General features: G+C 46.3%; 51 protein-coding genes (1 of these 51 running past the window's edge). 23 read left to right on the forward strand and 28 right to left on the reverse strand.

Annotated elements, in window-relative coordinates; translation table 11 throughout:
- Positions 1 to 725: 725 nt before the first annotated feature.
- The 4 genes from R7R78_RS11530 to putP all read left to right on the forward strand — a co-directional run bounded on the left by R7R78_RS11530 (position 726) and on the right by putP (position 7424).
- Positions 726 to 1538 carry an AraC family transcriptional regulator gene (locus R7R78_RS11530; protein ID WP_054575369.1) on the forward strand — a complete coding sequence of 271 codons (813 nt, stop codon included), beginning with the start codon at positions 726 to 728 and terminating at the stop codon, positions 1536 to 1538.
- A gap of 405 nt (positions 1539 to 1943) precedes the next feature.
- Positions 1944 to 5075, forward strand: coding sequence for a bifunctional proline dehydrogenase/L-glutamate gamma-semialdehyde dehydrogenase PutA (gene putA / locus R7R78_RS11535; RefSeq protein ID WP_225473589.1), 3132 nt, complete (start codon positions 1944 to 1946; stop codon positions 5073 to 5075).
- An 11-nt stretch (positions 5076 to 5086) separates the two neighbouring features.
- Positions 5087 to 5794, forward strand: a complete 708-nt coding sequence (locus R7R78_RS11540; protein WP_005392153.1) for a delta-1-pyrroline-5-carboxylate dehydrogenase — start codon at positions 5087 to 5089, stop codon at positions 5792 to 5794.
- Positions 5795 to 5930: 136 nt separating this feature from the next.
- Positions 5931 to 7424: a sodium/proline symporter PutP gene (gene putP, locus R7R78_RS11545; RefSeq protein ID WP_005374582.1), complete on the forward strand. Its 1494-nt coding sequence runs from the start codon at positions 5931 to 5933 to the stop codon at positions 7422 to 7424.
- Positions 7425 to 7548: 124 nt separating this feature from the next.
- Here putP and R7R78_RS11550 read toward each other — a convergent pair whose 3' ends face one another.
- Entirely contained in the window at positions 7549 to 8082 is a 534-nt protein-coding gene (locus R7R78_RS11550) for a GNAT family N-acetyltransferase (protein WP_017820066.1), read from the reverse strand.
- A 148-nt stretch (positions 8083 to 8230) separates the two neighbouring features.
- Between R7R78_RS11550 and R7R78_RS11555 the strand changes: the two genes are divergently transcribed.
- Positions 8231 to 8470: an RNA recognition motif domain-containing protein gene (locus R7R78_RS11555; protein ID WP_005374587.1), complete on the forward strand. Its 240-nt coding sequence runs from the start codon at positions 8231 to 8233 to the stop codon at positions 8468 to 8470.
- A 91-nt stretch (positions 8471 to 8561) separates the two neighbouring features.
- On the opposite strand, the gene R7R78_RS11560 is transcribed toward R7R78_RS11555, so the two are convergent.
- Complete coding sequence (locus R7R78_RS11560; protein ID WP_225473590.1) at positions 8562 to 8996, reverse strand: hypothetical protein; 435 nt, start codon at positions 8994 to 8996, stop codon at positions 8562 to 8564.
- Between the two features lie 18 nt (positions 8997 to 9014).
- Positions 9015 to 9548 carry a GNAT family N-acetyltransferase gene (locus R7R78_RS11565; RefSeq protein ID WP_225473591.1) on the reverse strand — a complete coding sequence of 178 codons (534 nt, stop codon included), beginning with the start codon at positions 9546 to 9548 and terminating at the stop codon, positions 9015 to 9017.
- Between the two features lie 358 nt (positions 9549 to 9906).
- On the opposite strand from R7R78_RS11565, the gene R7R78_RS11570 reads away from it, so the two are divergent.
- Together R7R78_RS11570 and R7R78_RS11575 are read left to right on the forward strand one after the other, a co-directional pair.
- Positions 9907 to 10155, forward strand: a complete 249-nt coding sequence (locus R7R78_RS11570; RefSeq protein ID WP_005374593.1) for a hypothetical protein — start codon at positions 9907 to 9909, stop codon at positions 10153 to 10155.
- 292 nt (positions 10156 to 10447) lie between these two features.
- Positions 10448 to 10924: an Lrp/AsnC family transcriptional regulator gene (locus R7R78_RS11575; RefSeq protein WP_005374595.1), complete on the forward strand. Its 477-nt coding sequence runs from the start codon at positions 10448 to 10450 to the stop codon at positions 10922 to 10924.
- A 102-nt stretch (positions 10925 to 11026) separates the two neighbouring features.
- Here R7R78_RS11575 and R7R78_RS11580 read toward each other — a convergent pair whose 3' ends face one another.
- Together R7R78_RS11580 and R7R78_RS11585 are read right to left on the reverse strand one after the other, a co-directional pair.
- Positions 11027 to 11734 carry a DUF445 domain-containing protein gene (locus R7R78_RS11580; protein WP_005383549.1) on the reverse strand — a complete coding sequence of 236 codons (708 nt, stop codon included), beginning with the start codon at positions 11732 to 11734 and terminating at the stop codon, positions 11027 to 11029.
- Between the two features lie 591 nt (positions 11735 to 12325).
- A complete protein-coding gene (locus R7R78_RS11585; RefSeq protein ID WP_005374597.1) occupies positions 12326 to 14176 on the reverse strand; it encodes an ABC transporter ATP-binding protein in 1851 nt (616 codons plus the stop codon).
- 404 nt (positions 14177 to 14580) lie between these two features.
- Between R7R78_RS11585 and R7R78_RS11590 the strand changes: the two genes are divergently transcribed.
- Entirely contained in the window at positions 14581 to 15582 is a 1002-nt protein-coding gene (locus R7R78_RS11590) for an arginine deiminase-related protein (RefSeq protein ID WP_005383547.1), read from the forward strand.
- Positions 15583 to 15846: 264 nt separating this feature from the next.
- Positions 15847 to 17085 (forward strand): DEAD/DEAH box helicase, encoded by a 1239-nt coding sequence (locus tag R7R78_RS11595; protein WP_031780833.1) that lies wholly within the window; start codon positions 15847 to 15849, stop codon positions 17083 to 17085.
- 65 nt (positions 17086 to 17150) lie between these two features.
- Here the strand turns inward: R7R78_RS11595 and R7R78_RS11600 are convergent, their stop codons facing one another.
- A complete protein-coding gene (locus R7R78_RS11600) occupies positions 17151 to 17843 on the reverse strand; it encodes an MOSC domain-containing protein (protein ID WP_225473592.1) in 693 nt (230 codons plus the stop codon).
- 111 nt (positions 17844 to 17954) lie between these two features.
- On the opposite strand from R7R78_RS11600, the gene R7R78_RS11605 reads away from it, so the two are divergent.
- Together R7R78_RS11605 and R7R78_RS11610 are read left to right on the forward strand one after the other, a co-directional pair.
- Positions 17955 to 18770: an AraC family transcriptional regulator gene (locus tag R7R78_RS11605; protein ID WP_225473642.1), complete on the forward strand. Its 816-nt coding sequence runs from the start codon at positions 17955 to 17957 to the stop codon at positions 18768 to 18770.
- A gap of 88 nt (positions 18771 to 18858) precedes the next feature.
- Positions 18859 to 19851 (forward strand): zinc-dependent alcohol dehydrogenase family protein, encoded by a 993-nt coding sequence (locus tag R7R78_RS11610; protein ID WP_154204091.1) that lies wholly within the window; start codon positions 18859 to 18861, stop codon positions 19849 to 19851.
- Positions 19852 to 19924: 73 nt separating this feature from the next.
- Here R7R78_RS11610 and R7R78_RS11615 read toward each other — a convergent pair whose 3' ends face one another.
- The 3 genes from R7R78_RS11615 to R7R78_RS11625 all read right to left on the reverse strand — a co-directional run bounded on the left by R7R78_RS11615 (position 19925) and on the right by R7R78_RS11625 (position 22124).
- Positions 19925 to 20620, reverse strand: coding sequence for a VC0807 family protein (locus tag R7R78_RS11615; RefSeq protein ID WP_005383527.1), 696 nt, complete (start codon positions 20618 to 20620; stop codon positions 19925 to 19927).
- Between the two features lie 166 nt (positions 20621 to 20786).
- Entirely contained in the window at positions 20787 to 21317 is a 531-nt protein-coding gene (locus tag R7R78_RS11620) for a sigma-70 family RNA polymerase sigma factor (protein ID WP_255209459.1), read from the reverse strand.
- Between the two features lie 120 nt (positions 21318 to 21437).
- The gene (locus tag R7R78_RS11625) at positions 21438 to 22124 is read right to left on the reverse strand and encodes a DJ-1/PfpI family protein (protein ID WP_225473594.1); all 687 of its coding nucleotides are present in this window, start codon (positions 22122 to 22124) and stop codon (positions 21438 to 21440) included.
- A gap of 126 nt (positions 22125 to 22250) precedes the next feature.
- Between R7R78_RS11625 and R7R78_RS11630 the strand changes: the two genes are divergently transcribed.
- The gene (locus tag R7R78_RS11630; RefSeq protein WP_225473597.1) at positions 22251 to 23207 is read left to right on the forward strand and encodes a LysR family transcriptional regulator; all 957 of its coding nucleotides are present in this window, start codon (positions 22251 to 22253) and stop codon (positions 23205 to 23207) included.
- Positions 23208 to 23334: 127 nt separating this feature from the next.
- Positions 23335 to 23874 carry a CAP domain-containing protein gene (locus R7R78_RS11635; protein ID WP_167415805.1) on the forward strand — a complete coding sequence of 180 codons (540 nt, stop codon included), beginning with the start codon at positions 23335 to 23337 and terminating at the stop codon, positions 23872 to 23874.
- Between the two features lie 77 nt (positions 23875 to 23951).
- Here the strand turns inward: R7R78_RS11635 and R7R78_RS11640 are convergent, their stop codons facing one another.
- Positions 23952 to 24371: a VOC family protein gene (locus tag R7R78_RS11640; RefSeq protein WP_005374615.1), complete on the reverse strand. Its 420-nt coding sequence runs from the start codon at positions 24369 to 24371 to the stop codon at positions 23952 to 23954.
- A 229-nt stretch (positions 24372 to 24600) separates the two neighbouring features.
- Here R7R78_RS11640 and R7R78_RS11645 point away from each other — a divergent pair, with 229 nt between their 5' ends.
- Positions 24601 to 25170, forward strand: a complete 570-nt coding sequence (locus tag R7R78_RS11645; RefSeq protein ID WP_065275549.1) for an imm11 family protein — start codon at positions 24601 to 24603, stop codon at positions 25168 to 25170.
- A 251-nt stretch (positions 25171 to 25421) separates the two neighbouring features.
- Here R7R78_RS11645 and ahpF read toward each other — a convergent pair whose 3' ends face one another.
- The 3 genes from ahpF to R7R78_RS11660 all read right to left on the reverse strand — a co-directional run bounded on the left by ahpF (position 25422) and on the right by R7R78_RS11660 (position 28647).
- A complete protein-coding gene (gene ahpF, locus R7R78_RS11650) occupies positions 25422 to 26990 on the reverse strand; it encodes an alkyl hydroperoxide reductase subunit F (protein WP_039987737.1) in 1569 nt (522 codons plus the stop codon).
- 335 nt (positions 26991 to 27325) lie between these two features.
- Complete coding sequence (ahpC, locus tag R7R78_RS11655) at positions 27326 to 27883, reverse strand: alkyl hydroperoxide reductase subunit C (protein WP_005374632.1); 558 nt, start codon at positions 27881 to 27883, stop codon at positions 27326 to 27328.
- Between the two features lie 305 nt (positions 27884 to 28188).
- Complete coding sequence (locus tag R7R78_RS11660) at positions 28189 to 28647, reverse strand: MarR family winged helix-turn-helix transcriptional regulator (protein WP_225473600.1); 459 nt, start codon at positions 28645 to 28647, stop codon at positions 28189 to 28191.
- Between the two features lie 137 nt (positions 28648 to 28784).
- Between R7R78_RS11660 and R7R78_RS11665 the strand changes: the two genes are divergently transcribed.
- Positions 28785 to 29207, forward strand: a complete 423-nt coding sequence (locus R7R78_RS11665; RefSeq protein ID WP_042600226.1) for an organic hydroperoxide resistance protein — start codon at positions 28785 to 28787, stop codon at positions 29205 to 29207.
- Positions 29208 to 29286: 79 nt separating this feature from the next.
- Here the strand turns inward: R7R78_RS11665 and R7R78_RS11670 are convergent, their stop codons facing one another.
- Together R7R78_RS11670 and R7R78_RS11675 are read right to left on the reverse strand one after the other, a co-directional pair.
- Entirely contained in the window at positions 29287 to 30384 is a 1098-nt protein-coding gene (locus tag R7R78_RS11670) for a YdcF family protein (protein ID WP_225473602.1), read from the reverse strand.
- A 298-nt stretch (positions 30385 to 30682) separates the two neighbouring features.
- Positions 30683 to 31582 carry an AraC family transcriptional regulator gene (locus R7R78_RS11675; RefSeq protein WP_020195560.1) on the reverse strand — a complete coding sequence of 300 codons (900 nt, stop codon included), beginning with the start codon at positions 31580 to 31582 and terminating at the stop codon, positions 30683 to 30685.
- 184 nt (positions 31583 to 31766) lie between these two features.
- On the opposite strand from R7R78_RS11675, the gene R7R78_RS11680 reads away from it, so the two are divergent.
- Together R7R78_RS11680 and R7R78_RS11685 are read left to right on the forward strand one after the other, a co-directional pair.
- Positions 31767 to 32630 (forward strand): helix-turn-helix domain-containing protein, encoded by an 864-nt coding sequence (locus R7R78_RS11680; RefSeq protein WP_225473605.1) that lies wholly within the window; start codon positions 31767 to 31769, stop codon positions 32628 to 32630.
- A 91-nt stretch (positions 32631 to 32721) separates the two neighbouring features.
- Positions 32722 to 33309, forward strand: coding sequence for a GNAT family N-acetyltransferase (locus tag R7R78_RS11685; protein ID WP_053303944.1), 588 nt, complete (start codon positions 32722 to 32724; stop codon positions 33307 to 33309).
- Between the two features lie 95 nt (positions 33310 to 33404).
- Here R7R78_RS11685 and R7R78_RS11690 read toward each other — a convergent pair whose 3' ends face one another.
- From R7R78_RS11690 to R7R78_RS11710, 5 genes are all read right to left on the reverse strand, one after another.
- Positions 33405 to 33671 carry a DUF2999 family protein gene (locus R7R78_RS11690; protein ID WP_004746427.1) on the reverse strand — a complete coding sequence of 89 codons (267 nt, stop codon included), beginning with the start codon at positions 33669 to 33671 and terminating at the stop codon, positions 33405 to 33407.
- 79 nt (positions 33672 to 33750) lie between these two features.
- The gene (locus tag R7R78_RS11695; RefSeq protein WP_213899051.1) at positions 33751 to 34875 is read right to left on the reverse strand and encodes a lipocalin-like domain-containing protein; all 1125 of its coding nucleotides are present in this window, start codon (positions 34873 to 34875) and stop codon (positions 33751 to 33753) included.
- The gene (locus R7R78_RS11700; protein WP_005383501.1) at positions 34875 to 37385 is read right to left on the reverse strand and encodes an ABC transporter permease; all 2511 of its coding nucleotides are present in this window, start codon (positions 37383 to 37385) and stop codon (positions 34875 to 34877) included. Before R7R78_RS11700 ends, R7R78_RS11695 begins: the two co-directional genes overlap by 1 nt.
- A complete protein-coding gene (locus R7R78_RS11705; protein WP_225473606.1) occupies positions 37372 to 38082 on the reverse strand; it encodes an ABC transporter ATP-binding protein in 711 nt (236 codons plus the stop codon). Before R7R78_RS11705 ends, R7R78_RS11700 begins: the two co-directional genes overlap by 14 nt.
- A gap of 487 nt (positions 38083 to 38569) precedes the next feature.
- Positions 38570 to 38815, reverse strand: a complete 246-nt coding sequence (locus R7R78_RS11710; RefSeq protein ID WP_005374689.1) for a DUF3297 family protein — start codon at positions 38813 to 38815, stop codon at positions 38570 to 38572.
- 304 nt (positions 38816 to 39119) lie between these two features.
- Here R7R78_RS11710 and R7R78_RS11715 point away from each other — a divergent pair, with 304 nt between their 5' ends.
- Both R7R78_RS11715 and R7R78_RS11720 read left to right on the forward strand, forming a co-directional pair.
- Entirely contained in the window at positions 39120 to 40841 is a 1722-nt protein-coding gene (locus R7R78_RS11715) for an ArnT family glycosyltransferase (RefSeq protein WP_225473609.1), read from the forward strand.
- A gap of 39 nt (positions 40842 to 40880) precedes the next feature.
- Positions 40881 to 41882, forward strand: coding sequence for a glycosyltransferase family 2 protein (locus R7R78_RS11720; protein ID WP_005395558.1), 1002 nt, complete (start codon positions 40881 to 40883; stop codon positions 41880 to 41882).
- Positions 41883 to 41902: 20 nt separating this feature from the next.
- Here the strand turns inward: R7R78_RS11720 and R7R78_RS11725 are convergent, their stop codons facing one another.
- The 3 genes from R7R78_RS11725 to R7R78_RS11735 form a co-directional block, all read right to left on the reverse strand.
- On the reverse strand, positions 41903 to 42787 hold the full coding sequence (locus R7R78_RS11725) for a hypothetical protein (RefSeq protein WP_225473611.1): 885 nt from the start codon (positions 42785 to 42787) through the stop codon (positions 41903 to 41905).
- Positions 42777 to 43421, reverse strand: coding sequence for a class I SAM-dependent methyltransferase (locus R7R78_RS11730; RefSeq protein WP_225473613.1), 645 nt, complete (start codon positions 43419 to 43421; stop codon positions 42777 to 42779). Before R7R78_RS11730 ends, R7R78_RS11725 begins: the two co-directional genes overlap by 11 nt.
- Before the next feature lie 152 nt (positions 43422 to 43573).
- Positions 43574 to 45565, reverse strand: coding sequence for a U32 family peptidase (locus tag R7R78_RS11735; protein WP_225473615.1), 1992 nt, complete (start codon positions 45563 to 45565; stop codon positions 43574 to 43576).
- Positions 45566 to 45792: 227 nt separating this feature from the next.
- Here R7R78_RS11735 and R7R78_RS11740 point away from each other — a divergent pair, with 227 nt between their 5' ends.
- On the forward strand, positions 45793 to 46239 hold the full coding sequence (locus R7R78_RS11740; RefSeq protein ID WP_225473618.1) for a DUF302 domain-containing protein: 447 nt from the start codon (positions 45793 to 45795) through the stop codon (positions 46237 to 46239).
- 95 nt (positions 46240 to 46334) lie between these two features.
- Here R7R78_RS11740 and ptsG read toward each other — a convergent pair whose 3' ends face one another.
- A complete protein-coding gene (ptsG, locus tag R7R78_RS11745) occupies positions 46335 to 47777 on the reverse strand; it encodes a glucose-specific PTS transporter subunit IIBC (RefSeq protein WP_025500127.1) in 1443 nt (480 codons plus the stop codon).
- A 265-nt stretch (positions 47778 to 48042) separates the two neighbouring features.
- Here ptsG and R7R78_RS11750 point away from each other — a divergent pair, with 265 nt between their 5' ends.
- From R7R78_RS11750 to R7R78_RS11760, 3 genes are read left to right on the forward strand one after another with little or no spacing between them, the layout of a single operon-like run.
- Positions 48043 to 48750 carry a response regulator gene (locus tag R7R78_RS11750; protein WP_225473619.1) on the forward strand — a complete coding sequence of 236 codons (708 nt, stop codon included), beginning with the start codon at positions 48043 to 48045 and terminating at the stop codon, positions 48748 to 48750.
- Positions 48740 to 50170 carry an ATP-binding protein gene (locus R7R78_RS11755; RefSeq protein ID WP_140148489.1) on the forward strand — a complete coding sequence of 477 codons (1431 nt, stop codon included), beginning with the start codon at positions 48740 to 48742 and terminating at the stop codon, positions 50168 to 50170. The genes R7R78_RS11750 and R7R78_RS11755 overlap by 11 nt, the downstream gene beginning before the upstream one ends.
- Before the next feature lie 2 nt (positions 50171 to 50172).
- The gene (locus R7R78_RS11760; protein WP_225473622.1) at positions 50173 to 51417 is read left to right on the forward strand and encodes an ABC transporter substrate-binding protein; all 1245 of its coding nucleotides are present in this window, start codon (positions 50173 to 50175) and stop codon (positions 51415 to 51417) included.
- A 73-nt stretch (positions 51418 to 51490) separates the two neighbouring features.
- Here R7R78_RS11760 and R7R78_RS11765 read toward each other — a convergent pair whose 3' ends face one another.
- The 4 genes in view from R7R78_RS11765 to R7R78_RS11780 are tightly spaced (at most 6 nt apart) and all read right to left on the reverse strand, a layout consistent with a single transcriptional unit that may run on beyond the window.
- Entirely contained in the window at positions 51491 to 52693 is a 1203-nt protein-coding gene (locus R7R78_RS11765) for a type III PLP-dependent enzyme (protein ID WP_225473623.1), read from the reverse strand.
- Positions 52686 to 54515, reverse strand: a complete 1830-nt coding sequence (locus R7R78_RS11770; RefSeq protein WP_225473625.1) for an IucA/IucC family protein — start codon at positions 54513 to 54515, stop codon at positions 52686 to 52688. Before R7R78_RS11770 ends, R7R78_RS11765 begins: the two co-directional genes overlap by 8 nt.
- Positions 54487 to 55692, reverse strand: coding sequence for an MFS transporter (locus R7R78_RS11775; RefSeq protein WP_213970157.1), 1206 nt, complete (start codon positions 55690 to 55692; stop codon positions 54487 to 54489). Before R7R78_RS11775 ends, R7R78_RS11770 begins: the two co-directional genes overlap by 29 nt.
- A gap of 6 nt (positions 55693 to 55698) precedes the next feature.
- Positions 55699 to 57267, reverse strand: partial view of an IucA/IucC family protein gene (locus R7R78_RS11780; protein ID WP_225473627.1) — the 3' portion only. The gene runs 264 nt beyond the window's last position; only the last 1569 of its 1833 coding nucleotides appear in the window; its start codon lies beyond the right edge, outside the window; its stop codon occupies positions 55699 to 55701.

A 57267-nucleotide genomic window follows, 5' to 3' on the forward strand; every position in this document is an offset into this window, starting at 1 on the left:
AATGTTCGGCTTACAACTCGTATCGTCCTTGATCATGCTTCCTACAACTCAGTTGTAATGTGGTTGACGTTTATATCACTTGTGAGCGAAAGAGCTGCACCTAAGCATATGAGAGGGACAGTGAGACAAAAGCTATGATATCAGCTTATGCCATTGTTTTCATTGTTGAGAAGCGAAAAAAAAGCCAGCCTGAAGACGGGCTGGCAACACAAGATATAATCTTGTCGACGTGTAGAAGAGGTTCTAAATTACCTAGCGAGGGTCTGCTAAGTAAGTTAGAGGTATCAATGAGATACCGAGAGCTTTAGATCGTATGCATCTTAAAGCTCGATAACTAATGTATTGAATCAGAGGCATATTAGTAAGGGGGGAAATCCCTCTATGTTGAGCTTAAGAGTGGGTTTCGATCCGTTTCAGGGGCGACTTATCTAATATGGAGCACGGTGTTTTACAAAATAACAGATTGTTCGGTAATAAGGATCTTTACATTGATTGATTATGTATACGTAAGGTGTTGCCTATCTATCCGTTTTTGTTAATAAAATTGGTTGCTCACTGACCGTAAATTAACCTCGCATGATCATCGTTCCGGAACTATGATCATGTAAATGAACTTGATCATGCTGGTTTGATCTTGTCGATTGAGTTGGGTAAAAGTTGCAACCCAACAAAGAAGGTATATGATGCGAAGACGTAAGCTGACCGTGTAAAGACGACTGTTTAAAATGAGTGATTCAGATAACAAAAAAATCCTTTCATATCAAGAGATTATGCTGCCAAAACCGGCGGAGCTGATCACACTTCCGTCTTATATGGATTGCCACGATCATTCTTATACGCAGATCGTGATTGGTTTAAAAGGGCAAGCCGAATTTGAAGTGCGCGGGCGAGGTAATCTTGTCGGCCCTGGTCAAGGTTGTGTGGTTACCGCATGCTCTGATCATGCTTTCGGTGGCGTCATCAATCAATCGGATATTTTGGTGCTGAATATGCCCAAACCGACAAATGATGATCCTGAAATGCTGCAGAAAATCAATAACCTGGAGAGAGACCATGTCTACTTCCAGTTAGATAGTCAAATTCAGAAGCTGATACAGATGTTGGTTCAGGAAATGCGAAACCATCCGGATGACCTGCTGTTAAGTCGTGCGTGTAACGACACTGTGATTGCGTTAATGCAGCGCCATATCTCGGCATTTGAGACCAGTCGAAAAGAGTCGCGCTTTGATTTGGAGGCGATAGATCGTTACATTGAGCAGCACCTGAGTCATAAGATTAGTGTGGCTCAATTGGCCGGGCGAGTGTTTCTTGGGGAAAGTCAGTTCCATTGCTTGTTTAAAGAGCAGATGGGGATTACACCTCATCAATATGTTCTCGGAAAGCGAATCGACATGGCTCGTGAATTAATCGAGCAAGGGCACCTTTCTTTAGGGCAAATTGCCGAGTTTACTGGCTTCTCAAGCCAGAGTACTTTTACTCATACTTTTACTCGCTTACAGGGAATATCACCTTCCCGTTATAAAAAACAAGTTGGATAACAACGCGTTTTTTAGGTCAAATAATCATCAATTAGAATAAAACCATGCACTATGCGTGGTTTTTTTATGTTTTATTCACGTGACCTATCTCTCGTTTTTTTAAATTCTCTGTTCTTTTCAGTGGCTGATATGCCACTTGATCCTACATTTTCTCTTAGAACGAGCTCTTCACAAAAATCTTATTGATATTCTTAATATTTTGTTGTGAATGCAATGAAAAAATTAAAATTTACAACACAAAATATTACCTATTTGAATGTGACTATGTGGATGTTTTGTTATAAAAGCGAGTTTTTGGCAAAAATGTCGTAGTTTTTGACAAGTATTCTTATCGGCCTCAAAATACACTGCCAGCCATTGATAATCCTCGAAGCGGTTTTCGAGGAGTGAGATTGAGGAACACACATGTTTACAGCTACGAACGTGTTGACACCGGAATTTATCGGGCAGCCGCTTGATAAGTTGTGGTCACTGATCTCGCCATTATATATGGTGGACGAGTCTCAATGGCTAGAGCAACTATTGCCACTAGCGACGCCGACAGAGGATGAAAAATCGGCGATCACTACCCAAACTACCCACCTTATCGAAGCCATTCGTGCCGATAAGAAGTCAATCCAGATGATTGATGCTTTATTGCTGGAATACAGCTTAGATACTCAAGAAGGTATCTTGCTGATGTGTCTTGCAGAAGCATTAATGCGCATCCCAGATGCCGCGACAGCAGATTCTTTGATTAAAGATAAGTTGAGTGTCGCAGACTGGAAATCTCACCTGAAAAACTCTGACTCTGTGTTTGTTAACGCATCAACATGGGGCCTCATGCTAACAGGTAAAGTGGTTGGTCTTGGTGAGCAAGGCACCCAGAGCCCAGGTCAGGCTGTAAACCGTCTGGTAAATAAATTCTCTGAGCCCGTGATTCGTAAAGCCATGTATCAGGCAATGAAGATCATGGGTCACCAGTTTGTTCGTGGTCGTACGATAGAAGAAGCGCAAAAGAACGGTCGCCCAATGCGCGACAAAGGTTTCACCTACTCGTTTGATATGTTGGGTGAGGCGGCGTTAACGACAGCGGACGCGAACAAGTACTTCAAAGATTACCTAATGGCGATCGAAGCGGTGGGTCGCGAGACTTACGGTAACGACACCAGCCCTGCGCCTTCGATTTCCATCAAGCTTTCTGCATTACATCCGCGCTACGAAGTCGCAAATGAAGAACGTGTAATGACAGAGTTGTATGACTCACTAATGCAACTACTAAAACGTGCTATTGAAGTCGACGTTGCAATCACAATCGATGCAGAAGAAGCGGATCGCCTTGAGCTTTCTCTGAAGCTATTTGAGAAAGTGTACCGTAGCGATCTTGTGAAAGGTTGGGGCAAGTTTGGTTTGGTTATTCAAGCCTACTCAAAACGTGCGCTACCAGTCTTGGTGTGGCTAAATGCACTCGCAAAAGAGCAAGGTGACGTTATTCCTCTGCGTTTGGTTAAAGGCGCGTACTGGGACAGCGAAATCAAGTGGTCTCAACAAGCGGGTTATGCAAACTACCCAGTATACACTCGCAAAGAAGCGACGGACGTTGCATACCTAGCTTGTGCTCGTTTCCTACTTAGCGAAGGTGTTCGCGGTAATATCTACCCACAATTTGCAAGCCACAATGCTCACACAGTTACGGCAATTGCTGTCATGGCGGAGCACAAAGAATACGAGTTCCAGCGCCTGCATGGTATGGGTGATTCACTGTATAACCATGTTATGAAAATGTACGGTCAGCCAGTACGTATTTATGCACCTGTCGGTAGCCATGCTGATCTTCTTCCGTACTTGGTTCGTCGTCTGCTTGAAAATGGTGCGAACAGCTCGTTTGTACACCGTCTAGTTGATGCGCGTTGTCCGATTTATGAGTTGACCCATCACCCTGTGGATGTGTTGACGGGTTTTGACACGCTACACAACGACAAAATTCCATTGCCTGCCGATATTTTCCCTGAGCGTAAGAACTCATATGGCGTCAACATTGACATCGACAGTGAAGCGAAGCCATTTGAAGCTCAGGTCGAAAGCTTCATGGACAACCAGTGGGTTGCAGGCCCGATGATCAATGGTGAACGCTTTGCCGAAAGCATGATCAAGGAAAATGCGGCTGAGATCATCACCGCACCATACGATCGCCGAATTGAAGTCGGCAAAGTGGCATTTGCAACACTTGATCATGTTTCCGCTGCAATTGATGCGGCGCAAACTGCTTTCTCTGATTGGAAAGGTGTTCCTGTTGAGCAAAAAGCGGCTTGTTTAGAAAAGCTTGCTGACTTAATGGAAGAAAATCTGGCTGAGCTGGTGGCGATTTGTCACAAAGAAGCGGGTAAAACGATTCACGATAGCATTGATGAAGTTCGTGAAGCGGTGGATTTCTGTCGTTATTACGCGAAACAAGCGCAAAACCTACAGCCATTTGAGCTAGAAGGCTTTGATGGTGTGAAGCGCATTTCTAGCCGTGAAGGTCTTGGTGTGTTTGTGTGTATTAGCCCTTGGAACTTCCCGTTGGCTATCTTCCTTGGTCAGGTGACGGCAGCACTGATTGCGGGTAACACAGTGCTTGCAAAACCTGCTGAGCAAACAAGCTTAATTGCCGCTCGCGCTATTGAACTAATGCTTGATGCTGGCTTCCCTGCAGGTGTGATTCAGTTACTTACTGGTCGCGGCGCTGAGATTGGTCATGCACTGACTTCTCATGATGCTATTGCTGGTGTGGCATTCACTGGCTCAACGGCAACGGCGCAACGCATTAACGTTACGCTCGCGGAGCGCAGCGCGAAACCGGTTCCGTTTATTGCGGAAACAGGTGGTCAAAACGCAATGATTGTGGACAGTACTGCATTGCCAGAGCAGGTGGTGCGTGATGTGATTCGTTCGGCGTTTGCATCTGCTGGTCAGCGTTGTTCTGCCCTTCGTGTTCTATTTGTACAAGAAGATGTAGCAGACCGTATGATCAACCTGATTCAAGGTGCGATGAATGAACTGCATGTTGGTTTACCTTACCTACACAAAACAGATGTTGGTCCGGTTATCGACAGCAATGCAAAACAAAAACTCCTCGCTCACCTTGAGCAAATGAGCAAAACACAGACTAAAGTCGCTCAGCTACAGTTGGATGAATCGTGCCAGCATGGTGACTTTGTCTCACCAAGTGCGTTTGAAATCTCGGGCATCGATGTGCTGAAAGAAGAACAATTTGGTCCAATCTTGCACATTATTCGCTTTAAAGCGTCTGAATTACCGAACGTGGTTGCGCAGATCAACAGAACGGGTTTTGGCTTGACGATGGGCATCCATAGCCGTAACGAAACCACGTACCGTTGGATTGAGAAACATGCTCGAGTAGGTAACTGCTACATCAACCGAGACCAAGTTGGCGCTGTGGTTGGTGTACAGCCGTTTGGTGGTCAAGGCTTGTCGGGTACTGGCCCGAAAGCTGGTGGTCCACACTACCTATTCCGCTTTACTCAACATCTTCTTGCTCAAGCAGAAAACGCATAAGGAGTCGCATTATGGTTCATCAGATCACCTATTTTAAAGATGCATTCTCTGCGTGGGAGCAGTGGAATCTGACTGATTTTGATTACAAATGCGAGCATGTTCTGGCATTTAAATCTGCACTAGAAGGGCAGCAGTCTACCGTTGCCAAAGTGGTTTCTTACCACTTGCAACAAGCATCAGCTCTTCTTGCAGAAACTCACCAGTTAGTTGGCCCTACAGGGGAAACTAACGAACTGTATGCCGCAGGACGCGGTGTGGCTTTGGTGATTTGTGAAAACAACATCGAGCCTGCTGATAATGCGTTATACAGTGCTTTTGCGATGATCACCTGTGCCTTAATTGCAGGCAACAGTGTGGTCGTTTGCAGTGACAATGCAGAGCTAAACCAATTGGTTAAGCAAGCTGTAGCGTTGGCAAACTTCCCATCTAACTTAGTCCAGGTTGTTGCGTACGATGCGTCTGCCCCGTTGCTTGAGAGCGATGTACGTAGTGTGGGTTATGTTGGGCGTTCACAGATTGAGCATGCGCTCAATCTTCAACTAGCTAAGCGTGACGGTGCAATCGTCGGCTTAGTTTCTGAAACGGATTTAGAGTCACCGAAATTGGCTCATGATCCTCATCTCTCGTTGCGCTTCATTACTGAGCGCACTCGAACGATAAATATTACCGCGGTGGGTGGTAACGCAACTCTACTCGAGTTGGGGAACGAAACTCACTAACCTGACTTGTAATGCCAATCTGGAGTAACTGGACTGAGAGCCGGTCCAGATTGGTTTTTTATACTCTGATGTATTGCTGAGACGGTAAAATATCAGGGCAGGCAAGGAAGGAAATAATTATAACGAGGACTATCTAATGATAGAAAATAGCTTTGCTATCACGTCCACTTTTGTGGCGTATTTACTGATTATGGTTGCTATTGGCGTTTACGCGTATAAGAGGACTTCCAATTCATCTGACTACTTCCTAGGTGGCCGTAGCCTAGGTCCGTGGCCTGCTGCATTATCTGCAGGTGCTTCAGACATGAGTGGTTGGTTGCTGCTAGGCTTGCCTGGCTATGCGTACGCTGCGGGTATCGAGGCCTTCTGGTTAGCCGGCGGTCTACTTCTTGGTACATGGGCAAACTGGCTCATCAGTGCAAAACGCCTCCGTACCTACAGTATCCAAACTGACGCGCTAACGTTGCCAGAGTTCCTGTCACGTCGCTTCAACGATAAGTCGAAACTGATTCAGACAATCTCTGCGTTTTTCATTCTTCTATTTTTCCTTTTCTACACCAGCTCAGGTTTGGTCGCAGGGGGCAAACTGTTTGAGACGGTATTCGGTCTAGATTACACCTACGCTGTTATCATCGGTACGGTGTGTGTCGTTTCTTACACACTATTCGGTGGTTTCCTAGCGGTATCTTGGACTGACTTAGTGCAAGGTCTGCTAATGGCGGCTGCGCTAATGATTGTTCCTATAGCGGTAATGGACGGTGGTTTAGGTCAGCTAAGTTCTGATCTACATGACATCAACCCAGAACTTGCAACGCTATGGAATGACGCGAAAGGCGAACCATTGTCTGCGATTGCCATTATCTCTCTAGCGGCGTGGGGCCTTGGTTACTTTGGTCAGCCACACATCCTAGCGCGTTTTAAAGCGTCTCGTTCAAACAAAGATCTAACGACTGCACGTCGTATCGCAGTGATTTGGACGGCACTATCTATGGTTGGTGCAATGCTTGTTGGTCTTGTTGGTCTGGTTTGGGTTACGGGTCATCCGGGTACTCAACTAGAAGACGGTGAGAAGATCTTCATGCTATTGGTTAACGCAGTATTCCACCCTGTCGTTGCGGGTATGTTGTTAGCAGCAATCCTAGCGGCGGTAATGAGTACCGCTGACTCACAGCTCCTTGTTTCATCTTCAGCGCTTGCAGAAGATTTCTACAAGCAAGTATTCAAGCCAGAAGCGTCTTCTGAAGAAATCGTAATGATTGGTCGTATCGGTGTTATCGTTATTTCGCTTGTTGCGCTATTCCTAGCGATGACGCCTGATAGCTCAGTACTTGGTCTTGTATCTTACGCTTGGGCTGGTTTTGGTGCGGCATTTGGTCCTGCGGTTGTACTTAGCCTTTACTGGAGCGGTATGAACCGTAACGGTGCGTTAGCAGGTATTCTTGTTGGTGGTATCACTATCGTGGTTTGGAAGCAGCTAACTGGCGGTTGGTTTGATGTGTACGAAATCGTACCGGGCATCATCTTCTCTACGCTTGCTATCATTGTGGTAAGTAAAGCAACGGGCGGTGCTGCGCAAGACGTGTTAGACCAACACCAGTCGTTCGAGAAAAAACTGGTTGAACTAGACTAGTAACTTCCCGTATATGAACACAAAGCCCGCTATTTTAGCGGGCTTTGTTTTATCTGAAACTTAATTAACGTTAATGGTGGTAGCTTGAGATCAAAGCTTAGCATTGCTCGGTTAGATTGGAGTGTTAGTCGCGACGAATTTTGGCGTAAATAACGGTGTTACTCAACTCTCCCGATGTAGTCAGACGTTCGTTTCTGAGCTCTCCTTCGAACTCATAACCACAGCGCTCGGCTACAGCCCGGCTCTTTTGGTTGGTGCTATCAGCATGAATTGCGATTCTCTTGGCGCCCAAGTCATCAAACGCATAGCGCTCAACTTCGAGCACAGCCTCGGCAACATAACCATTGCCAACGGCAGCATTATCTAACCAATAACCTATCTCAAAGGATGGTACGTCGGGATCTCGAATCATCAAGCCGACCGCACCCAGTAAGCGATCGCTTTCCTTTTCAATGATGTAGTAACGCAGCTCTTCTTCGAAGTTTTCAAAGTTTGCGATGGCTTTCTCTGTCCCTTCTATCATCGCTTCTAATGTCAGCACATGAGGCACCCACGGCAGATAGACTTCGAGAGTCTTTTGGCTGCGAACGACAGCTTGATGCGCCTCTTCGGCTCGTTCTAAACAAGCAGGGATGAGTTTGAGACGTTTCGTTTCCATGCCGACTCTCCTATGGGTGAAAAATGAACGGAAAATCATTTAAACAGATGTACTTAGAATGATCTAGTCAACGCCGTCATATTATTCACTTGGTTTGCCAGAGAGAAACTGAGAGAATCGAACCGTTATCAAACCAACTAGGTTCATTATGAAACTTTTAGTAAGAAACTTGGCTCGTCACATGACCGAGCAAGATATCCGCAAATTATTCTCAGCGTACGGCAAAGTAGAACTGTGTTCGCTAGTGCTTGATCAAGACACGGGTTTGTCGAAAGGCTTCGGTTTTGTCATCATGCCGGACGAAGCAGAAGCCATTTCTGCTCTTGAAGCACTGAATTTGACGAACGTAGAAAAAAGCAAAATTCGCGTGAAAGTCGCACAAGACTAATACAGAGAAAAGCCAGCGTTATTGCTGGCTTTTTTGTCTTTCTATTTAGAGGCCAAATTGGCAACATTCTAGAATGTCTTCTCTTTTCGTTTTAGCGAGATTGATCATCAATTCTCTCTTCAAGTTGTTTCATTAAATCCTTTAACTGTAGAGAATCGAAATTGTCTGAATTCGGCACTTGGTAAGCGTCGTTGACTGTGTAGAGCATCAAACTTTTGCTAGAGAAGAACTCTTTCTGTATTTGGACTTTGACAATGTCATCAAGAGGTAGACGGAAGTAAACCGTTGAGCCCTGGCGGTACTTCAAGGTGTTGGTGCTTGCATCGATATCTAGCGTTTTAGGATTGAACACGCGGCGCGTGAAGTACGTTGAGAGAAGTTTCAATCCTATTATCGTGAGTGCTAAGAGTCCAAACTCGACGAGCTTGTCTGCTAGGTCGGAAAAATAGAACAGCGACAACGATACCGTTCCCAGCAATAAAGGGTTGTTCTTGGGCAGATTTTGTGAAGTTTCATGTATGATCATCCGACATATCCCTCGACTTTATTCAGAAGCGACGAACGTGAGTTGGTAGACACAAACCTTTCGTTCTTTGCCTTGCATGCGCAATGTTTTGTCACCGATGTAAGGGATATTTAGTTTTTGGATCACCGATTTAGAACGCAGATTGTCCACCAAATGCATCACGGTTATTCCGTTTAACTCAAAGTGCATTCGAGCAAATTCGAGTAAGGCTTTGGAGGCCTCGAATGCATAGCCTTTCCCCCAATGTGGCACGCCAACCCAGTAGCCTAATGTTCCGTACCCCTCTTCGATACGCGGTAAACTCACCGCACCAAGTAACTCCCCAGTGTTTCGCAAGGTAATAGTGTACGCCACGCCTTGATGCTGCTGATACATCGGATAGTGCCTATCTATCCATGCTTGCGCCATCGGTAGCTCATAAGGATGTGGGATGTTTGCTGTCATGTCGGCAATTCGCTTATCTCCAGCGAGTAAAGCCACTTGTTGGCAGTCATCGATATTGAATGGCCGGAGGACGAGTCTTTCGGTAGTGAGAATCGGTTGTATCGTCATGCATTTCTTCCTTGATGAGACGGCTATAGCTGCTAGCAATTGGTTTGCGGGGTAAATCAAGATAACAAGGCGTCTCGAAAGCTCGATCTAGCCAGCTGTAAAGTTGTCATGCGCCTTACTAAATAATAAGCCCGAACAATTGCTTATGTGTAATGTGTCGTATTATTACACACATAAGCACGTTTGCTCATATTGATGGTACAAAAGTTGAGGTCTGACCAATGTCTCAGTTTTTTGATACTTTCGTTCAATTTTTTGAAGATAGGGCACAAAAAATTAAAGGAGCTTTTTAATTGTGGAATTATTTTGAACAAAATATGTCAATTGTCAGTAGGACGAAAAAGTAGGGAGAAGAGAAATGCCGGATATATATTGCGCAGCTTGTAGAAAATCAACGCAACATAAAGTGATTATGAAGCGTTGCGAGCCTCAGTCTGTTGACTCGTTAACAGGCAAAATGGTGAGTTTTACACAGCTGATGGCGAAATTTGTATCAGGTGAACATTATTACGAGATGGAGCCTCAATACTACTGCCGTTGTTGTAATCATCGTGCAATTGGAGAGGTTGTTCCACATCCTACACGGCATACATCGGCCGCACTCTAACTCTGAGTGATAGCCATGATTAATGGCTAAATAGGGCGGCGTTGCCCGAACGACATATCTATACAGGCGTGTCATGCGCTTTCAAATTTGCGACTCCGCGGGAGCCGCTAGGTTGCTTTTTCTCTTCATATCACGGTTACTAAGTGAGCGGCAATAATCATAGCTCTTTCCCTCCTTCGTTGTTTTCTGGTTATTCTCTGCTGAATTTCACATGCTGTGCATTTGATGGTTTGCAATTTTTTGAGCAACGATTAATGTGATGCTTTCTAAGTGGTTACAAGGAAGTGGGTTAATGAGTTATCAATTGGACCGGATTGATTTACATATTTTGAGAGTGCTTCATTCGAGAGGCAGAATTCCAGTTGTAGAACTAGCAAAGCTGATTAACTTAACGACTTCTCCATGTTCTGATCGTGTAAAGCGGCTAGAAAAAGAAGGGTATATCAATGGTTATCATGCGGAGTTGAATGCGGAAAAGTTGGGGCTGGATGTGCAAGTATTCATCCATATTCGTTTAGACCAAACCAGTTTTTCTATTTTTGAAAAGTTTGCGAAAGCGGTGGAATTGATGCCTGAAATTGAAGAGTGCTACTCGCTCTCTGGAGATTTCGATACCATGATAAAAGTTCGTGTTAAGAGCATGAAAGCGTATCAGGAGTTTATGTCGAGCAAGTTAGGCACGCTTCCGGGCGTGATTCAAACTCGTAGTGAAGTGGTCATAGAAGAACATAAAACGGGATTTGGTGTTAATCCCGAGCTCCTTGGTTAGGCGAGGCATGTGTTGAGCCTCCTTATTTAGCGTGGCTTGGTATATTACTTTTTCACGATTAAAAAAGGAGCCGAAGCTCCTTTTTAATAAATCGGTGAGCGATTATGCCCCGATAAAGGTGCTGATAACGCCAATTAAACCACCAAAAACACCGCCCCAAACGACTAGCCAGCCAAGGTGTTGTTTAATCATCTTTTGCACCATTTCTTTAACTAATGCCGGTGTTAATTCGCTTAAACGTTGATCGATGATACCTTCAATGTTCTGCTTTATCTCATCCATCATTGCAGGAGATTCGAATTGCTCTTTCAGTGCTTCTTTGATGTTATCGCTCTTGCTCAACTCAATGATGGATTCTTGCATCTTTTCGACGAAAGGTTGGCGCATGGGTTGTAGCGCTTCCGAGCCGCCAAACATCGCTAGCATGCCACCAAACTGAGAGCCTTCAATTACTTCCACTAGGGAATCAAATGCTGGATTTAAATCTACTTTCTCAATTACTGGTTGAAGATCGATGTTCACACCGCCCGCCATTTCTTTATTCAAGAATCGGTCAATGTTCGCTTCAGTAAAAAACTGTTCCATCATCAGGTTTTTGATAGCCAGTTTAAACTCTTCAAATCGCGCGGGGATCACGCCAGAACCGTATAATCCAGGCACTTTCTCAAACAGCATATGGATGGCAAGCCAGTTGGTGATGGCGCCTGAGAACGCAAACAGCCCTGCATACCAAAGATAGTCGTTTTGTAATTGATGACCTCCAGCCATCAAAGCGATAGCGAGGACATTCGTTAGCAAACTTTTGTTCATAGTGACCAGTTATATATGAATATCGGAAAGAATAAGTGGGCCTGATTCTATACCTAAGTCACATTAAGATGCTAGGTTTTGCCGTGATGAGTAGTCTTGTAGCGAAGGGAAAAAAATGAATGCTCGGAAAAACAAAACCCGACAATCATTGTCGGGCCACTGCTTTTTCTTAGAAAAACTAAGATTCTATTTTTAATTTTAGATGCGGTAGATCTTACAACAAAGTTGGCATTTCCATCTTTCTGAGTAGCCAAATAGCTTGTCAGCCCAACTTGGTTTGAGTTGTACGATCTGCATTGAACCACATTTACACATAAGCTAATTACCTTATTGTTAATATAATAACTAAGCCATCTATTGAGTATAGCTGTTTCTCAAAAAGTGAAATGACAAATGAAGACGGCTCAATACTCTGTATTGTGTTCATTGCAATGGATACGCAACGAGGCGGTATATTAGCAGAAAAAGTGTGAGCTTTATCATGGAGAGTGTTTCATATATGAGAAACCACAATGGCTATATGAGCATCTAGCCATGGATTTAAATAAAAAACGGCGCTTAAAGCGCCGTTTTTATTGAGCTTATCACTCGTTAAGAAGCGTGTTGATTGTCTAGTTCTTCAGCGATAAATCCGCCAGTTTGATGCGCCCAAAGCTGGGCGTAAATGCCGTTATTCGCAATGAGTTCTTGATGAGAACCTTGTTCAACGATGCTGCCTTTATCTAGCACGATGAGGCGATCCATTTGTGCGATGGTCGATAATCGGTGAGCGATAGCAATAACCGTTTTCCCTTGCATTAATTCATTCAAGCTTTCCTGAATCGCTGCTTCGACTTCTGAATCTAGAGCCGATGTTGCTTCATCCAATACCAGCAATGGTGCATCTTTGAGTAGCACACGAGATATTGCGATACGCTGACGTTGGCCGCCAGACAGTTTCACACCACGTTCACCAACTTGCGCATCGTATCCGACATTACCAAATGGGTCGGTCAGAGTTTCGATAAACTCATGGGCATGCGCTTGCTTAGTGGCTTTCAGCAAATCTTCTTCTGTCGCATCTGGATTGCCATACAAAATATTGTCTCGAATTGAACGGTGTAGCAGAGAAGTATCTTGGGTCACCATACCGATCTTTGAACGCAAAGAGTCTTGTGTGACTTCTGAGATGTTCTGTCCATCGATCTTAATGCTGCCGTCTTCGACATCGTGGAAACGAAGTAACAAGTTCACCAAAGTCGATTTTCCGGCGCCGGAGCGCCCAACCAAGCCTACTTTCTCTCCTGGTTTGATGTTGAGATCGAGATGGCTAATTACGCCTTTGTTCTCACCGTAATGGAAGCTGACGTTATCAAAGTGAATGCCTCCTTCAGTGACAACCAAGTCTTTTGCACCTGGTTTATCTTTAATATCAATAGGCTTAGAGAGTGTTTTCATTCCATCGACAACGGTTCCCATGTTTTCAAAGAGGGCGCCAACTTCCCACATTATCCACATCGACATACCATTTACGCGTAATGCAAGACTAACAGCAATCGCAATCGCGCCAACGCTAATGGCACTATCCAACCACAGGTAAATAGATAAAGCAGCAACGGAAAAGACCAAAATATAGTTTGAGATCTCTACAGCGACGTCGAAGCCGGTCACTAGGCGCATTTGACGATAGACCGTATTCAAAAATCCTTTCATGCCTTGCTCGGCATATTGGGTTTCGCGCTGGCTATGAGAAAACAGTTTGACGGTTTGAATATTGGTATAACTGTCGACGATGCGCCCTGTCATTGTCGAACGTGCATCGGCCTGTGCTGAAGCGACGTCTTTGAGCTTAGGGACAAAATAGATTTGGATAGCGATGTAAGCGAGTAGCCAGACAATCATTGGGATCATCAAACGCCAGTCTGCCGTCGCTAACATAATGATCATGCTGGTGAAGTAAACCGTAACGTAAACAAACACATCCATAGCTTTCATCACGGTTTCGCGCACAGCTAATGAGGTTTGCATGACTTTCGTCGCGACTCGACCTGCAAAATCATCTTGATAGAAGTTCAAGCTTTGATTGAGCAAATACCGGTGTGCAAGCCAGCGGATAGACATTGGGTAGTTGCCCAATAACGTTTGATGAACGAGCAACGAGTACAAGATCACCAATATAGGCATGACAACCAGCAATAAGGCTCCGTAGAAAATCAAATCCGATTTGTTGTCTTGTAAGAACGTTTCTGGATTGCTGGTAGACAACCAATCAACCAATTGTCCCATGGCGCCAAACAACATTACCTCAACAACAGCCACAATTGTGGCCATCAAAGACATGATGATCAAAGGCTTTTCATAACCACGAGTGTAATAACGCAGAAAAGCGAACATCCCTGAAGGAGGCTGATCCGGTGTAGATTTGGGGAACGGCTCTGTAAAGCCTTCAAATCGTTTAAACATAACTCATCCTAAAGTTAAAACAGTGCCATTTGGGGTGGCTAAATCCATCGATTCACGCTGCTTTGGACGAAACCGCGTGTATGAGAGTTTTTTGCCTGCTCCTCGATAAAGCAGACCGATTGACGAGAGGGGCGAAAAAATAGTCTAACCGATTGTGTCTTAAATGTAACTAGTTGGTTATGAGTGTGATTGTCTATGGTTCTGATTCTTATGATGAATTCTTATCATGTTCATCACGGTGCCATAAAATCTTAAACCTGCAAAGTGACAATAAAATTTAGGGAAAAATAAACTTAATGCAGCAAAAAACACTTTTGTGCAATTAAATTAATTGTCAAAACAGCAAAACTGAAGTTAACAATAAATTTACAATCTCCTCATTCTAGTGATAAGGAATATATTGGATGCTATTACACGAATCAGTGACCCAATTTGCTAATGGGAAAGAAGAAAGCACGCAAAGTGCTCAGCGCCAAACCGCAAACTGCGTAGTGATGGTGCCACCGAAAGAGTTTCGTTTTAATGAAGAAACCGCACAAGATAATGAGTTCCAACATAAAGTGTCACTCAGCCAAGAAGAAGTCTCACGTCGAGTAATGGCCGAGTTCGCGAGTATGGTTGCAACGCTGCGTCAAGAGGGCGTTCAAGTTGTTGAGTTTGATTATCCAACTTCAGATGTTGCGACGCCAGACGCGGTATTTCCAAACAATTGGTTTAGCACTACGCCAGATGGCACGTTGTACACCTTTCCAATGGCCTGTGAAAACCGTCAAAAAGAAGTACGTCCCGATGCGCTTGTGGCAGCACTAGCGCAAGCAGGGCGAGAAGTTCATCGACGCAGCAGTCTAACTGAATATCTTGACGAGCAAGCGTATTTAGAAAGCACGGGTGTGATGGTGTTTGACCACCTAAATAAAACGGTCTATGCCGCACTCTCACAACGTTGTGATCGTCTGGTTTTAGAAGATTACGCCGATCGTATTGGCTATGAACGAGTGATTTCTTTCCAAACTCGTTTGCCGTCTGGTGCGCCGATTTATCACACCAATGTGATGATGGCGGTTGGCGAACAGTTTTGCGTGATTTGTGACGAAGTGATCCCAGAATTTGAGCGTCGTTTTGTAATGAAGTCACTCGCCAAAGACAAGCAAGTCATCTCAATTTCGCTTGAACAGATGAACCAGTTCTGCGGTAACATTCTGCAACTGGAAACGATCAACGGCGACAAGGTGATTGCGATGTCGCAATCGGCGTACGATGCATTCTCACCAGCACAAAGAAACCAATTGGCAACGCACGGTAAATTGCTGCCATTCGACGTTTCTACCATAGAATCTATTGGTGGTGGTTCGGTTCGTTGCATGTTGGGTGAAGTGTTCTTACCGAATCGTAAAGCTGTGCTTTAATAAACTGCACATTTCTTTTCAGCCGCAGTGAAAGGCTGACGAAGCGTTCTCTTCAAGGGTTTTTAGCCGTTAGCTCTGTGGCAGTACAGACTAACGGCTTTTTTGCGCTTTTTAGTTTTCTGAAGATTTGCGTAGGCGACGCTTGGTTTAAGCGCCTAAAATAGGATGGTTCACCTAGCAGATTGTGGTAAAGTCCGCGCCTGCGTTTTACCGCATCTTCATTGTTTTTATTGCCTCTTCAACCAAAAGTACAAGGTTTCGCTGATGCCATTTTCTACTCTCTCATTGAGTTCTGAGCTGATTCACGCCCTGCCAAAAGACTTCAAGAAACCGACCGATATTCAAGCGTTGGCCATTCCTGAGCTGTTGGCTGGTCAAGATCTATTGGCTTTGGCAAATACAGGCAGCGGCAAAACCCTTGCTTATGGTTTGCCTTTGTTGGAAAAGCTGGGTGTCAATCCAGAGCAAAAAGCGCTGATTCTTGTGCCAACTCGTGAGCTGGCAATGCAAGTGAGTGAAGCAATTAACCAAGTTGGTCAAGTTCTTGAACTCAACGCAGTGTGTTTGTGTGGCGGCGTTGATAAAGAGCAACAACAGCAGGCGCTAGCGACAAATCCTCATATCCTTGTCGCGACGACAGGTCGTTTGGTTGATCTGGCAAACAACGGTTTAGACTTAAGCAATATCCATTACCTAGTGTTGGATGAGGCGGATCGTCTGTTGGATATGGGCTTTTGGCCTGACGTGCAAAATATTGCGGGGCTGATTTCAAACCAGCGTCAAACCGCAATGTTCTCGGCAACGTTTTCAGATGAGTTGAAGGGTAAAGCGAAGCTGCTTATGCAGGCACCAAAGCAAGTTGCAGCGCATCAAGAAAACAGCACCAACCAAGATATTGCTGAAACGCTGTACCTCGTCAACAAAGGCAGTAAAACCAAGGCATTGATTGAACTGATTCAAAAAAACGCGTGGACTAAGGCATTAGTCTTTATTGGTGCGAAAGAGAACGCCGATGGCTTAGCGAAGAAGCTGAATAAAGCGGGCATCTCAACCAATGCGTTGCATGGCAATAAGAGTCAAGATGAGCGAGAAGAAGCACTGGCGCAGTTTAAATCTGGGCAAATTCAGGTGTTGATTGCCACCGATCTACTAGCGCGTGGCATTCACATTGAGCAATTACCTGTAGTGATCAACTTTGAACTGCCAATGTATGCAGAAACCTATGTTCACCGAGTAGGACGTACCGCTCGCGCAGGCGAACAAGGTGTCGCGATGTCATTGGTTTGTCATGGTGAAATGGACGCACTAAGCGCGATTCGTCACCTGACTCAACGTGCATTACCAGTGCAAGATCTGGCAGGTTTTCCAGTAACGGATAAGCCATCAACTGGCGAGAGCAAACGCGCGCCACGCGATAAAAAAGCCAACCGCCGAACTAATGCTAAGAAGAGCATTAAGCAGTTCCAAGGTAAGTCGAAACGCCCAGCCCCGAGTGCGAAGTAAACCAAAAAAACACGCTCTGACGGCATAGTCGGTTCAGAGCGTGGCTTAAATTTTACTTTGGGGTGTTAACCCACAGTTGGGCCAACCAAGCGCATTTCCCAATCTTCAACTTCGCCAGTTTCTAGGCGGCGCTCGACCAACTTGCCCCAAGACTCGACTAACGGCAGCTCAGACAGCTTAGTGAGTTCTTTTCTATCTAAACAGCCAGTGAAAACCGCGCCCATGATGCGAGCCAGTGGCCATTCTGGATAAGGTCTTTCGCACAGAATAATCTCGTCACCTGCACCGATATCGCCTTCTTCCAACACTCGGAAATACCAGCCTGTTCGAAGCGTATCTTGCAGTCTTCTCGCCATGTCGTGTTGGTCAAAACGTACGTTAAGTTTCCAACAAGGCATGCGACCTTGCGACACTTCCAGTAGTTTTGAGCCGATGCGAATTTTATCTTTCAAGCAAATCGTGGATTCGGTGACGCCTTCGGAGCTGATGTTTTCGCCAAAGCCGCCGGCGGATTGGAAAATTGGTCTTTTGCCTAATTCTTGTTGCCAGATTGGGTAGTGCTCGCTTGGGTAAATATGAAGCGCTTTTTGAATGCCACCATGAAAGCGCGGATCACCTTGCTCATCACTGGTAAAGCCAAGCTCTGTTGCGTGCTGGCGCTCAGGTAGCACTTGTTTGTTGATTGCGCTTTGCACTCCATGAGCATAAGGGACGGTTTTCCCTGCTAGCACAGCTTTTACGACGCCGATTTTCTTCATATAACCTCCTTATTATTTGAATGAGAGATAAAGTGTTTATCTTCATTCGCGATGCGGAGCATGATAGCCTAGTAAACTTGTGTCGGTGTAGGGATGAAAAGACAACTAACAATGCTAACTCGCCAAATTGATTCGAAGTCAGGCGTCGTCACCTCCAATGAGACGATGGCCGCGAACCCCCATTCTCCTGTTTTAGTGAAAACCATCGACATGCCAAAAGGTTACATTGATGCGCTGCATCAACACACTTGGCATCAAATCATCTTTCCTATCAAAGGGTTATTGCAAACACAAACGGAGCATTATCAGCACTTGGTTCCACACACCTCTGCGTTATTTGTTCCTGCGGGTGTTCAACACGAGTCGATTGCTCTAAGCAATACGATATTTGTTGGCATTTACCTCAACCCTGAGTTTGGTGCGACGTACGAGCCACAAGTGAGAACCATTGCTTTAACGTCGTTTTTAAATGCGCTTTTACAAGAGATCCGCAGACTGTGTGAAGGTGAGACAAGCCACGAAGAAGTGTTGCATTTACTGGCGGTGCTGCATGATCAAATTTTGAAACGCAACGTGCAGACATTTCAGTTATTGCTGCCACAAGACAGACGACTAAAACTGATTTTCGAGCGACTGACTGACGAGCCAGCGTTGAGCTGTTCGCTAAAAGAGTGGGGGGAGAAAATTGGGGCGTCTGAGCGTACTTTATCACGGCTGTTCGCCAAGGAATTCAACACTTCATTTCTACTTTGGCGGCAACAAATTCGGCTAATTTACTCGCTTTCTTTGTTAGATGAATCGTTGCCAATCCAAGCCATTGCAGACCTAGTGGGTTATCAAAATGACTCATCCTACATCAAAGCATTTAAAGCCTATTTTGATATGACGCCACAACAGTTTAGAGTGAACGGCGCATCGCGCAGGTAGAAATACAGAGCTTCGACTTCACTTAATGCTTTTGAGTAGAAGTCGCGAAACTTCCTTTTTGAATTTCAATTACATGGTATGAATAACAATGGCACCAACGATAAATACTCGAGTGAATCAATTCTGTTTTGGTCAACCCAAAACGTCGCTGTCGTTGGAAAAAGAGCCCCTCAAACCGCTTGCTCAGGGCAAGGTTCGGGTGCGACTGGAAGCCACCAATATTAACCCAAGTGACTTGCTTTCCATTCATGGTGTTGGGCAATACCGCCGCGTTCACGTACCACCTCGCGTGCCGGGATTTGAAGCGGTTGGGCGTGTGGTGGAAGTCAGTGCAGTTGGTCAAACTGGCCTTCAAGTTGGGCAAAAGGTGTTGGTGGCGATGAGTGGTACTTGGCAATACTACATAGATGCCTCGCCTGAGAATCTTTTTCCGCTACCTGAGAGTTTGGAGAACGGCTATGCCTGCCAATTGTACATCAACGCGCTAACCGCGTGGGTTATCACCACTAAAGTGGCGAAGTTGAACAAAGGCGATGTGGTGATCATCAATGCGGCAGGGTCAGCGATCGGTAAGATATTCGCCCAGCTTGCTCACTCACTGGGTTTTACACTGATTGCTGTGACTTCAAAGCCAGAAAAGTATCCGTACGATACGATTCCAGTGTTGGACGCAAAACAAGACTTACACGCGCAGCTGCAAACGCGCCAACTGCCACAACCAACGGTCGCTTTGGATGCGATAGGCGGTGAGGCTGGCACGGATCTCATTCGTACCTTGAAAGAAAACGGCCAATACATCAACTACGGAACATTGTCGTTAACGCCTTATACGCCTGAGTTTTTTGAATCGATGAAGGCCAACAACATCGACTTTAGTACATTCTTTTTGCGGTATTGGGAAGAATCGGTAGGTAAAGGCGGGAGAAAGACGGTGTTCGCTGAAATGTTAGAACACTTTATTAGCAGCGACATAAAGTTAAACGTTGCATATGATCTGTCGTTAGAGGACTTTCAAACAGCGATTGAAATGGTTGAGCGACGCTCGTCAGCAGTGTCAGGAAAAATCATTTTGACGCTGTGAATTACAGTGGGCCTGTTGAGAAAAGGGAGGATAAAATCCTCCCTTTTTTATGGGTTTATTTGTAATGATAGGGCTATTTTAGATGGAAGATTTGCTCTGTTTCGAGCGATGTCATCGCACGTACTTGACGCCAAATGTAATAAAAAATACCGAACATCATCAACATACTTGGGATGGCAATCATTGGGTAACTGTACAGCGTCATTTTTCCTAACTCTTCGTTAAAGGCAGCAGTACCAGAAGGGCTAGTCACAATCCAAGTCGCAAGGAAGTAGTTCATTGCAGATGAGAACGCAAAAGTACTTGCAAACAGGTAGTTAGAAGACATAAGGCAACGTTCGAACGCATCGGTTTTACCATTTTCTTTTAAACGTTGGTTAATCAACGCGAGGTTCAACACAGTGTCATTCAGTACTAACTTCTGCATCAGCGGGTAGCGGGTAAACGTTGAACCCAAAACCGCTAAACCGATCAGGCCAGGAATCAGGGCTTCTTTTAGTGCTAACCAGCGTGTATCAAGCTCTAACAAGCCGATGCCACCAGTTAGTAGAACACTGATAAAGCCCAGAGCAGAAATAAAGTTAAATTTCTTGTTACGGACAAGGTCCATACCGCCATAAATGATAGGAAATAGCAAAGCGACAACCAGCGCCATTGCTGTCCCTAGATGCTCATCGCCACTAAACTTCATCAAAATGAAGGAAGGGATAAATACGTTGAAAAGGATTTCAAATAAGGGATTCGGCTTTTTCGCCGTCGTGTTACTCATAATGTTTTACTGACTCTACTCTATGTCGGCTGTTATTGTACTTTGACAAGAAGTGTTCATCTAGTCGCGCTTGATGTAAAGCGTTAAAGCGTCGAGTTGTGTAACGACTTATGAAATAGACCGGAGCATAGCCAGTTAGTTTACATGATTGACTACTTTTTGTGTCTTAATGACTCTCCTTCTGTGCGATGATCTGATTACGCGCTCTGAATAATCGAGTCGCCACTGTGTTGTGGTTGAGCCTCAAGGCTTGGGCAATTTCATCATGATTCAACCCAGCCACTAAGCTCAAGAGCAACGGCTCTCGGTATTTGGGTTCGAGAATCATCATTTGTTTTTGAAGCCAATCTTGGGCCATGTCGTAGTCACTGCCAGGGTAGGTTTTTGTCTGTATTGCACACTCATCAATGTCGACAAAGTCGTACTGTTTTCTATCAAAGCGCCGAGCATTCTCACGACGCAAAATAGTAATGAGCCAAGACTTCGCGGCGTTGGGGTCATTTAATTTATCAAAGAATCGCCACGCTTTCAGAAAGGTTTCTTGCGCTAAATCTTGAGCAAGGTGGTGATCTTTGCATAACCAATACGCGAGACGGTAGATCTCTTGGTATCGATCTTTCGTCAGTGCTTCGTAACGTTTATGTTTTTCCATAGCATTAAGATAAAAAGTTTGGAGAGCACGTTGTGTCTGCCAGATGAACGACAACCCTTTTTATCGCTTTTACAGTGATAAAAAGGGTTGTTCGATTAGGAAGACAAATTCGAAGAGTTAACCTTCCAAATATCGAAGGGTGACTCTGATTTCTTTCTTACACGCTTAAAATGGTTGGTTGGAAAAGCGTGAGTACTGGATGGCATCTGCGACTTCCTGAGCTTTAGACTCTGAAGTCATAAGGTGAAGTAGCTTAAGAGCAGCTTGATAGCTAACTAGGCTACCGTTCGAAGTGATAACGCCATCATCAATGACAAAATTCTGGTCGACTTGTACTTTGACTGCTGGGTAATCTCTTTGAAAGCCGTTTTCACCTCCGGCCCAAGTTGTTGCTTTTTTACCGTTTAAAAGGCCAGCTTCGGCTAACAAATACGCGCCAGAGCAATTACTTGCCATCCAATCTGCCGCCTTTGAGGTAGTTCTAATAAAGTGAATGAGATCTTTATTTTCGATTAGTGCATCCATGTCATAGCTGGATGTTAAAACCAATACGTCGAGTTCCGGCAGATCACCAATCCAAGCATCCACACCAATTTTTAATCCTTCTTCAGTGGTGATGGTTTTCTGATCTGAGACGGAAATGGTGAGCACGTCATAATCACTAAACCAAGTGAGACGACTTGCGACGCCAAAGACCTCTAAAGGCGCAGTAACATCAGAGGTCAGTACGCCATCGTAAACCAGAATACCAATTCGTTTATCTGCGGCATGTGCTGTTTGAAGCATCCCAAAGAATAGGACTAGTGTTGCTATCAATAGTTGTAGTGCATTCTTCAATCCGTTTTTACCCATGGTTTTTTCCTCGTTAACAGAGCATCAAGTTATTGAGGTTCATTATATTTAGGCTAATTAGTGATTGAAGAGCCACTTTGTCTTTACTAAAGTGAATAAAATTCATGAATAGAGTTCATTGGTTATATGGATAAGATACGGTCCCTACGATTTTTTATTGCCACTTTAGATGGCGGTAGTTTTGCTGCGGCTGCCAAAGTGTATGGCACTGACCCTTCGACCGTGAGTAAAGCCATACATCGTCTTGAAAGCGATTTGGGTATACAGCTTTTTCAACGTTCTACGCGACAGAGCCGCCTGACAGAAGCTGGTCGTCGGTACGCAAATACTGCTAGGTTTGTACTGGAAGAGCTGGCGGCATGTGAGGATTCATTAAAAAGTCACAATGATGCGCTTTCAGGGCAGCTTAAGATTAATGTGCCAGTCTCGTACGGTCGCCTCTATATTCGTCCTTTATTAAAAGAGTTTTGCCGCCGCTACCCTAACATCACTATCGATATTCATTACGATGACGCCTACGTTGATATTATTGAGCAAGGTATTGATGTGTCGATTCGCTCTGGTGTCGTTCACGATAGTCAATTGATTGTGCGTCAGCTCAGCCCTATCGATTTTATCATTTGTGCCAGTCAGGAGTACTTAGCGCGCCATGGTGTTCCGAGTGGCCCGGGTGTATTCAATGACCATTCTTGGGTTCGTTTTCGTTTTAAACAAACGGGGAAACTGTTGCCGATTCGGATGCCAGAACCAGACGGTGCAAGTGAGTATAACCCCGAGAGAAATTTTATTGTAAACGACGGCGAATCGATGGCAGAGCTTTGCGCAGAAGGCTTAGGGTTAACTCAGATTCCTCACTTTATCGCGAGAGATTGGCTCAAAGCAGGGCGTTTAGTGCCGATATTTCCGAGCATGCGTCAAGCAGGAAATGGCGTGTATCTTCTCTATGCTAACCGGGAATATGTGCCTGCCCGAGTGAGGGTGTTCATCGATTTTATCACTCAAGCAATACAGGATATGGATGAAACGCCATTCCATACGTGGGCTGAAACGTTGCCGATTTACCAACCGAACCAAGGTGATTGAAAACTTCATGTGAGTCTTTGGTTAAAACACCCCAAGCCATATGGTGCTTTTATTGGTTTTTGTTAGGTTATTGGGCGTTATTATCGAAAAGCGCAGTTTGCTCTTCGTCACTCATAAAGGAAAGACAATGCCAACTAAGATCTTAGCGCCAGTTTTGGCTCTACTTCTCAGCGCATGTGGCGGCGACGGGGAGTCGTCAGCCCCAGCAGAAAGCGGCTCACAAAACACAGGTTCCACATCGTCACAAGGCACATTTGCCGAGCAGATGCTTGCAGCGGTCAACAGCGCCCGCTCTACTACACAACAGTGTGGCGCAACCACCATGCCACCTGTTGGGGCCCTGACTTGGAGCTACGATTTGGAAAGCGCCGCTTATCGACATTCAAGCGATATGGCGAACAGCGATTTCATGAGCCACACAGGCTCTGATGGCAGCAAAATGTCAGATCGAGTTAACGCAACGGGTTATGCTTGGAGCGCCATTGGTGAGAATGTCGCCGTAGGGCAAAGCAGCATTAACGCCGTCATTAATGCTTGGTTATCGAGTGAAGGTCACTGCCTTAATATCATGAGTGCGGATTTTGATCAGATGGGCGCGTCGCTTGTCGAAAATCACTCTGCACGCTACGGATATTACTGGACTCAGGTTTTTGCCAAACAGCGCTAATGCGATAAAGAAGCCTGATAGATAAAATAAAACGCCAGCAGTCACTATCTGCTGGCGTTTTATTATTTACATCTCTTTTAGCTTGTCAGGTTACGAAGTTTTGGGTCATCCGCCAGGTATTCAACAAATTCAATCTCAAAACCGGCAGGGTCAACAAAATACACATTTTTGCGGTATGGTTCATCAGCACCAGGTTGGGCAATCGGATAACCTGCATCGGTTAGTCTTTTGATGATTGCATCGACGTTGTTGGTCACATAAGCAAAATGCGCTAGCCCAACTTGGTGCCCGCTCAACTCGCGGTTTTCTCCTTCGCCATGGTCACTCATGGCTATGTATTGATACTCGTCGCCAAAATGTAGCCAGTTTCTTGGTTTGCCACTCCATTCGCCTTTACCTTCATCACGCACGTACCAATGTGGAAATGCAGTTTGGTAAAACTTCAGCATTTCAGGGATATCTTTCACGACTAAGTTAATATGTTCTAGTTGGATCATGATGTGCTCCTTTTTGTCATTTTCTAGCCAACGATGAATATGCTAAAACCTCAAGTTAAGTTTAGGTAAAGGGCTTTTTTGATTTTATTTGTAGACGCCATGTATAAAGGTCAGGCCGCTGACACTGAAGAGTTGGCTCACACAGAAATCATTGAAACCTTGTGCAAGATTGGAAAGATGTTACATGATGGGGACTTCCAGTTAACCGTTTGATTTAAGTAAGCAAAAGATGAAGGTTTTTACACTTAATCATGATGTTGAGAATTTCCCTTTGTTACAAGAAACTCAACTAGAGATTTCTATACAATACTCGGATGGCGATTTGCGGGAGTTATATGGTGAGCGTGTCGCTGATACTTGGATGATTATTGATTTGGAGTGGGTGAGTGATAACCACATGCTTACAACAAAACCTGATTTTGCAATCTGGCGTGCAGGCGAGTTTGCTTGTTCTGAGTCCGCATATAATCAAATAAACGAAGCTCTTGATTCCAGTTGTGAGTTTTTGCCATTACGCGTCGCTGGCGAGCGTTGGTATGCCATAAACATACTCAAAACTTGCGATGCCATTGATAAGGATCGCACTGTGTTAAATGTAAGAGCTAATGGTAAGCCAAGTCGTGTAAAGCGGTTTAAAAAATTAGTGTTGAGTAGTAAATCAATCAAATCCGGAGGCTTGTTCAGGATTGAAAATAACGGAAGCGGTGTTTACTGCAATGATGAATTAGGTGGTTTGTATGAAATTTACCATCGTTGTCAGCTAAAAGGTCTGATATTTGAAGCAGTAGAAACGAGTTAAAGCCCGCAATGTTTCACCCTAAGTGTATTTCGGCAGCTTTATTTTACTCTGTTATTTCTAGTAATAATTTGTTTCCCCCCCCCCAAAAAAAAAAACCAAAAAAGCCAGCAGTTAATATCTGCTGGCAAAGTCTTTGGGCTTCTAGGTTTTTTGATTGTATTTCTTGTTACTCATCGCTGTCACGGTGCCCCGATTGGTTTTCCGGGGAAGAAAACACAGCACCGTGCGCTTTGTGCTCAAGAAATTGGAGATTAACCTTGCTTACGGATTAGGTAGTCAAATGCGCCTAAGCTTGCTTTTGCACCTTCACCCATCGCAATGATGATCTGTTTGTAAGGAACGGTTGTTGCGTCACCCGCTGCGAACACACCTTCTAGGCTAGTATCGCCACGGCTACCGACTTCAATCTCACCGCGCTCAGATAGGGCTACTTCTGAATCTTTTAGCCATTCTGTGTTTGGTACTAGACCGATTTGAACAAAGATACCTGACAGTTCAATCTCTTTGATTTCGTCTGTGTTGCGATCTTTGTACTTCAAGCTTGTTACGCGAGTACCGTCACCCACTACTTCTGTTGTTTGCGCCATCGTGATGATGTCTACGTTTGGTAGTGAGTTCGCTTTGTCGATAAGCACTTGGTCTGCACGAAGTACGTCTGCAAATTCAAGAACCGTTACATGTTCTACAATACCAGCAAGGTCGATAGCAGCTTCGATGCCTGAGTTACCACCACCGATAACTGCGGTTTTCTTGCCTTTGAACAGTGGGCCGTCACAGTGTGGACAGTACGCGACACCTTTGTTGCGGTACTCTTGCTCACCCGGAACGTTCATTTCACGCCAGCGTGCACCAGGGCTTAAGATGACACTCTTACTCTTCAGCGTTGCGCCGCTTTCAAGTTGGATGTGAATCAAACCATCTTCTGTGTGTGCTGCGCCCATTAGCTTCTCAGCTTGTTGCTCAGTCACGACGTCTACGTCGTATTCTTTTAGGTGTTCTGCTAGGTCAGTTGCTAGTTTTGGACCTTCAGTGCGTTTCACCGAAATGAAGTTCTCGATTGCCATGGTGTCCATAACCTGACCACCAAAACGCTTAGCAACAACGCCAGTACGAATACCTTTACGAGCGGCGTATAGTGCAGCTGCGCTACCACCAGGACCACCGCCGACAACAAGCACGTCGTATGGGTCTTTTTCGCTCAGTGCTTTCGCCGCTTTCTCGCTCGCGCCGTCATCCACTTTGTTTAGGATTTCAGTCAGAGACATACGGCCTTGACCGAATAGCTCACCGTTCACGAATACACTTGGTACTGCCATGATGTCGCGTTGTTTCACTTCATCTTGGAACAAACCACCGTCGATCATGGTTGCTTTTATTTTCGGGTTGATCGCCGCCATCATGTTGAACGCTTGAACCACGTCCGGACAGTTTTGACACGACAGTGAAATGAAGATTTCTACGTCTAGATCTTTGTCTAGTGCTGCGATTTGCTCAATCACTTCTGGTTCTAGTTTGATTGGGTGGCCGCCAGAGTGAAGCAGTGCCAATACTAGAGAGGTAAATTCGTGACCCATTGGCAAGCCTGCAAAGCGTAGTGCTGTGCCTTTTGCTGGGTTAGTTACCGCCATCACTGGTTTACGTGCGCTTGCGTTGTCGTCACGTTCAACGGTGATTAGGTCGCTCATCTCTGCGATTTGGTTCGCTAGAGACAAAATGTCATTCGATGCTTTGCTTTCATCTAGACTAACCACTAAACGAACTTCTTCTTTTACATTAGCCAGATATTGTTTGAGTTGTTGTTGGATCGCTTGGTCTAACATAGTTGTTACTACCTTAATTAAATAGTTACCAATCAAAACAAGTATTTGTTCATTCTTGCTAGCTAAAATCGTTGATAACTGCGTTATAGATTTTGTAGTTAGAGTAACTAGCTATCGAAAATCTATGCCTGGTTCTAAACGATTTTTTCTACGCAATTACTGCACACCTACTTATTCAGATAGGTAATAAAAAGTGGTTACTGTAGATAAAACCTGAGGGGGAGAGAGCAAATCAGGCAGAAGGTCGTCAAGGTATCTAACCTGAAGTGCTCTCTAATTCAGTTCTAATCAGAAAAAGGAAATCGGGAACTGATTAGAACTTAAATTTCAGTGGCTTAGATTTTGCCAACTAGGTCTAGTGATGGAGCTAGTGTCTCTTCACCTTCTTTCCATTTAGCTGGGCAAACTTCGCCTGGGTGAGCTGCTACGTATTGAGCTGCTTTCACTTTGCGTAGTAGGTCTTCTGCGTCACGACCGATACCTTCAGCAGTGATTTCCATTGCTTGGATAGTACCTTCTGGGTCGATTAGGAACGTAGCGCGGTCTGCAAGACCTTGACCTTCACGCATCACACCGAAGTTGTTTGTGATGTTGCCTGTTTGGTCGCCAAGCATGTAGTACTGAATCTTACCGATTGTGTCTGAGCTGTCGTGCCATGCTTTGTGAGTGAAGTGTGTGTCAGTTGATACTGAGTAAACTTCTACGCCACGTTTTTGTAGCTCTTCGTAGTGGTCTGCTAGGTCGCCCAGTTCTGTTGGACATACAAACGTAAAGTCTGCTGGGTAGAAGAAGAATACTGCCCATTTACCTAGAACGTCTTGTTCTGTTACTTCAACGAATTCGCCGTTTTTGTACGCTGTAGCTGCAAATGGTTTGATTTGAGTATTAATCATAATTTACTTTCCTTTGAATGTTTTAAGCTGAGCTGTTGTTGCTTTCGGAAAGTATATTCTCATCGGAGTGTGTTTAAGGAAAATCGCTTGTAACTATCCTATTGATAGCCATTTCCTATTTCACTTGATAGGGAAATCCGATGTAAGTGAGTTTGCTTTGATAGGTTTTATTGAAGATTAAGGCAGAGTTGCAATAGAGAATACCGATGATTACTTTGAGTAGATCTTCTCGCTAAGATCGAAAGAGCCTGCATCTCGGCAGGCTCTTTCTAATAGGAAGTGTGGAAGCGGATGCTTCTATCTTGTTAGCTCAGATTATCGAGCACTTTGCCACACAACTTCTTCAGCATGATCATTTCATCCAGCTCTAAGGTGATTTTACACATCATGGCGTTTGGCACTGACTTGGCTTGTTCTTTAAGGTCACGACCTTGCTCGGTTAGGTTGAGTACGCGAACGCGTTCATCGGTTTCACTGCGACCACGCTCTACATAGCCTTTTGCTTCTAAGCGTTTAAGTAGCGGCGTGAGTGTGCCTGAGTCCAAATACAGTTGTGACCCCAACTCTTTAACGCTGGCACCGTCTTTCTCCCACAGTACCATCATCACTAAGTACTGCGAGTAAGTCAGATCAAGCTCGTCCAATAACGGGCGGTACGCTCGGATCACTGCATTTGCTGCGCTGTAGAGCGGGAAGCAAACTTGGTTTTCGAGTAAGAGTTTATCGTCGTCGGTCATGGTGTTGTCGGTGTAACACTGGCTCATTGGCGTTGCCTACCTGATCACAGAGAAAGAAAGTCATAAAATAAATTGTGCACAATATAGTTGCAAACGATCTTTACTTCGATATAAGATTGCAAGCAATTAAATTGCGCACAACTTAAATTAAGAAGGACACTCGCATGACTACTCTATACAAAACTCAAGCTACCGCTTTGGCTGGTCGTAATGGTCAAGTAAAAACAGATGACGGTCTTCTCGATCTAGAGCTGTCATACCCGAAGGAAATGGGCGGCACAGGCGCAGCAACTAACCCAGAACAGCTGTTTGCCGCGGGCTATTCAGCATGTTTTTCTAACGCGATTCTGCACGTAGCGCGTGAAGGTAAAGTAAATCTGAAAAGTGCACCCGTAACAGCGCAAGTGGGCATCGGTCCGAACGATAACGGTGGCTTTGCACTAACAGTGAGCCTAGCGGTAGAGCTAGACATGCCACAAGAACAAGCACTAGAGCTAACGCGCATTGCACACCAAGTTTGCCCATATTCAAACGCAGTTCGTGGCAACATTGATGTGGCAGTAACGGTAAACGGCGAAGCGATTTAAGCGGTTTCAACCACTGCACAAAGACAAGAAAGCCTGCAAGTACGCAGGCTTTTTTTTGATTGGTATGAGTCGAGAATACTTAACGCGACTCTAGCGGGTAAGAGCGGTAGCTCCACATACCGTAGGTACGCAGTGCATCGCGGTAGATACCAAGCAATTCGCCATCGCTGGCTTTGGCTAAGTCTTTCAGTGGCTTGTCTGGATAGCTCACTGTGTCAAAAGTGATGTCTTGCGGGCCAGTTTGCCAGCTTGCGATTTCAAACAAGGTTTGACCACGGCGCACATGGCTCGCTGAGCTGATGATGGTCGCGTGCTTGATGTTATGACGTGCCAATGCGTAGCTGCTGAATAGGGCGTTACCTACCGTGCTGGTGGCGTAGTTTTCTTCAATGATGCGATCTTTGCTGATGCCTTTTTCAATCAGCCAATCTGCCATTAATTTGCCTTCGGTTTTGTGGTTCTTCGGTACACCACCCGTCAACACGATCAACGCGTCTGGGCTTGCTTTCGCCATGGCTAGCGTGGTTTCCAGACGCTCAACCAAGATTTGATGCATTGAACCATCTGGGTTCAGCGCGTATCCCAACGTGACTATAGCGCCTTTGTCATCCAGTTTGCCTTTATCGGCTTTCTCTTTTAGTGGCGTTGCAAGTACGCGGTCTACGGTGTCGAAGATGCGTTGGATATCTGCCGCTTTACCTGCATTGAGCTTCATGAGCGTCGCCATGTGTTTCGCTGATTCTGCTTGGTTGCCCTCAAAGCGTTGCCATACCGCTAAGTAAGCGTGCAAATCCACATCGTCTGGTGCGACAGAAAGAGCTTGTTCAAATAGTTCAATCGCGCGGTCTGCATTCTTGTTGTAGATCTGTGCGTTTGCCGCAGAAATCAGTAGGTCAGTGCGGTACGGCTCGAGTTTGTATGCTTCTAGTAAGCGGTCGGTAACAATCTCCATGTTGCTCGGCATTTTGGCGGTAAAACCCGCATGCGAGATACGCGCAGGGGATTTGAATGCTTGTACTGCGTCGTTGAGAAGTTGGTCGACAACCTGGCGTTTAGTGACGATCTGTGAGTAATCGGCGGAAGATTGGACAGCAGCATCGTTAGCCGCGATAGAGTATGGGGCAGCAGTCAGCGCAATCACGCTACCAAGAGCAATGGCAAGTAAGTTCTTCTTCATGGAATGTCCTAGAGGTGCTGTAGTACCTAGTTTTTATTGTGCCTAGCGTTGTAGGTCGAACGGGGTCGATGGAGTTTTTTCAGTCTAGGTTCGCTTCATGAATAATCTGTGAAATGAATCCCAACTCAGCCGAGCGAATGAATGCGCGTGCTCAAAACGCGAAGTAGGATCACGAAAATACTGAGGTATTCATTCGTGTTCTAAGTAGTTGGATTAAAAGATAAACAGCGTTTGGAAGAACGGACTTAATCAACCAGAGTAAGAAATGAAAAAGCCTGCAACGATGCAGGCTTTTGGTTTATTTGATGGCGGTGCAGAAGCTAACGTCTGCATGATGCGTTTGTGGGTCGAAGCTGTGGTAAAGCTCAAAGCAAGGACGGTCGTCGTTCTCAATACCGGATTCAATTACCTTGCTCATGACATCATCCCATGCTTTTGAGTATTGGCTCGGGTCAGTAATGTGCTGGCGCATCACCGCATATTGACCACCGGGGAAGTCTTGCAGCTCAATGCCTTTTGGAACTTCCGTATCTTCTGGCACCATCAAGCAGATATCAGTGCGACACTTCTCGTCTGGCGTGATTTCTGGGTTGTCGTGGTAGATAAAGATGCAGGTATTGCCCGCCAAACCTTTCATTCCTGCCCATTGATACAAGCGACCTGATGGCTCTTCATAGCCTTGGCCGTAAGGGCCGTTTACACGAATGTAAGCCAGTTTTGCTTTTTCAAAGTTTTGCGTTTCCATTGTCGTGCTCCATTTGGTGAGTTCAGAGCCAGTATATGAATCGCTTGGTGTTACTTCGTTTCCATTCTTGCGCAACGTGTGTCCAATCTTGCTGTTTCGTGCTAATTCAGAAAATTGCTGGTAGTTTTCGCAGTCACGAAAGGCTGTAGGCGTGACGCCATAATGTTGTTTGAAGGCTTTGGCTAAGCTCTGTGAGCTAGAAAATCCGTACTCTAGGGCAATGTTCAATACCGGTTGCTTGGATTTGAATAAGTCATCGGCGGCGGCTTCTAGACGCAAACGTCGAATGAAGTCGGCCAATGTTTCGCCTTGCACGGCTTTGAAGGTGCGATGAAAGTGATAAGGGGAAAGGTTCGCCAGCGCGGCCACTTCTGGTAGGTTGAGCGGTTCATTAAAGTGTTGTTCTAAATAACGAATCACAGGAACCAGTCGTTGGTGGTAGTCGACGCGCATCGTGGTATTTCCTTGTTCTTTTCAGCTTGTATTCTCTGCTCAAAGCCTACCGCAATCCAACAAGCTTGCAAGGGATCAGGGTGAGAAATGCGTGGCGAGATGAGCGTCAATCAGTCACACTCAACGAGCAGGTGTTTAGGCAAATACGTTGCGCTCATTATCTTTACTAACCACTAGGACAATCATGATAGCTTGGAAACAGTCTCTGTCAGAGTACGAATGGCTCATTCATCAAATTTGGTACTTGGAAGTGCCAGAGGGTGAAGTCATTGACCCCAAGCCGCACCTTATTCCAAACCCGCGTGCTCATTTACTCTTTACGCCATCAGAGCAAGGCTACAGCTACGACACGGGAGACACAACGCTTGCTGGCAAAGGCTGCCACTTATTAACGGCTAACGAACACTTGCTGTTGTTGGAAGATACAGCTCCTATCAAGCGTATCGGCATCACCTTTCGCCCAGAGGGTTTGTATGCCATTGAATCACGGTTTAGTGATGCACCCCAAGTAGCTGCAATTAACCAATGCGAATGGTTTGATTGGCTCAACACGGCGTTTGATGTGCGCTTTCAACAAGGGTTATGGCAGCTAGAGTTGCAAGATTCACCGCAATGTTTGCTGAACTACATCAAACAACATTTAGATGCGTTAGATATCGCCCCTTGCCGTACCAAACCGTTTTTGGCGTCACAAAAAGCGGTGTCCGTGATGGACGCTCAAGCATTACGCTCACTTGAGCTAGCGATGGATATTGATGAGGTGGCCAAACAGTGCGCCTGTTCTCGAAGAACGCTTGAGCGCAGTTTCAAGCAAGTGGTGGGGTTGAGCGTTAAGCAGTATCAACAAATGGCACGTCTGGAGCAGATGATTTTGACTCTCTACAAGCAACAAGAAGCGATTGATTGGGCGAGCTTCTCACAGCAATTTGGTTTCAGTGACCAATCGCATTTGATTCGTACCCTCAAACAGCAGCTAAGAAAAACGCCGAGCAAATACTTGAAAAAGCGCGACTTAACCATCGATATCTATGGCGACTTTGAGTCGTAATTCATTGCTAATCAGCCCGAAAGTTGTCGCAAAAATCCAATTTTTCTCTTATCCGCTGAGCTACTATTTTCAGCAGATAACGAGGTAACACATGTCATATCAAAAACTAAAACAAGGCGAAGCCATCCCATTTAACGAATCGTTGACTATCCAACTGATTCAAGGCTCTGATCTACAAGATATTATCGAGATGTTGAACGATGATAAGGTCAATCAGTATCTGTTCTTCGCACCTGCTGACAACAGCCTATATGAGGGTTTCTTTGGCCCTATTATTGAAAATACGGCACAAGCGATTAAAGACAGTGTTTGGCCAGATAGCCCAACGTTCGTGATTCGTGACCAACAAGGCCAGTACATGGGAATGTGTGCAGTGACCGCAGTGATGTTCTTAACTGGCAACTACGAAGTAGGTTATCAATTACCAACTTGTGCATGGGGTAAAGGCGTTGCGACTCGCGCTTGCCAAATGATGACCGAGATTGGATTTACTGAGCTAAACGCCCATAAAGTCAGTGCGGATTGCTACGCTTTTAATGCTGGCTCTTACAAGACGTTAGAGAAAAACGGTTTTACTCAAGAAGGCCGTCAGAAAGACTACTACAAACTAGAGCAAGGCTTTGACGACAAGCTTTACTACGGTATGACCGCAGAACAATTCGCGTCTTTAAATCGCTAATAATTAGCTGACAAAAAGTAGCGAACAAAAAAGGCCGTTAACCCACATGCTCGGGTTAACGGCCTTTTCTATATTCAGCGCTAAATGGCTAAGACTTAGTTGCCTTGGTTTTGGCTTTGAAGCTTCTCTTTTGCTTCTTCAACCTTTGAGAAATCCAATCCCAACTCGTCTACGGCTTCTTTGATTAGCGCAGGGTTTTGCATCACTTGCGCCATCAGCATTTGTAGCTTGTCTTGTGGCAAACCTAGTTGGCTGATGGTTGCCATTGCTGCGAGCGGGTTTTGCGTCAGAGTCTGGAAGATTTCGTTGATCTGTTCATCGCTGATGTTGTTCTCTTTCAGCAAGGCGATAATTGGGTTCATCATATTTCCTTTCAATCAGTGTATGACTTGGTTGCCAGTATTTGTTCTAGCAGAATAATTGGGGCTCCCGCGCAATATTTCAATACCCTGTTAGCTCCATGTAACCCGTCCCAGAATGAGAGCCATCAATACGCACCGGGCCTTCCCAATAAGGCACAGAAAGGGGCATTTTTGCGTTCGGGTTGAGTGCAGAAACCGTAAGCTCAATTTGCTGGTTCGGAATCGACACTCGCCACTGGGTTGGATAATTGCGACCTTGGATTTCTGTTTGCTTGGTCGCCTCTAACTGAATGTCTTTCTGTGGGATAGCGATGCCAGCCCCATCTTGCTGCATCAGCCTTGCGCTGGAGTAACTGGCTTGACCGGTTTTGGAATCCCGCAACTGGAACACCACCAAGCTGGTGTCGTCACTCAATCTTAGGGCAAACCAGTCCCAGCCTTGTTGTGAGTCGAGTAAGAATTGCGAGCTCCACTCTCGGTCTATCCAGCCTTTGCCCGACACTTGATAGGTTTCGCCGTCGATGGTGACTTCACCGGACACATCAATAAACGGTTGGCTGTAGTAATACGAAGCCACTTGACCATCGGCGCTTTTGGTGCTGTAACCTTGCTCGCCTTGCTTTTGATAAGGCGCGCTGCTGGTAAGCGTCAGCGAATAGCCAAACTGTTCCGAGTTCGCCTTCAATGTGGCAGGGAAGAGGTCGTTGCTTGAAGAGGTCCACTGCCAATCATCGAGATAAACCCGAAATGGTGAAGCATCAACACCTGCTAGAGAGGCTTGGTCACGTGACCATTTTTCATCGGCGTAGTGTTTATCCGTTGTAGTGACCGCGCTGTGCGCCATGTAGATTTGCTGAGTTTGCCATTCGGTTTTCTTCACGTCATCTTCGCCCCTTGGCGGTGGTGGTGGCGGCGCAGCAGCAAAGCGAAATTGTGTCCATTGAACGCCAAGTGGATTGCCGTCTTCATCAATTAAGTTAGCGGTTAAGTACCACCATTCATGACGAAAGTTTGGGTGTGCTTGATGATCGGTAGGAAAGGTGAGTTCAACCCCTTTTTCTACGGGTGTGAATAGGTTGTTCTCGCTTTGCGTATCTCCGCTTCCCAGCAACGTGCCCATATTTTGTTGCTGCGTATCTTCACAACCGAACAGGAATAAGCTGCTTATGAGTAGAGTAGTAAGTTTGCTTGCTAATCGAACCATCACAACACCTCGCTTTGCAAACTGGACACGACAGGCTTACTGACCAATCGCCACAGCGGAATCAAGGTTGCAATCACTGCCACCAAGATGGTGATCGCCGCAATGCTGAGGGCATCACTCCAATTCCACAGATAATTTAGGCTCCAACCAAAAGCGCGCAAGGTGACGATGTCTGTCAGCACATAACCCACCATGGCTCCGAGGGGCAGGGCGATAACCAGAGTAAAACTGACTAAAGCGACGATCTGTCCGACTACCATGGTCATTAATTTACGACGGCTGACGCCAAGTGCATACAGCCTTGCAATAGCGGCTTTGCGCGCGTCGAGCAACATGAAACAAGCACTGAACAAACCTATCACCGCGACCATCAACGTCACGCCGTTGAGCGCGCGCGTAATGGCGAAGGTCTGCGAGAAAATATCCAACGCGATGGATTTGATTTGCGCCTGATCGTAGAGCTGACTTGGATGCAGATTCAATTGCTCACGCAGTTGCTCGTAGACGATTTGTGGTTCACCTGAGACTTTAATGCCAAGGCTAGTCGGCAGGTCGGTAAAGCCACTCTCTTGCCATAATTTGGGTGCCAATAAAACTTCACCATTGGGTGAGCCGTAATCGTGGAATACCGCACCCACAAGCAGGTTCTTATTTGGAACGGCATCAAGCGTGAGCTCGCTACCCAGTGATAAGCCCAGTTTGACCGCGGTTGGCTCGCTGATAGCGACTAACTCACCTTGGTAAAAGTGTGGCCAGAAGTTTTCCAACTGCGATTTGAACACCATGGTTTGTTCTAAGGTGTCTTTGTCTTTGGTGCCAAGCAAAATCGGTAAGCCTTGCAGGTTATCGTCGACGTAGTATTGCTTGTAGACGGTCTCAACCTTGTCGAACTGCCCTAACGCGCGCTCCACATCTGCGATTTCCCCTTGAGCAGGGCTAACGTAAATGTCGGCGTGTAGCCTTTGTTCTAACCACTGTTTTAGGGTGGATTCAAAGCTGCCAACTAGCGTATTCATGCCCATATTGGCTGTAACGGCGAGTAGCAGTGCCATCATGGCGAGAGAAAGCGGAGAAATCAGCTCGCGCAGCTCTGCAAACAGATACTGCATCAAACCAGAACTGGTGCGCTTTTCACACCAATTGGCTAATACGCTGAGTGTTTTGGGTAGATACAAAGGAATCGACACCACAAGCATGCCAAGCCACGCCATGGTGAAGCGGTGATGCTCACTCAGCCATAACCCTGCGAGTGCGAGAGTCGTCAACGCAGCACCTATCACGAACAATTGGTTTTCGTTAGAAGCTTCAGGTGCTTGATAAAATCCACCATGAGAGGAGAGCGGCTGGCGCACTCGCTGTTTAAAGTGCTGCCAACACGCCAATAGGGTTGCGGCTAACGTGAGCAGCAATGCTTGCGCCCACCATTGCCACTGCCAAGTGCCGGGTAACAGTGTCGCGCCATAAAGTTGTTCAAGCGTTAGTGCCACGGTCGGATGTAACCAGTGGCTAAGCTGCATGCCCAATACAAAACCGAGGGAAGCGCCGATGGTAACGAGAATAGTGAGTTCAACTAACAGCGCAGAGAACACAATGCTCGGCGCGACACCCGCCTGTTGGATTTGTACTAACAGACGATTGCGTTTCAGCAAACTGTATTTTACGCCGTTGTAGGCAATGAACAGCCCGACTAAAAAGGCAAGTAAGCTCATTGCTGTGAGATTGAGGTGAAAGCTGTCGGTCAGCGAGCCAAGGTCTGTGCTTTGATTGTTGGAAATCCATTGCCCTTGATCGCCAATCAGCTTCTGCCAATTTGCTTGCGTGTCTTTATTCCCTTTAACACCCGAATGGAAAACCGCAATGTAACTGAGCTGTCCTTGTTTATTGAGCAGTTGCTGGGCAAAACCAATGTCCATCAACATTCGGCTACCTAACTGCCATTCGTCGGGTAGCACCACCACTTGGGTTGGAATGTCGTCCAGAGTTAGGGTTTCTACTTCTCCTAAGTTTTGATGTTGAGATTGACTCATCATCACGATTGGCTTGCCAGCTAAAAGCTCAGGTAAAGGTAACGCACTATCGAACAAAGATACGTTTTGTTGGTTTTCTGAAGAATAGCGCGAACGTGAAGAGATGGCGGCAATCAACTCGCTGCCTTGTACTGACCAGCGACGCCCTTGTTCGTCTCTCACTCGCCCTTCGATTACAGGTAGCGCTGCACTGAGCCCGTTTTGTCTAAGGGTGAAGTAGAGCGATTCGGGCAGATAGTTTTGCCCTGCTGGTGGAATAATTACGTTCTGAGCTTGTGCGCTAAGCTGCTCGGTAGACTCCGCATAACTGCGCTTGGCATTGAGGTTGATGGCTTGCACCGCAACAAACAAGGTCACAGCCAACACGATACCGATCAGAATTGCGGTGGCTTGCAGTGGTGCCTGCCGATAGTGCGTTGCAAACAGATTCAGGGCGAGTCGAGTATGAGTGAATCTGGTGGTTGATAGCTTAGCTTGCTTCATGGCGAAGCTCATGTTTGTTTACTTGATGACTGTTCTGTAGCTGACTATTATCCAATCGCAGCCGTGTTTTCATAAACTCCGCGCAGTCAGGACTGTGGGTGACTAACAGCACTGCCGTATTGCCTTGGGTGGTGATTTCACTGAGTAGTTTCATCACTTCTAACCCCGCTTTTTGGTCAAGGTTACCTGTGGGTTCATCAGCAAGTAGCAGTTTAGGTTTGTGTGCTAATGCGCGCGCAATAGCGACTCGTTGCTGTTGACCGCCGGAAAGGGCAGAAACATGTCTGTCGAGAAGTTGGCTAATGCCTAGAGTCTCGACCAAATAATTGCACCAGTCATTCCATTTCTGCTGATTCAAATGCAGAGAGAAGGCGATGTTTTGCTGCACGTTGAGCGGCGTTAACAAGTTGAATTGCTGGAAGATAACACCGAGTTTTTGGTGTCGAAATCGGCTCCATTGTGGGTCTTTCCAAGCCGCCGTGTTATCACCATCTAACCACAACTCACCTTCGGAAAGTGGCTCAAAGCCAGCGATGACATTGAGTAAGGTACTTTTGCCGCTGCCACTTGCGCCCGTCAGCGCAACACTCGCTCCTGTGTTCAACGTAAAGTCGACGCCTTCCAACACGCGATGTGTCTCTTTGCCATCGACAAAGCTTTTGCTGGCGTGTTTGAGTGTGACAAGTGGGCTTTCCATTTCCTCTCCCTGTATTCAAAAGGTGTCGTTTCTTTTGGCAATGGCTATTGCAGTTAGTTCTCTAGAAACTTTAGACAACAATCAGATAAAAACAGCGATTCACATCGAGTTTAGGGTCTGTTGACCTTTCGAGCTGATTTTTGCAGCGAATTGTTGGGTGTTTGTGCAAGGCAGAAGCTTTGATGTGTAGTTAGCCTACATGAAAAAGCTGATAACGCAGGAGAAATGACCAACAAACGCTGCCCAAAGGGTTCGGTTAAAATCGTTCTATGCTTTGTTAAGGAGTATTTACTTAGAATGCTAGGCTACACACTCCTTGCCTCGCCTAAAACGATTTTATCTCGAACAAAACTTAATCTCGAAAGATAAACAGACCCTCCTTTGTACTGAAAAGAAGAGGGAATAGATTAAACGAGAAGGGGATATGACAGGCATTAAAAAAGCCCGAGTCAGACTCGAGCTTTCAAAGAAATTCAGCGTGGTTAGCTTACACGTAGTACGCTTCAACTTCGCCTTTAAGTTTGATTAGCATTGGGTTACCGAAACGGTCTTTTGCTTTAGGAGAAGCAATTTTTACCCAACCTTCGCTGATGCAGTATTCTTCTACGTCAGTACGCTCTTGGCCGTTGATACGAATACCGATTTGGTGCTCGAAGCATTCTTTGATGAAGAATGGGCTACGTGGGTTACCTGCTAGGCGATCTGGTAGAGCTGGTTTAGCTGTATCTGTCATGTTTGTGACCTAAATTCCGTAAAAAGTGCGCCATTGTAGTCAGTGCACAGTGAGTGTTCAAGATATGTTGAGAGACTTAATACTAAAGCCTTTTGAAATAATGCAAAGTTTCCCGCTTTCAAAGTGTGGAATAAAAACACGGTCTCGTTGCTCAACGGTGTTTTGCTCTCGAAACTTCTCCTGCCACCCCTTATTTGGTTTTGAATCATGACTATACTCATTACTGGCAGTTCTAACCTTATTCATACAACTTAATGTCTCAGAGCATGCCACTAGTCGAGAAACGATTAACAAGGAAGGGTGAATGAAGACTGTTGAACAGGTTAATAAACGTCATTTATCGGATAGAGATACTACCTCTAGCACTTCTATTTTTCTTTGTATTCTAATCGTAGTGGCTGTAATCGCTCGGTTTTTTGTTGCGTTTAATTACGAAGTAAATTGGGACGAGTTTTATTACCTATCTTTTGTGCATCGGTTTATTAACGGCGAGGTGATTAATAGTTTCCAAACCTTTCACATTCACTTCTTTACTTGGCTGAGTGGTGTATCAGATAACGATGTTGACCAGATCATTGTGGCGAGAGTCGTTATGGTCTTCTTTCAATTACTCACGGGATTTTATCTATACAAGTTATGTCGATTGTACTGCAGCAAATCGGCGGCACTTTTTGCGGTGCTTGCCTATTTTTCTTTTGTGTATAATGTTCGTATGGGGGCCAGTTTTCGTACTGATCCTATCGCGACATGTATGATCATGGCGGCGCTGTATTATGTGTTTAGTACAACATTTTCTTGGCGTGTATCCATTCTTGCTGGTGTCCTTACGGCTGTCGCCTTGCTCGTCACTTTAAAGACCGCTCTGTATATCCCGACTTTTATAGGCATAGTTTTAACCTCGCTTTATTGGTCGCGAAATCGTAAGCGTTATTTTAGGCAAGTTCTCATGTATGGAGTCGCAATACTGGTTGCCTTTGCGATGCTATACAGTTGGCATTACTTCTCTATACATGGAGCGAGTTCGGTTGGTGATGCAGGAACGATGTTCGGTGCTGCGGATAAGACACTAAACCAGCGCGAGCTTTTTCCTCGATTGTTTTACTTTGTTCATTCAGTTTCGACGAACTCATGGTATTGGTTAGCTCTTTTCATTGGTATTGGTACTGCTGTTTATGCGTGTTTTTCGCAAAAGCTATTAAGCCGTGAGTCATCGATTAAGTTTTTGTGCCTAAGTTTATTACTCTTCACTTTGCTCTTTTATCGCAACGCTTTCCCATACTATTACTCTTTTATGCTTGCTCCAGTGAGTGCTTTGTTTGCTGTGGCTTGGGTTGGTATCCAGAATTTCACTAACGCAAGAGTTGCACAATTTTTTAATTTTATTGTTCCCTGCTTGTTTGCGGTATCCATTGTGGTGAATGGTTTTGTTTTACCGATAAAAAGCAACTTGGCCTACCAGCGTCAGTTTCTTGATGAAATACATAAAATCTTTCCTCAGCCTGTTGCTTATATTGATCGATGCTCCATGGTTCCGACTTTTTCAAAACAAGGTTTTTTCATGAGTACGTGGGGTTACGAAGATTATATTGCGAGAAACATCCCCGTTATTCGCAATGCAATAGAGCAAGACAATCCGGCTTTTGTACTGGTTAATTCGCACTATTTAGATGTGTTTGGCCCTGACAAAACCGATAAAGGGCTATTAAGGCAAGATATTCAAGCGTTAAGGCAGAACTACATTCATCATTGGTCGCATCTGTATGTTGCAGGAAAGACGTTTGAACTGACGCCCAACTCTCTTAGTCGGGAAGTTAAGGTCAACATCGAGGGCGTATATACGCTTGAAGCTAGCAATAGTCTTCTGATTAATGGCAAGGTTTGGTTGGCAGGTCAAGCACGGTACTTGGCGCGGGGGGGCTATGAATTAGTGTCGAAAGAGCCAGGTAAAGTCGTTCTGCGTTGGGGAGATAACCTGTACCGACCTCGCAATCTTGAAGAGAAGCAGAGGTTATTTACCGGCTTCTAATACGCACAGTAATGTTGATTCAGAACATGAGGAGCAAGCATGAAGTTAATTGTTCAAATTCCGTGCTTTAACGAAGCGGACAATATTGCTGATGTTATTCGCTCAATACCAAAGCGCGTTGATGGTATCGCTAAGATAGAGATTCTAATCATCGATGATGGTTCTACGGATGGTACTTCAGAAGTCGCACGCAAGTGTGGTGTTGAGCACATTATTACTAACCAGGGCAATAAGGGGCTTGCTTACTCATTTCGAAGAGGGATTGAGGAGTGCCTTCGTCTTCATGCTGATATCATTGTGAACACCGATGGCGATAATCAATATAATGGGGCCGATATTCCGCACTTGGTTAAGCCTATTATCGAGCACAAAGCAGAAATTGTTGTTGGTGACCGAGGAGGGTATAGCAATACACATTTCTCTGTATTTAAACGATGTTTACAAGTGTCGGGGAGCTTTATTATTGCCAAAGCGACGGGATTGGATGTTAAAGATGCTGTGAGTGGTTTTCGCGCAATATCGAGAAGTGCGGCACAACAACTTAATATCGTATCGGATTTTAGCTACACAATAGAAATGTTGATTCAAGCAAGTGCAAAAAGGATTGGTGTGGTTTCGGTGCCAATCCGAACTAATGAAAAAACGCGAGAGTCCCGTCTGTTTAAGAGCATTCCGCAGTTTCTAAAAATGTCGCTCTCTACCTTGGTCAGGGTTTATACCATGTATCGACCTCTGCAAGTGTTTTTGTTTATTGGCTCGGTGGCGATGATTTGTGGTGTGATTCCCATTATGCGATTCCTGTATTTCTTTTTAAATGGAGCAGGAGATGGCCATATTCAGTCATTGGTCTTGGGGTCAACGCTACTTATCTTGGGTTTCATCACTTTATTGATGGGGTTGGTGGCCGATCTAATAGGGTTCAATCGAAAGCTGACCGAAAAAGTATTGCACCGAATTGAGGTATTGGAAGAAAAGCTGGAGCATCAGGAAAAGTTGCCCACTTATCAGTTTGAAACCAAGCGAAAACGATCTGGAGAGTAATAGCGAGTTACCTCGATACTTTAAAGAAGTGAGTTATTTGATACGGCTTGCTTAGGCCTAAATAAACTCGAGATAGCGAAGAACAACATATCCCCTAGAACCGTGACGATTCTGGAAACAAGGACTGCAACTAAGAGTGTATCTTCAATACTCGGCGAATCTAGAAGTGTGATTAAAACAGCCTCTCGGACACCCAACCCTGCAGGAGAACCTGGGGTGGCAAACCCTATTAACCATGCGATGATGAAGTAACAAGATGTATGTAAAAATGTCTCTAAAGTTGGAGTTAGATTGTCGTTTAGCGTAAAAAATATGAGTGAGAAAATGCCGCCCGATACCAAAAAAAAGCAGAGATAAAGCCCACAAGCTTTTAGGTAATTGCGACTGGCTATCAAGCTTAATATTGATCCGGTGATCACGATAAATCCAGCGAATAAAGTCATCTCGTACCCCATTAAACTAGGGAAGTACTCATTCAGCAGAAAGACGCCAAACGAACCAGCCGCAATACCCATCAACCCTATTTCCCATAAGGTCGATTTCAGTAATACATTATTCTTAATTCCGTGTTGTACGCCAATTACTTGTCGGCTAGCGAATTGGAAAATGTTTCCAGGTAGATACTTAGCAATTTGAGATCCGCCAAACACCCAAATAGCAGTTGATGCAGACAAAGTATATTCACTGTTCGCGACTAAAAGTCGCCACGCCATAGAAAGAACATAATTGCCAAAGGCGTAGAGGCCTATGCAAAAAATAAATACCAGATAGGAGTAAGAGGGAATATCCTGAATATTCAGTTGCTGCGAGTATGTAGAGAGCTTGATTAATACAAAGGCGATGGAAAAAATAGTAATGATTCGCCCAACCCAACTTAATATGAATTTACTCTTATTATGTTTCATGATTCACACGCTGGCATAAAACCATGGTCCAAGGAATGGGAGAGCGTACTTCGAGAATCTCAAAGTGTTGATTGAGCAAAGTCAGAAAGGTATTCTTGGACCAGTGTTGGATATGTCCGGGAGTATTGCCCCAACTGTTTAAATATTTACCTCTTGCCATGTTTAACGCACACCACAACGGCTCTCTTGGCACACTAAAAATGTAATAGTCAGTATCGAGATCTTGCAATGTTGCTAGTGCTTGCTCGGGATGCTCTAGGTGTTCCAAGACCTCACAACAAACAACAAGGTCAGCAGAATCAGTGTTTCTAGCAACGTCATACACACTTTTTTGTTCAAACAAAATGTCTTCCAAGTTGTGTGCTTGGGCATTGTCTCTTGCTAGTTGAATCACTTGTTGGGAGAAGTCACTCCCTTTCACACGGATCCCTTGTTGATGCCATTTAAGTGCCCAGACTCCTTCTCCGCAGCCGATTTCGTGTATCGACTTTGGTGTGACCATATCAACCAGTTGCGATAAATGATGATCGAAATTGCTCATCATTTTTCTGGCGATGGGGTTCTGAGTATTGTATTTGTCGTAATAGTTTCCGACAGGGATCCCCTGCTCTTCGATACCTTTAGATATTTTCATGGCGTACTCAAATAAATTATCTCAAATGGCCAGGAAGTTCTTCTATTGATGAACTATGTTCTTCAGCCAACCATCTGACTTACAAAGCGTTACGCTTCCCTCTAGTAGAGTGTAGGATAATTTATTGTTTTGTTTGCCTCGTTAGAAAAATTCTACAACCCCTTTAAATACTGCGCGTTGGCTGTTGGTTGAATCATGGCATTCAGCGTTTGGACGGTTTGTTCGCTGTGTTCTTCAAGTAGAGCTAAGAACGCGTCAATCAACTCAGGTTTGCTCGCTGAGACTTTCGTTTCGGTCTGGATATCACGCAGATCGATCAACACATCGGTAAATAATTGAGGCAGATCGTGCAGCACTTGCAGGTTTAAGACGTTGTGTTCGCTGTAGATCGAATTGTGGCTGCCTTTCTGTTTTTGCACCACGTAAGGATTGTATTTTAAGTTGATGATAGACGTGCGTTTATCACAGCGTTTCAAACAACCTTTGTTGACCTTCACCTTACGGCATCCTTCGGTTTGTTGGAACAAACATTGGCGGCTCGTGAGTAGGGTATTTGGATTATAAATGCTGTAGAAGCTGCGCATGTTTTTCGGACGCTTGATATGGCGCATCTGCTTCATATTCAGCTCGTTAGAAACAAACGCGCCACTTGCCGCGAACTCGTCTTGAAGGCATTTAAACGCGTATGAGTTCACCGTGTTCATTTGTGGGCCTGCCACCCAGCCTAAGCCGAGCTCTTTTGCGATCATGCCGACGCCTGAGTTGTTGGTGATCAACAACTCAGGTTGGATGGTTTCCAAAAATACGCGCGCGGCGTGGTAGTCTTCGCCAATCAAAATGGCCGGGAGCCATGGTTTGAGCATTGGATTGGCTTGGAATAACTCAATCATCGCGCTCAGTTCGCCAGACAATCCCATTGGCAATTGATAGTAAACATCAACGTCGTGGTATTCGCACAGCATGGCTTCTTGTGCTGACGAGATCAGAACCGATAATTTTGGCGCACCTTGGCGAGGTTCTGGTTGAGGTAACGCTGGCAGAGTTGGCACATCAATCGACCCTTTCAAGCTGCTGCCGGATACTTGTGTTGAAGTGACATCGAACGACTTAGTTTGCTCTGCCACTTTCTCAATGATCGCGGTTTTGTCATCGTAGAGTTTCTTTTTCACCGCTTGTACATCATCAGCAGACTGGCATTGGTAAACCTTCGAAAAATGCTTTACAGCATGGTCGCGCGGGTTGTCGATGTACATCGCCTTGCCGAAATCACCTTGCAAAAATGCGTTGGAGAAATCACGGTTGAACACCGTGTATAACTCTGTGGTGTCTTCAGAGAGTTCCAAACCCTCGCACAAGCGATCGATTTGCTGGCGCCAATTGTCGACCACGGTATAGACGTAGTGCGATTTCTTGATTCGCCCTTCCACTTTTAATGAATACACGCCGGCATCGGCAAGCGCTTCCAAGTCCCCAAAGGCGGAGTTGTCTTTCATATTGAGTGGGTAGTTGTTGCCCGTTTTGGTCGTTTCGTACTGTTCGCGACAAGGTTGGCTGCAGCGTCCACGGTTACCTGATGCACCATTGCGAGCGGAACTGATATAGCAAATTCCGGAGAATCCGATGCAGTATGAGCCGTGGACAAACACTTCCATCATTACGTTGTGCTCGCGACCAAATTGCGCCAGATGTTTTATTTCATCGATGTTAAGTTCGCGAGATAAGTTTACTCGGCTTGCGGTGAGCTGGTTGAGAAAGAGGATCTGGCCTTCGTTATGCGTGTTTAGTTGCGTTGAAGCGTGCACATCCAAATCGGGAAAGTGATGTTTGAGAATGTAGGCCAGACCGAGATCTTGCACGATCACGCCATCGATTTTGGTGGTGTTCAGTTGGCTGAGTAAGCGAACAATCGCTGGAATTTCACTTTCTAAAATCAGCACATTCAACGTTAGGAAAATCTTACAGCTGTGCTGATGGGCTAACGTTAACACGCCATTTAAGTTATCTAAGGTGAGGTTGGTCGCTCGGTTACGAGCATTGAAGCGGTCGAGTCCACAGTAAATTGCATCGGCGCCAGCGGCAATGGCGGCTTTGATGGAATCTAAATCACCACCAGGTGCTAATAACTCAAATTGATCGCGTGTCACTACTTTTCTCTTTCTTACTAAAATAGGCTGCAAATGTTACGTATTTCACGCTTTTGATGCTCGGCTAGTTAATGCTTTATTAATCTGAATCAATTAATCCGTGTTACACGGTCGACTCTTGAGTGGGTAGGGTGCAATTCGCGATAGCGGAATCTGACTTCTATAGTTTTCCTACACTTGGTTTTTCTATATCTAGTTTTCGACTCAGAGAGAGGAAGGGACGACAAATGAAAAAAGTAATCATCGGGTTGGTCGTGGCGTTGACGTCATTGAGTGCATTGGCTGGGGAGGGTATGGTAACCGTTGCGAGCACGCATTCAGCAAAAGATACGGCGGATAAATTTGTCGCTATCGCGCAAGAAAAAGGGTTGAACGTCTTTGCGCGCATTAACCATCAAGAGAATGCCACGAAAGTCGATATGACGTTGCGACCAACCGAAGTTATCGTGTTTGGGAACCCTAAAGTGGGCACGCCACTGATGATCTGTGCGCAGGAAGTGGCGCTCGATTTACCCCAAAAAGTGTTGGTGTATGAAGATGCAGAAGGCAAAACGTGGTTAGCTTATAACGATCCTATGTATTTAAAGCAGCGCCATCATATTGAAGGCTGTGACGAGGTATTGAACAAAATCAGCGGCGTGCTGGGCAATTTAACCAACGCGGCGGCGAAGTAGGGCTGGTTATTGGCTTCGCTTTTTTTACTCCGAAAACGAAAAAGCCAACCTCACAAGGAGGTTGGCAAATCTTACCTAGATTGGGGAAGGTAAGATCAGGAGGTGGCGAGTACGCTGTGCACCTCTGACTTAATTGAGTCAGACTGCGTACCGAAAATCGCTTGTAAACTGTCGCCAATCACTAATACATCTCGCGCGCCAAGTGCTTTTAGCTTAGCAACATCAACGTTGGCAATGTCTTTTACCGAGACACGTAGACGAGTGATACACGCATCGACTGACTTGATATTGGCTTTACCGCCCAATGCCGCCACTACATCTACCGCGATTTCATCAGGCTGTCCGGCAATCTTCACTTCTGCAATGTCGGTTTCACGACCCGGCGTTTTTAGATCCAACTTCACAATTAGGAATCGGAACAAGCCGTAGTACAGCGTCGCCCAGATTGGACCGATGATGATGAACATCCACGCGTTGGTCGACATTGGGTAGTAAAGGAAGAACTGGATCGCGCCGTGCGCAAAGTCAGTACTGTGTTTGATTTCCAAAAATGCGGTGATCGCAAACGCAATACCAGTTAGGAAAATATGGATTACGTACAGCACTGGCGCGACGAATAGGAAGGTAAATTCGATTGGCTCTGTGATACCAGTTAACCAAGAGGTCAACGCCGCAGACATCATCAAACCGCCGACTATTTTCTTACGCTCTGGAGACGCGCAGTGGTAAATCGCCAATGCCGCTGCTGGTAGTGCCCACATGGAGTACATAAAGCCACCAGACAGATAACCTGCGGTTTTATCGCCTGCGAAGAAGCGAGTGAGCTCACCGGTAAATTCTTTGCCTGTTTCTGGGTCTACATAGCTGCCGACTTCAAAGAAGAACGGCGCATTCCAGATGTGGTGCAAACCAACCGGGAGCAATGAACGTTCGCCCGCGCCGTAAACCGCCCACGCGAGTACCGGGTTTTGGTACGCTGCCCAATGAGAGAATGCATCAAGAAGTTGTCCGACAGGTGGCCATGCAAACGCGAGAATCGCACCAACGACGATCGCCGATAAACCGGTGACAATGGGCACAAATCGCTTACCCGCGAAAAAGCCCAAGTACTCTGGCAGTTTGATGTTGTAGAAGCGGTTGTACATGATTGCCGCGACCGCACCGATAAAGATGCCGCCAAACACCCCGGTTTGCAGCGTCTCAACGCCCATGATGGTGGCGTCAGTTTCTAAGCCGCGCAAGCCAGTCACGATACCGAGCGATGCGTTCATAATAATTAGGCCAACTAAGCCTGCGAGCGCAGCCGCACCGTCATTGCCTTTTGATAACCCGAGCGCTACACCGACCGCAAACATCAACTGCATGTTGCCGAACACGCCCTCACCGGCGGCGAGCATCACTTTGTTGACCGCGTCTGGAATAAACGCAAACCCCGCGTTACCAATACCCAGCATCAAGCCAGCCACTGGTAACACCGCCACAGGCAGCATCAACGACCGCCCTATTTTTTGTAGTTGTCCAAATATACTTGCAAACATGGTTTCCTCCTGACGAATGCCAGTGTTGTAGGACCTGATTCCTTCAGGTCATGTTGTTTCACGTAAGGTCAGGATGATCATAGCGAGCAAGGCGGCGCCTAAGGTTACAAAAGGCAATCAGTTTGTAAGTGGCCGCTTACAAATCTCTTATACCGAGAAGTGAAAATTGCAATCGGCTCGATTGTGCATGGGCGTTTAAGAATGCATCATATTGGCCAGCGCCAAACTCAGGGGCAGGCACAGGGACGGACACAGGGAAAGTAGGATGGAAAACAAGCAGATACTGGTCGTCGATGACAACCTCGACCTTCGCGAAGCGTTGTCGGATTACCTTGGTCGCGCTGGGTTTGAAGTGCTTTGCGCGGAAAACGGCGGCGTGATGTGGCAACTGCTCAACGAGCACCATCCTGATTTGATCATCCTCGATATTATGATGCCCGGTGAAGACGGCTTTACCCTGTGCCAAAAACTGCGCAAAAACTCCGATATCCCGATCATTATGCTGACCGCCGTCACTGAAGAAGCCGACCGAGTCGCAGGGCTAGAAATGGGCGCCGATGACTACATCACCAAATCATTCAGCCCGCGAGAACTGCTCGCGCGCATCAAAACGATTTTGAGACGCAGCCAATCGACCGCCAATAGCAAACTGACGCGTAAAGTGCGTTTTGACGATTGGTTATTAGACACCGTAACCCGGCAACTGACCCACGTTGCTAGCCGCGAGGTTAAGCAACTGAGTGGCGCGGATTTGTCGCTGCTCGGTTTGTTCGTCAACCACGCGCAATCAATATTGTCTCGCGATGACATTGCGCGCGAGATCTGGGGACGCGATGCCGACCCGTTTGAACGCGGCATTGATGTGCAGATCAGCCGCTTGCGTCATCACCTTGAAGATAAAGAGCGCTCGCTGATCCTAACGGTGCGCAACAAAGGCTACATGCTGACCACGGACGTGCATTATGAGAATTAAACGCTGGACGGGATCACTGGTCGTTCGTACCAGTGTATTCCTGTTGCTGGTGATCATTCTGGCGCAGGTATTATCCGGAATTATCTGGTATCAACACGCCAGCGAACGCGATAAAGAAGGCCTGACCACCACAGTCAAAAGCTTAGCACTGAGTGCTTCTTCTACCATCGCCTTCTTTCAAACCCTCCCTTCGGAATACCGCCACTTGGTGCTCAATCAACTACGCAATATGGGCGGCACGCGCTTCTTCGTCTCACTCAACAATCACCAGATTAACGTCGACCCGCTGCCTGAGAGCGAACGCAAAACGTTGGTCATCAACCAAGTTCGCGAGGTATTAGAAAGCGAGCTGAGCGGCATTCCTAATATCGAGGTGGAGTTCACCCAGCGCGACAAACTCAAAGTGTTCAACAACGAGCTACCTATCGATGAACTGCCACTATTGTGGGCGCATTATTCGCTTTCGTTTGGTGACCTCAATCCGCCGATTCTGGTGATGCAGGTCGAAGTCGCACAGAACGAATGGTTTTATCTCGCGGCGGTGCTACCCGCGCCTTACATCAACCTAGAGACTAACTATTTTGAGCTGCGCCAATGGCTGACGCTATTGCTGTCCGCGCTAATGCTGTTGCTGTGTACCTGGTTTATCGTTCGCAAAGAAATTCAACCAATTCGAGATCTGGCAAAAGCAGCAACCCTGATGTCGAGCCGACTAGACGTGCCCGAAGTCTCTGAGCGAGGCAGTAACGAACTGAAAGCGGCGGTACGTGCGTTTAACAAGATGAATCGACGCATCGACAGCCATATTAAAGACCGTGAAATGTTGTTCAGCGCCATCTCCCACGATCTGAAAACGCCGATTGCCTGCCTAAAACTGCGAGCGGAAATGCTGGATGACGACGCCGACCGAGAACGCTTTATCCGCCTGAGTAACGACCTAGACTTGATGGTCAAAGGCGCATTGCAATGCATTAAAGAGACCGATATCCACGAGGAAATCGAGCCGATCAATTTCACCCAACTGATTCAGCACATTTCCTCCAATATCGCCGATGCGCCGGACACGATTCGCATCCACGGTGAAATCCGCACCCACTTTGCTGGTAAACCGTTAGCGATTAAGCGCTGCATTCAGAATCTGGTCGATAACGCGCTCAAATACGGCCATCAAGCGGACATTACGCTGAGTGAAAGCCCAGAGTCGATCCAGATTGAAATTGAAGATCACGGTGACGGTGTTGACGATTTATTACTTGAAAAGCTCTGCCAGCCATACTTTCGCGCTAGCAACGATAAAGAAGGCAGTGGGCTGGGGTTAACCATTTCACAAAGTATTGCAAAGGCTCATGGCGGCAACTTGTTGCTGAGCCATTCTCAGTTTGGCGGCCTCTGCGCCACGCTGACTTTCCCGAGAGACTGACTATGAACAAACTGGCATTCTTGTTCCCACTGTTGCTCGCCCCTTGCGTCGCTCACGCTGAGTCGCCACAAGGGGTAGAGTTTTTACATTGGTGGACTTCTGACGGCGAACAGCAAGCGCTGCAAACACTCAAAGCTCAGCTAAAACGGCACGATATTGAGCTGCTGCAAAGCCCGGTGCTAGGCGGTGGTGGCGACAGCGCAATGACGGTACTGCAAGCTCGCGCGCTGGCGGGCAATCCACCGAGCTTCGCGCAAATCGAAGGGCCAAGTATTAAAGCGTGGGATGCCATCGGTATTTTGCACAACGTCAACGCGGTTGCCGATGAGCAGCGCTGGGACGAGGTGCTCTACCCACTGTCTATCGAAATCAATAAAACACAAAACGGCTACATCGCCCTGCCACTTACGCTGCACCGTTTGAACTGGTTGTGGGTCAACCACAAACTGCTTAAACAACTGAATCTATCAGCGCCGAAAAACTGGCAAGAGATGTTCGCTGCCATGGAGCTTGCGAAGCAAAATGGCATTGTACCGATCGCGGTCGGTGAGCAGCCGTGGCAAGTCGCCCAACTTTTCGAGAACTTAGTGATCTCCACTGGCGGCGTTGAGTTCTACACCAATGCGATGGTTAAACTTGAGCGAGACAGCATCGACAGCGATACACTGCGCCAAGCGTTGAAGCAATTTCGCCGCCTGAGTTTGTTGATCGACAACCAATTACCTGACAGTAAGTGGGATACGGCGACCCAAGCGCTAGCCGACGGTCAAGCGCTGTTTCAAATCGGTGGAGATTGGATTTTGGGGGAGCTGCTCGCCAATCAAGTCTCGGTTCCGCAAGAGGTCGGCTGTTACCCAACGCCGGACAGCGATGGTGTATTCCTCTACAACATGGACAGCTTGGTGTTTATGTCGAGCAAGTCGTTTTCTGCCGAGGCGGCTCAGCAAACCGCAAGCGCGCTGGCAGATGTCGAGTTTCAAGCTAAGTTCAATAAGGTAAAAGGCTCGATTCCGGTGCGTACCGATATCGACATCAGCGATTTTAATCCGTGTCAGGTCCAGTCATATCAAGACTTTCACTACGGCGTTAAATACAACCTCGCTGTGCCGAGTATGATTGATTCGATGGCGGTCAATCCGGTTGCTCAGCAAGCGATAAACTCGGAAATCTTCCGTTTTTACCGCAATCCCAAGATGGAACCCGACGAGCTGATAAAACGCATTATTGCTATTTCGCAAAGCGGTTAATGGCAATGAATTTGTGCCGAGTGGAATAAAAAAGCCCCAATGATTGGGGCTTGAATGAAGCGAAGTATGCCGTTTAGAAATAGTGGAAGATCGGCGGTTCATGCATCAAGAAGTTTTGATGGGAAATGTTCCACGCATAGGCGCCCGCTAAGGTAAACACAACGTAATCACCAATATCGACGTGGGCGACGTGCTGATTGCGTGCCAGCACATCTTTGGGCGTACAAAGCTGGCCGACAAAGGTCGCTTGTGCATGCTGAATTGGGTGAGAAATCTCATGGTGTTGCTCGCTTTTCAGGATGACGAATGGATGGTCATGACTCTGCGCTGCTGGCGTGCGGAAGTGGTGAGTTCCCCCGCGTGCGATGACAAAGTTTTCGCCAAGATTTTGCTTAATATCGAGCACTTCCATCACGTAATAACCGCATGCCGCCGTGATGAACCGTCCGCATTCAAAACGCAGTGTCCAATCTTGCACTTGCTCTTTGGCGATGAGGAATTCCAACTTGTCGCAAAACTCCATCCACGGAAAGTGTTGCTCAGGGTTTTGGTAGTTAATCCCCATGCCTCCACCCAAGTTGATCATCAGCTCACCGAGTTCAAACTCTTGTTGCCACGCTTTCACGACTTGGAAATAGCGCTGCATTAACGCTAAGTGACGTTCAACATCGAGCTGATGCGACATCAAGTGAAAATGGAATCCTTTGAGTGACACTTGCGGGAAATCGCGCAGCAACATCAAAGTATTGCTCAGCTCGGACTCGTCAAAACCAAAAGGGGTCGGCTTGCCGCCCATCGCCAACTTGCTGAGCGTGATGTCGCCGATATTAATGTTCATACGCAAAAAGATCGAAGCAGGGCGGTTGAGGCGCTCGGTTAGTGCTCCAATGCGTTGTAGCTCGGTGAGGCTTTCGACATGAATTGCATCAACATCAAGCTCAATCGCTTGTTGCAATTCACTTGGCATTTTTCCTGGGCCACCGAAGATCAATGGCTTATCGAGTTGTTGCTGGTGGAGGTGTGTCAACTCCCCGCCAGATGCCGCTTCAAAACCATCGACATACGGCGCGAGCGTTTTAAGAATCGGGCCCGATGGATTGGCTTTGGCTGCGTAAAATAGCTCGACATTTCTCGGCAAAACGTGACGCAGTTGTTTGATGTGTTCTTCTAAGGCGCTTAGGTCATACACGTACGCGCACAAGGGTTGACTTTGCTGCTGTGCGAGCGTGTGAACTTGTTGGCAAACGCGTGTCGGTAGAGAGAGTGAATTAGACATGTTGCGATCCTTTTTCGTGTTGCTGCCAAGGCGCGGCGACTTGGGTATAGCCCGACTCCTTATCGGCTTTTTGCATCAAACGCGTGGTGAAATTATTTTTGCTTGGGAAGTGACCGCCATTCAGCAATGCTTCTAGTTCTGGCTGTTTTCCATTCACTGACTGCCAACGCACAATGGCACTTTGCACCGCATTCCACAGCGTTTGCTCTAGTGGCTCATCACCTTCTGCGATGAAGAAAATCGCTTCGCTGATGTTGTTGATAAAGGTGCAGTATCCGATGCGATTCCAGCCTTGTTCGCGACTGTAGTAAACCGATTGTCGCGCGCGTTCAGACAAGTCAGTTAATGTTTCTGCTGGCCAAAACTCTGGCAGTAACTTGGTGCCTTCCAAATCACGAATCCAAACACAACACGGCATCTCTTTTTCAAAGCCAATCAAGGTGTTTTGCAAATGCGGCTCAAACGCCACCCCGTGTTTGAAGTAGTAGTTAAACACACCTGGAATTAGGCAATGCAAATAGCGTTCAAACCACAGTGTCGCGATGTCGGAATAGCGATTTTGCGTAGTACGCGCTTTGTTTTTAAGGCGTTGAGCAATGCAACTGTTGCCGTTTTTGTCGTAAGCAAACAGAGCGCCAGCGAGGGTTGGTTTTAAGATGTCGACTTCGCTCAGCGAGAAATTTTCGCGGTATAAAATCCCAAACGATTCGCGCGCTTTGGTGTTGTCATCCCAATTACGCTCAGCGACACTTTCTAGATTCAATGTGGTGGCGTAAGGCTCTGTCATCACTTTAAATACGGGGTTGTGCAGCTGTTCGTTTTCTCGAATTGGTTTGAGAATCGACGTGAGCTGCACGGCGCTGTCGAGTTCGTACCACGCGTTTTTTCGCACGCAATTGGTTAATCGTACGTTGATGGAGAATTTCGCAAACCAATCCATATCTGGGTGGTAGAGGGTACGAACTGAAGAGGTCGGCTGCATCTTTTCACCACCTAAACCCAGTGGCGTGATCTTGCCTTGTTCAATGGCACGCTTCACGCTTGGGTTGCTCAAAATGGTGTAGCTTTCCCAAGGATGGCAAGGGTAGAGGGTCTTCCCATTGCTGGTGGTGTGTTGTGGCGCGAGCTGTTGTAGCATGCGTTGCGCAGGGTTAGCTTCTCCGTCGGAACTCAGCACATCAAGTAAGGACGTATCCACTTCAAACCAGTACAACGGGACTTGCGCGCCGACTTCTGGAGAAAACGCCAAGAGATCATCCATGGTGACGCCCGAACGACTTTTCGGGGTCGGATGGAAAGTATGCCCCCAAATCAGAGATTGTTCCGAAGCGATAAACTCGTTGTGATGCGATTTGGGCGCGACGTTGAGAAACTGCTCGGTAACCAGCACGCTATTTTCCAGTTGTTCGATCAGCTCATGGTTGAACGGGATCGCCAACACCTGCTTGAGATAGTTAAGCAAAAGCGTAAGAGTTTGCGTGGCATCCAATTTCGCCCAACCAGATCCCGGCATTTTCGCCCACGGCAGTTCTGCCAATTTGATTTTGCCCAGTTTGCTCGCGTAGTGAATCGGCAAAACCAGCACGTCATTTTGTTGAGAAAGATGAACGGCTACCCGCTGCTTGGCGGAATAGTTGCGTTTTAACGTTTGGGGTAGCGATGTCGATTGGTAGTGCCATTCCACTTGTTGATTCGGTAGCGCAAATTCACGTAAGTAACAATTAAGAACACCCATTATCGTGTTGAGTTGGGCCTTCTCACGATTGAGCTGCACATCATGCGCGCGCAACTCGCTAGTCTGAGAGGATTGAGTTTGTAACATGTTGATTTCCAAATTTTGAATGGAGAACCAGCGCGATCAAGGTGATTACGCTGACTATCGCAGAAAGTAGGAAAGGAACCTCAAGTAGCCCCAAGCTAGAAATGAAAGAAGCGCAAAATCCCGCTGCCACGCCCCCCCATTTGGACATGGCATCAAAGCGAGAAAATACTTTGCCACTGAGTTTGCGATCCAGATTGCTCGCAAGATGCTGATGCAATCCGTGATAACAACACACCATCGCGATGCCGAAGATAATTCTCGCAGCAATGAGTGCGGTTTCGGATGCAATCAAATGCAAGGCAGAGCTCACGGCAAGCAATGCAAACCCAAGCCACAACGTGCGCAGCGGTTGATGGCGATTCAGCCCATCTGACAACACGTGGATTTTGCCTGCCAGCAACAGATAGACACCATGCGGCAGTGCGTACAAAAAACCGATCCATGCGTGGTTAGTGATGCCATATTGCTGCACAAACGGCGAGAAATAAGGAAAGGTCACCACCATAGAAAACGCAAACCCGAACTGAGCAAAGAAGATCCAACGAATGGCATGCATTGCGTTTTTCTGTGCAACCGGTTGTTCTTGCTGAGATTCTGAGTTTGGCTTTTCGAAGTTTCGTTCGGCGGGTTTATCCACTGGCAGTGTTAGCGTGATGCCCATCGCAATCAAAGGCAAAACGCATAACCACAGGTACGCGTTGAGTGGGTTGGTTTCGGACAAGCTCCAGCCGAGCCCAATGGGCGCAACGATCAGCGCCAAGCGAGCAGATAGTTGGGTTTTATTGAGTGACTTGCCGAGTGTTTTGGCTTCTTTAATTTGACTAGATAAGTAGCTGTTCGAGGCGGCCATGGTGCCGCCAAAGGTTCCTTGAACAATAAGACCAAACACAAACATGGCGAGGTTGTCTGCCAAGCCGCACAGCGCAAACCCTGCTGCAAGGCCAAGTTGCGCACGCAAGAGTGAGCGGCGGCGACCGTAGCGATCGGCAAAGTTGCCCCAAAATCGCGCCGCCAACGCAGTACAAAACGTAGGTAGGATAAACAATACCCCTGCCCAGTCCGCATCAATGCTTGCGCCTAACGTTGGCAACACGACGGGTAGAAATAGCGGCATACCTAACGCGGCAAACGCAGCGATAAAGTGGCACAACAACACACTGTAGATGAGTTTGGTCATAATCGTTTAACGTACGCTTTTTTTGATGGCTTCTAAGTAGGCGCGTTGCGCTTCTTCGCTAGAAAGCAGCAAGAAGTTCGGAGCCGACAAACCATAGAACTTATTGATGTCACTCGCGCCGGAGGCTTCTTTTGAGAGCAAACTGCCAGAGCTCAACAAGTACTTGGCGTACAAATCAGGTGCCTCTTGCAGTAACTCGCGAGCCAGTTTTGTCTCTAACCCTTCGCCTTCTAATCGGTTGAGTTGCTCTGCAATGCTTTTGGCCACGATAGCGTAAAGCGATGCTGAAGAGGAAATGCCCTTCGCTGCCATGGCTTCTACAATCGCTGCAATATCCAGTTGCAGTGTGATGGTGGTAAACATCTGACCGAGCGCCAATTCATTGTCGACTTTGATGCGTTGGTCGAGCAGTTCATCACAATCCACGGGAGTTGTTCCTGTTCCGTGTTTTTGGGCGGCATGCTCTGTTGCAAAGTGGAAGCGCTCTGGCCAAATTCGCGCCGCGTCGTTGTCTTTCATCGCGAGCGTCATTTTGCCCTGTTGATCAAATGCAATGATGGCGTTTTGCTGGTTGGACTCCAATGCGATGCCATAACGAAGCCACAAGGTGAGGTGCACTTGGCATAATAGATCGACGTAATCTTGGAACCACGCCAGCGTATCTTGTTGATAGTAATGTTCTGCCAAATGTTCTAAGAACAAGCGGTCGTCAGGCATTGGGCTTGCTAGTGCTGCAACCGGAACTAACGCTTTGTCTTCGCAATGAGTAAGTGGGTACTCACGTACGATGTACGCGAAGGTTTTATCCTCGCCGATGTGTCCACCGTGTTTTTCGTTGCAATGGAACAAGCGACTGTTTAAATCGGCGTCCGTTTGTTCAAGGTGGCTGAGTAGGCGTTCAAACCAGTGGCCGTCATACAGTGTTGAAGGCTTGATTAAGCGAATATTTTTCGTGCCTAGCGATCGCATGATCAGCGGAACCTTGATGTGAATGTGCGGTGCCTCGTTGACGACCACAGTACGAACGGAAAGCGTCGGCGTCACGTCTAGATACGTTAAAGGCGCTTCTATCACACCTTCGGGTAAGGCTTCTAAAGATCGCAGGGTGAGCGGATGTGCAGGGAACAGAACGTGGCTCAGTGCAAAATCAGCAGGAAGCCCTACTTGCTCCATGGTTGGCCAGCAATCAGGTTGTCCGCTGGTTAATGTTACCAGTGATTTTTCAATCGCAATCCAATGCAGAGCAAAGCTTTGTGCGAACTCGGGCGCGTACTTAGCAAGGTCTTCATCGCTCAGGCCAAACTTCGCCCGCGCAGTTGGATAGTACGGGTGGTCAAGGTAAGAAGCGATCTGGTCGGCTAGCAGCAGTTTTTGATGCCAAGAACCAAGCTCGGATATTGGTTGAGAAATGTGGTCTGCGTGATGATGAAACGCTTGGTCACACAGCGCTTTGTGTTTCTCTGCACATTCCAGTTCTTGAAGGTATCCCGCCAACAACTCGTGAGAGCTCTCATGCGCCAGTGTCGTTAGTAGCGCAATCCACTCTTTGTAATGCTGTTGATGCTCGACTTGGCC

The sequence above is a fragment of the Vibrio sp. 2134-1 genome (assembly GCF_033339495.1).

What these genes read in the sequence shown, in the direction of transcription:
- R7R78_RS11530 (WP_054575369.1), top strand. Translation starts at nt 726, where the DNA reads ATGAGTGATTCAGATAACAAAAAAATCCTTTCATATCAAGAGATTATG.
- putA (WP_225473589.1), top strand. Translation starts at nt 1,944, where the DNA reads ATGTTTACAGCTACGAACGTGTTGACACCGGAATTTATCGGGCAGCCG.
- R7R78_RS11540 (WP_005392153.1), top strand. Translation starts at nt 5,087, where the DNA reads ATGGTTCATCAGATCACCTATTTTAAAGATGCATTCTCTGCGTGGGAG.
- putP (WP_005374582.1), top strand. Translation starts at nt 5,931, where the DNA reads ATGATAGAAAATAGCTTTGCTATCACGTCCACTTTTGTGGCGTATTTA.
- R7R78_RS11550 (WP_017820066.1), bottom strand. Translation starts at nt 8,082, where the DNA reads ATGGAAACGAAACGTCTCAAACTCATCCCTGCTTGTTTAGAACGAGCC.
- R7R78_RS11555 (WP_005374587.1), top strand. Translation starts at nt 8,231, where the DNA reads ATGAAACTTTTAGTAAGAAACTTGGCTCGTCACATGACCGAGCAAGAT.
- R7R78_RS11560 (WP_225473590.1), bottom strand. Translation starts at nt 8,996, where the DNA reads ATGATCATACATGAAACTTCACAAAATCTGCCCAAGAACAACCCTTTA.
- R7R78_RS11565 (WP_225473591.1), bottom strand. Translation starts at nt 9,548, where the DNA reads ATGACGATACAACCGATTCTCACTACCGAAAGACTCGTCCTCCGGCCA.
- R7R78_RS11570 (WP_005374593.1), top strand. Translation starts at nt 9,907, where the DNA reads ATGCCGGATATATATTGCGCAGCTTGTAGAAAATCAACGCAACATAAA.
- R7R78_RS11575 (WP_005374595.1), top strand. Translation starts at nt 10,448, where the DNA reads ATGAGTTATCAATTGGACCGGATTGATTTACATATTTTGAGAGTGCTT.
- R7R78_RS11580 (WP_005383549.1), bottom strand. Translation starts at nt 11,734, where the DNA reads ATGAACAAAAGTTTGCTAACGAATGTCCTCGCTATCGCTTTGATGGCT.
- R7R78_RS11585 (WP_005374597.1), bottom strand. Translation starts at nt 14,176, where the DNA reads ATGTTTAAACGATTTGAAGGCTTTACAGAGCCGTTCCCCAAATCTACA.
- R7R78_RS11590 (WP_005383547.1), top strand. Translation starts at nt 14,581, where the DNA reads ATGCTATTACACGAATCAGTGACCCAATTTGCTAATGGGAAAGAAGAA.
- R7R78_RS11595 (WP_031780833.1), top strand. Translation starts at nt 15,847, where the DNA reads ATGCCATTTTCTACTCTCTCATTGAGTTCTGAGCTGATTCACGCCCTG.
- R7R78_RS11600 (WP_225473592.1), bottom strand. Translation starts at nt 17,843, where the DNA reads ATGAAGAAAATCGGCGTCGTAAAAGCTGTGCTAGCAGGGAAAACCGTC.
- R7R78_RS11605 (WP_225473642.1), top strand. Translation starts at nt 17,955, where the DNA reads ATGCTAACTCGCCAAATTGATTCGAAGTCAGGCGTCGTCACCTCCAAT.
- R7R78_RS11610 (WP_154204091.1), top strand. Translation starts at nt 18,859, where the DNA reads ATGGCACCAACGATAAATACTCGAGTGAATCAATTCTGTTTTGGTCAA.
- R7R78_RS11615 (WP_005383527.1), bottom strand. Translation starts at nt 20,620, where the DNA reads ATGAGTAACACGACGGCGAAAAAGCCGAATCCCTTATTTGAAATCCTT.
- R7R78_RS11625 (WP_225473594.1), bottom strand. Translation starts at nt 22,124, where the DNA reads ATGGGTAAAAACGGATTGAAGAATGCACTACAACTATTGATAGCAACA.
- R7R78_RS11630 (WP_225473597.1), top strand. Translation starts at nt 22,251, where the DNA reads ATGGATAAGATACGGTCCCTACGATTTTTTATTGCCACTTTAGATGGC.
- R7R78_RS11635 (WP_167415805.1), top strand. Translation starts at nt 23,335, where the DNA reads ATGCCAACTAAGATCTTAGCGCCAGTTTTGGCTCTACTTCTCAGCGCA.
- R7R78_RS11640 (WP_005374615.1), bottom strand. Translation starts at nt 24,371, where the DNA reads ATGATCCAACTAGAACATATTAACTTAGTCGTGAAAGATATCCCTGAA.
- R7R78_RS11645 (WP_065275549.1), top strand. Translation starts at nt 24,601, where the DNA reads ATGAAGGTTTTTACACTTAATCATGATGTTGAGAATTTCCCTTTGTTA.
- ahpF (WP_039987737.1), bottom strand. Translation starts at nt 26,990, where the DNA reads ATGTTAGACCAAGCGATCCAACAACAACTCAAACAATATCTGGCTAAT.
- ahpC (WP_005374632.1), bottom strand. Translation starts at nt 27,883, where the DNA reads ATGATTAATACTCAAATCAAACCATTTGCAGCTACAGCGTACAAAAAC.
- R7R78_RS11660 (WP_225473600.1), bottom strand. Translation starts at nt 28,647, where the DNA reads ATGAGCCAGTGTTACACCGACAACACCATGACCGACGACGATAAACTC.
- R7R78_RS11665 (WP_042600226.1), top strand. Translation starts at nt 28,785, where the DNA reads ATGACTACTCTATACAAAACTCAAGCTACCGCTTTGGCTGGTCGTAAT.
- R7R78_RS11670 (WP_225473602.1), bottom strand. Translation starts at nt 30,384, where the DNA reads ATGAAGAAGAACTTACTTGCCATTGCTCTTGGTAGCGTGATTGCGCTG.
- R7R78_RS11675 (WP_020195560.1), bottom strand. Translation starts at nt 31,582, where the DNA reads ATGCGCGTCGACTACCACCAACGACTGGTTCCTGTGATTCGTTATTTA.
- R7R78_RS11680 (WP_225473605.1), top strand. Translation starts at nt 31,767, where the DNA reads ATGATAGCTTGGAAACAGTCTCTGTCAGAGTACGAATGGCTCATTCAT.
- R7R78_RS11685 (WP_053303944.1), top strand. Translation starts at nt 32,722, where the DNA reads ATGTCATATCAAAAACTAAAACAAGGCGAAGCCATCCCATTTAACGAA.
- R7R78_RS11690 (WP_004746427.1), bottom strand. Translation starts at nt 33,671, where the DNA reads ATGAACCCAATTATCGCCTTGCTGAAAGAGAACAACATCAGCGATGAA.
- R7R78_RS11695 (WP_213899051.1), bottom strand. Translation starts at nt 34,875, where the DNA reads ATGGTTCGATTAGCAAGCAAACTTACTACTCTACTCATAAGCAGCTTA.
- R7R78_RS11700 (WP_005383501.1), bottom strand. Translation starts at nt 37,385, where the DNA reads ATGAAGCAAGCTAAGCTATCAACCACCAGATTCACTCATACTCGACTC.
- R7R78_RS11705 (WP_225473606.1), bottom strand. Translation starts at nt 38,082, where the DNA reads ATGGAAAGCCCACTTGTCACACTCAAACACGCCAGCAAAAGCTTTGTC.
- R7R78_RS11710 (WP_005374689.1), bottom strand. Translation starts at nt 38,815, where the DNA reads ATGACAGATACAGCTAAACCAGCTCTACCAGATCGCCTAGCAGGTAAC.
- R7R78_RS11715 (WP_225473609.1), top strand. Translation starts at nt 39,120, where the DNA reads ATGAAGACTGTTGAACAGGTTAATAAACGTCATTTATCGGATAGAGAT.
- R7R78_RS11720 (WP_005395558.1), top strand. Translation starts at nt 40,881, where the DNA reads ATGAAGTTAATTGTTCAAATTCCGTGCTTTAACGAAGCGGACAATATT.
- R7R78_RS11725 (WP_225473611.1), bottom strand. Translation starts at nt 42,787, where the DNA reads ATGAAACATAATAAGAGTAAATTCATATTAAGTTGGGTTGGGCGAATC.
- R7R78_RS11730 (WP_225473613.1), bottom strand. Translation starts at nt 43,421, where the DNA reads ATGAAAATATCTAAAGGTATCGAAGAGCAGGGGATCCCTGTCGGAAAC.
- R7R78_RS11740 (WP_225473618.1), top strand. Translation starts at nt 45,793, where the DNA reads ATGAAAAAAGTAATCATCGGGTTGGTCGTGGCGTTGACGTCATTGAGT.
- ptsG (WP_025500127.1), bottom strand. Translation starts at nt 47,777, where the DNA reads ATGTTTGCAAGTATATTTGGACAACTACAAAAAATAGGGCGGTCGTTG.
- R7R78_RS11750 (WP_225473619.1), top strand. Translation starts at nt 48,043, where the DNA reads ATGGAAAACAAGCAGATACTGGTCGTCGATGACAACCTCGACCTTCGC.
- R7R78_RS11755 (WP_140148489.1), top strand. Translation starts at nt 48,740, where the DNA reads ATGAGAATTAAACGCTGGACGGGATCACTGGTCGTTCGTACCAGTGTA.
- R7R78_RS11760 (WP_225473622.1), top strand. Translation starts at nt 50,173, where the DNA reads ATGAACAAACTGGCATTCTTGTTCCCACTGTTGCTCGCCCCTTGCGTC.
- R7R78_RS11765 (WP_225473623.1), bottom strand. Translation starts at nt 52,693, where the DNA reads ATGTCTAATTCACTCTCTCTACCGACACGCGTTTGCCAACAAGTTCAC.
- R7R78_RS11770 (WP_225473625.1), bottom strand. Translation starts at nt 54,515, where the DNA reads ATGTTACAAACTCAATCCTCTCAGACTAGCGAGTTGCGCGCGCATGAT.
- R7R78_RS11775 (WP_213970157.1), bottom strand. Translation starts at nt 55,692, where the DNA reads ATGACCAAACTCATCTACAGTGTGTTGTTGTGCCACTTTATCGCTGCG.